46 protein-coding genes (1 of these 46 cut by a window edge) are annotated in these 57,671 nt (G+C 64.5%); 15 read left to right on the top strand and 31 right to left on the bottom strand.

Annotation, left to right across the window (positions count from 1 at the left end):
* The 3 genes from dapE to ACE04A_RS02095 form a co-directional block, all read left to right on the top strand.
* A partial coding sequence (gene dapE / locus ACE04A_RS02085; protein ID WP_485819819.1) for a succinyl-diaminopimelate desuccinylase occupies positions 1–973 on the top strand: 973 nt, incomplete at its 5' end.
* Between the two features lie 89 nt (positions 974–1,062).
* A complete protein-coding gene (prmB, locus tag ACE04A_RS02090) occupies positions 1,063–1,959 on the top strand; it encodes a 50S ribosomal protein L3 N(5)-glutamine methyltransferase (RefSeq protein WP_100856318.1) in 897 nt (298 codons plus the stop codon).
* On the top strand, positions 1,956–3,890 hold the full coding sequence (locus ACE04A_RS02095; protein WP_448715973.1) for an ABC-F family ATP-binding cassette domain-containing protein: 1,935 nt from the start codon (positions 1,956–1,958) through the stop codon (positions 3,888–3,890). The genes prmB and ACE04A_RS02095 overlap by 4 nt, the downstream gene beginning before the upstream one ends.
* 44 nt (positions 3,891–3,934) lie before the next feature.
* On the opposite strand, the gene ACE04A_RS02100 is transcribed toward ACE04A_RS02095, so the two are convergent.
* From ACE04A_RS02100 to ACE04A_RS02110, 3 genes are read right to left on the bottom strand one after another with little or no spacing between them, the layout of a single operon-like run.
* Positions 3,935–4,240, bottom strand: coding sequence for a chorismate mutase (locus tag ACE04A_RS02100; protein WP_259246280.1), 306 nt, complete (start codon positions 4,238–4,240; stop codon positions 3,935–3,937).
* A gap of 2 nt (positions 4,241–4,242) precedes the next feature.
* On the bottom strand, positions 4,243–6,537 hold the full coding sequence (locus ACE04A_RS02105) for a UvrD-helicase domain-containing protein (RefSeq protein WP_100856324.1): 2,295 nt from the start codon (positions 6,535–6,537) through the stop codon (positions 4,243–4,245).
* A complete protein-coding gene (locus ACE04A_RS02110) occupies positions 6,534–7,742 on the bottom strand; it encodes a DesA family fatty acid desaturase (protein ID WP_050445253.1) in 1,209 nt (402 codons plus the stop codon). The genes ACE04A_RS02105 and ACE04A_RS02110 overlap by 4 nt, the downstream gene beginning before the upstream one ends.
* A gap of 457 nt (positions 7,743–8,199) precedes the next feature.
* On the opposite strand from ACE04A_RS02110, the gene ACE04A_RS02115 reads away from it, so the two are divergent.
* Positions 8,200–8,523, top strand: coding sequence for a hypothetical protein (locus tag ACE04A_RS02115; RefSeq protein ID WP_424917699.1), 324 nt, complete (start codon positions 8,200–8,202; stop codon positions 8,521–8,523).
* A 25-nt stretch (positions 8,524–8,548) separates the two neighbouring features.
* Here ACE04A_RS02115 and ACE04A_RS02120 read toward each other — a convergent pair whose 3' ends face one another.
* Entirely contained in the window at positions 8,549–10,006 is a 1,458-nt protein-coding gene (locus ACE04A_RS02120; protein ID WP_448716124.1) for an RsmB/NOP family class I SAM-dependent RNA methyltransferase, read from the bottom strand.
* Positions 10,007–11,408: 1,402 nt separating this feature from the next.
* Positions 11,409–12,074 carry a phosphoribosylglycinamide formyltransferase gene (gene purN, locus ACE04A_RS02125; RefSeq protein ID WP_279996335.1) on the bottom strand — a complete coding sequence of 222 codons (666 nt, stop codon included), beginning with the start codon at positions 12,072–12,074 and terminating at the stop codon, positions 11,409–11,411.
* Between the two features lie 165 nt (positions 12,075–12,239).
* On the opposite strand from purN, the gene ACE04A_RS02130 reads away from it, so the two are divergent.
* The 4 genes from ACE04A_RS02130 (at position 12,240) to coaBC (ending at position 17,952) form a co-directional block, all read left to right on the top strand.
* Entirely contained in the window at positions 12,240–13,205 is a 966-nt protein-coding gene (locus ACE04A_RS02130; RefSeq protein WP_050445250.1) for a bifunctional riboflavin kinase/FAD synthetase, read from the top strand.
* Complete coding sequence (ileS, locus tag ACE04A_RS02135) at positions 13,195–16,056, top strand: isoleucine--tRNA ligase (protein ID WP_485819820.1); 2,862 nt, start codon at positions 13,195–13,197, stop codon at positions 16,054–16,056. Before ACE04A_RS02130 ends, ileS begins: the two co-directional genes overlap by 11 nt.
* A 2-nt stretch (positions 16,057–16,058) precedes the next feature.
* Complete coding sequence (lspA, locus tag ACE04A_RS02140) at positions 16,059–16,592, top strand: signal peptidase II (RefSeq protein ID WP_279996337.1); 534 nt, start codon at positions 16,059–16,061, stop codon at positions 16,590–16,592.
* Between the two features lie 163 nt (positions 16,593–16,755).
* A complete protein-coding gene (gene coaBC, locus ACE04A_RS02145; RefSeq protein WP_259246273.1) occupies positions 16,756–17,952 on the top strand; it encodes a bifunctional phosphopantothenoylcysteine decarboxylase/phosphopantothenate--cysteine ligase CoaBC in 1,197 nt (398 codons plus the stop codon).
* 89 nt (positions 17,953–18,041) lie between these two features.
* On the opposite strand, the gene ACE04A_RS02150 is transcribed toward coaBC, so the two are convergent.
* From ACE04A_RS02150 to ACE04A_RS02175, 6 genes are all read right to left on the bottom strand, one after another.
* The gene (locus tag ACE04A_RS02150; RefSeq protein ID WP_391431743.1) at positions 18,042–19,046 is read right to left on the bottom strand and encodes a Bug family tripartite tricarboxylate transporter substrate binding protein; all 1,005 of its coding nucleotides are present in this window, start codon (positions 19,044–19,046) and stop codon (positions 18,042–18,044) included.
* Between the two features lie 116 nt (positions 19,047–19,162).
* Complete coding sequence (locus ACE04A_RS02155; RefSeq protein ID WP_448715971.1) at positions 19,163–19,852, bottom strand: AroM family protein; 690 nt, start codon at positions 19,850–19,852, stop codon at positions 19,163–19,165.
* Positions 19,849–20,778 (bottom strand): DUF1177 domain-containing protein, encoded by a 930-nt coding sequence (locus ACE04A_RS02160; protein WP_279996340.1) that lies wholly within the window; start codon positions 20,776–20,778, stop codon positions 19,849–19,851. Before ACE04A_RS02160 ends, ACE04A_RS02155 begins: the two co-directional genes overlap by 4 nt.
* Entirely contained in the window at positions 20,775–21,479 is a 705-nt protein-coding gene (pepE, locus tag ACE04A_RS02165) for a dipeptidase PepE (RefSeq protein WP_448715969.1), read from the bottom strand. Before pepE ends, ACE04A_RS02160 begins: the two co-directional genes overlap by 4 nt.
* 36 nt (positions 21,480–21,515) lie before the next feature.
* Positions 21,516–22,283, bottom strand: a complete 768-nt coding sequence (locus ACE04A_RS02170; RefSeq protein ID WP_279996342.1) for an IclR family transcriptional regulator — start codon at positions 22,281–22,283, stop codon at positions 21,516–21,518.
* Between the two features lie 161 nt (positions 22,284–22,444).
* Positions 22,445–23,485 (bottom strand): metal-dependent hydrolase, encoded by a 1,041-nt coding sequence (locus tag ACE04A_RS02175; RefSeq protein WP_448715968.1) that lies wholly within the window; start codon positions 23,483–23,485, stop codon positions 22,445–22,447.
* Positions 23,486–23,604: 119 nt separating this feature from the next.
* On the opposite strand from ACE04A_RS02175, the gene ACE04A_RS02180 reads away from it, so the two are divergent.
* From ACE04A_RS02180 to ACE04A_RS02190, 3 genes are all read left to right on the top strand, one after another.
* Positions 23,605–24,255: a DedA family protein gene (locus ACE04A_RS02180; protein ID WP_259246266.1), complete on the top strand. Its 651-nt coding sequence runs from the start codon at positions 23,605–23,607 to the stop codon at positions 24,253–24,255.
* Positions 24,256–24,267: 12 nt separating this feature from the next.
* Entirely contained in the window at positions 24,268–24,789 is a 522-nt protein-coding gene (locus ACE04A_RS02185; protein WP_485819821.1) for a hypothetical protein, read from the top strand.
* Positions 24,790–24,883: 94 nt separating this feature from the next.
* Complete coding sequence (locus tag ACE04A_RS02190; protein WP_279996421.1) at positions 24,884–25,534, top strand: dUTP diphosphatase; 651 nt, start codon at positions 24,884–24,886, stop codon at positions 25,532–25,534.
* A 79-nt stretch (positions 25,535–25,613) separates the two neighbouring features.
* Here the strand turns inward: ACE04A_RS02190 and ACE04A_RS02195 are convergent, their stop codons facing one another.
* From ACE04A_RS02195 to ACE04A_RS02220, 6 genes are all read right to left on the bottom strand, one after another.
* The gene (locus ACE04A_RS02195) at positions 25,614–26,726 is read right to left on the bottom strand and encodes an NADH:flavin oxidoreductase/NADH oxidase (RefSeq protein WP_448715966.1); all 1,113 of its coding nucleotides are present in this window, start codon (positions 26,724–26,726) and stop codon (positions 25,614–25,616) included.
* Positions 26,727–26,816: 90 nt separating this feature from the next.
* Positions 26,817–27,587 (bottom strand): ectoine/hydroxyectoine ABC transporter ATP-binding protein EhuA, encoded by a 771-nt coding sequence (ehuA, locus tag ACE04A_RS02200; protein ID WP_259246263.1) that lies wholly within the window; start codon positions 27,585–27,587, stop codon positions 26,817–26,819.
* Positions 27,584–28,255, bottom strand: coding sequence for an ectoine/hydroxyectoine ABC transporter permease subunit EhuD (gene ehuD, locus ACE04A_RS02205; RefSeq protein WP_100856341.1), 672 nt, complete (start codon positions 28,253–28,255; stop codon positions 27,584–27,586). Before ehuD ends, ehuA begins: the two co-directional genes overlap by 4 nt.
* Positions 28,252–28,905 (bottom strand): ectoine/hydroxyectoine ABC transporter permease subunit EhuC, encoded by a 654-nt coding sequence (ehuC, locus tag ACE04A_RS02210; RefSeq protein ID WP_100856342.1) that lies wholly within the window; start codon positions 28,903–28,905, stop codon positions 28,252–28,254. The genes ehuD and ehuC overlap by 4 nt, the downstream gene beginning before the upstream one ends.
* A gap of 9 nt (positions 28,906–28,914) precedes the next feature.
* On the bottom strand, positions 28,915–29,826 hold the full coding sequence (gene ehuB / locus ACE04A_RS02215) for an ectoine/hydroxyectoine ABC transporter substrate-binding protein EhuB (RefSeq protein ID WP_279996347.1): 912 nt from the start codon (positions 29,824–29,826) through the stop codon (positions 28,915–28,917).
* Positions 29,827–30,003: 177 nt separating this feature from the next.
* On the bottom strand, positions 30,004–31,158 hold the full coding sequence (locus ACE04A_RS02220) for an ABC transporter substrate-binding protein (RefSeq protein ID WP_259246261.1): 1,155 nt from the start codon (positions 31,156–31,158) through the stop codon (positions 30,004–30,006).
* A gap of 259 nt (positions 31,159–31,417) precedes the next feature.
* Between ACE04A_RS02220 and ACE04A_RS02225 the strand changes: the two genes are divergently transcribed.
* On the top strand, positions 31,418–31,843 hold the full coding sequence (locus ACE04A_RS02225; RefSeq protein ID WP_259246260.1) for an OsmC family protein: 426 nt from the start codon (positions 31,418–31,420) through the stop codon (positions 31,841–31,843).
* Between the two features lie 181 nt (positions 31,844–32,024).
* A complete protein-coding gene (locus ACE04A_RS02230; protein ID WP_448715965.1) occupies positions 32,025–33,314 on the top strand; it encodes an Nramp family divalent metal transporter in 1,290 nt (429 codons plus the stop codon).
* Positions 33,315–33,393: 79 nt separating this feature from the next.
* Here the strand turns inward: ACE04A_RS02230 and ACE04A_RS02235 are convergent, their stop codons facing one another.
* Positions 33,394–33,615: an XRE family transcriptional regulator gene (locus tag ACE04A_RS02235; RefSeq protein WP_100856347.1), complete on the bottom strand. Its 222-nt coding sequence runs from the start codon at positions 33,613–33,615 to the stop codon at positions 33,394–33,396.
* On the opposite strand from ACE04A_RS02235, the gene ACE04A_RS02240 reads away from it, so the two are divergent.
* Positions 33,614–33,766 (top strand): hypothetical protein, encoded by a 153-nt coding sequence (locus ACE04A_RS02240; RefSeq protein ID WP_164741270.1) that lies wholly within the window; start codon positions 33,614–33,616, stop codon positions 33,764–33,766. The genes ACE04A_RS02235 and ACE04A_RS02240 overlap by 2 nt on opposite strands.
* Positions 33,767–33,796: 30 nt before the next feature.
* On the opposite strand, the gene ACE04A_RS02245 is transcribed toward ACE04A_RS02240, so the two are convergent.
* Positions 33,797–34,426 (bottom strand): TetR/AcrR family transcriptional regulator, encoded by a 630-nt coding sequence (locus ACE04A_RS02245; RefSeq protein ID WP_448715964.1) that lies wholly within the window; start codon positions 34,424–34,426, stop codon positions 33,797–33,799.
* A gap of 116 nt (positions 34,427–34,542) precedes the next feature.
* On the opposite strand from ACE04A_RS02245, the gene ACE04A_RS02250 reads away from it, so the two are divergent.
* A complete protein-coding gene (locus tag ACE04A_RS02250) occupies positions 34,543–35,826 on the top strand; it encodes an MFS transporter (protein WP_448715963.1) in 1,284 nt (427 codons plus the stop codon).
* Positions 35,827–35,911: 85 nt separating this feature from the next.
* On the opposite strand, the gene ACE04A_RS02255 is transcribed toward ACE04A_RS02250, so the two are convergent.
* The 12 genes from ACE04A_RS02255 to ACE04A_RS02310 form a co-directional block, all read right to left on the bottom strand.
* On the bottom strand, positions 35,912–36,652 hold the full coding sequence (locus ACE04A_RS02255; protein ID WP_100856350.1) for an ABC transporter ATP-binding protein: 741 nt from the start codon (positions 36,650–36,652) through the stop codon (positions 35,912–35,914).
* Positions 36,649–37,452, bottom strand: coding sequence for an ABC transporter ATP-binding protein (locus ACE04A_RS02260; protein WP_100856351.1), 804 nt, complete (start codon positions 37,450–37,452; stop codon positions 36,649–36,651). The genes ACE04A_RS02255 and ACE04A_RS02260 overlap by 4 nt, the downstream gene beginning before the upstream one ends.
* A complete protein-coding gene (locus tag ACE04A_RS02265; RefSeq protein ID WP_100856352.1) occupies positions 37,449–38,540 on the bottom strand; it encodes an ABC transporter permease subunit in 1,092 nt (363 codons plus the stop codon). The genes ACE04A_RS02260 and ACE04A_RS02265 overlap by 4 nt, the downstream gene beginning before the upstream one ends.
* Complete coding sequence (locus ACE04A_RS02270) at positions 38,537–39,565, bottom strand: branched-chain amino acid ABC transporter permease (protein WP_438857826.1); 1,029 nt, start codon at positions 39,563–39,565, stop codon at positions 38,537–38,539. The genes ACE04A_RS02265 and ACE04A_RS02270 overlap by 4 nt, the downstream gene beginning before the upstream one ends.
* A 56-nt stretch (positions 39,566–39,621) precedes the next feature.
* Entirely contained in the window at positions 39,622–40,767 is a 1,146-nt protein-coding gene (locus tag ACE04A_RS02275; RefSeq protein WP_100856354.1) for a branched-chain amino acid ABC transporter substrate-binding protein, read from the bottom strand.
* A gap of 263 nt (positions 40,768–41,030) precedes the next feature.
* On the bottom strand, positions 41,031–44,852 hold the full coding sequence (gene putA / locus ACE04A_RS02280; RefSeq protein ID WP_485819822.1) for a trifunctional transcriptional regulator/proline dehydrogenase/L-glutamate gamma-semialdehyde dehydrogenase: 3,822 nt from the start codon (positions 44,850–44,852) through the stop codon (positions 41,031–41,033).
* Between the two features lie 156 nt (positions 44,853–45,008).
* Positions 45,009–45,656 (bottom strand): PqiC family protein, encoded by a 648-nt coding sequence (locus ACE04A_RS02285; protein ID WP_485819823.1) that lies wholly within the window; start codon positions 45,654–45,656, stop codon positions 45,009–45,011.
* A gap of 6 nt (positions 45,657–45,662) precedes the next feature.
* Entirely contained in the window at positions 45,663–47,327 is a 1,665-nt protein-coding gene (locus ACE04A_RS02290) for a PqiB family protein (protein ID WP_259246254.1), read from the bottom strand.
* Between the two features lie 42 nt (positions 47,328–47,369).
* Entirely contained in the window at positions 47,370–48,707 is a 1,338-nt protein-coding gene (locus ACE04A_RS02295) for a paraquat-inducible protein A (RefSeq protein ID WP_448715960.1), read from the bottom strand.
* Positions 48,707–51,010, bottom strand: coding sequence for an ATP-dependent Clp protease ATP-binding subunit ClpA (gene clpA / locus ACE04A_RS02300; protein WP_485819824.1), 2,304 nt, complete (start codon positions 51,008–51,010; stop codon positions 48,707–48,709). The genes ACE04A_RS02295 and clpA overlap by 1 nt, the downstream gene beginning before the upstream one ends.
* Before the next feature lie 55 nt (positions 51,011–51,065).
* A complete protein-coding gene (pbpC, locus tag ACE04A_RS02305) occupies positions 51,066–53,252 on the bottom strand; it encodes a penicillin-binding protein 1C (RefSeq protein ID WP_448716122.1) in 2,187 nt (728 codons plus the stop codon).
* Between the two features lie 29 nt (positions 53,253–53,281).
* On the bottom strand, positions 53,282–57,671 hold the 3' portion of the coding sequence (locus ACE04A_RS02310) for an alpha-2-macroglobulin family protein (RefSeq protein ID WP_448715959.1). 848 nt of this gene lie beyond the right edge of the window; only the last 4,390 of its 5,238 coding nucleotides appear in the window; its start codon lies off the right edge, out of view — the gene reads right to left on this strand; it ends in the stop codon at positions 53,282–53,284.

Genomic DNA, 57,671 nt, shown 5'->3' on the forward strand with positions numbered 1-57,671 from the left:
CGGCCCCCCCGCGCCGTTGACCGTGTTTGCCGGTCACACGGATGTGGTGCCTCCGGGTCCGCGCGAAAAGTGGGATAGCGACCCGTTCGTACCCACCGAACGCGACGGCTGGCTGTACGGCCGTGGGGCGGCCGACATGAAAAGCTCGATCGCTGCCTTCGTGGTGGCAGCCGAAGAATTCGTGGCGGCCCACCCCCAGCATGGCGGTTCCATCGCGCTGTTGATCACGTCGGACGAAGAAGGTCCGTCCATCGACGGTACCGCCATCGTTTGCGACGCCCTGAAGGCGCGCGGCGAAAAGCTGGATTACTGCATCGTGGGCGAGCCGACTTCCGGCGATGTACTGGGCGACACCTGCAAGAATGGTCGCCGTGGCTCCTTGTCGGGCAAGTTGACGGTAAAGGGCATCCAGGGCCACGTGGCGTACCCTCACCTGGCACGCAACCCGGTGCACCAATTGGCGCCGGCGCTGGCCGAGATTGTCAGCATCGAATGGGACCAGGGCAACGAGTACTTCCCGCCCACGACGTTCCAGGTGTCGAACCTGAATTCGGGCACGGGCGCCACCAACGTGGTGCCGGGCGAAGCCGTGGCGCTGTTCAACTTCCGATTCTCGACGGCCAGCACGCCGGAAAGCCTGAAGGCGCGCGTGCATGCGGTGCTGGACAAGCACGGCCTGGAATATGACCTGGACTGGGATTTGGGCGGCGAGCCGTTCCTGACCCCGCGCGGCTCGTTGACGGATGCGCTGGTGCAGGCGATTCACGCTGAAACCGGCGTCACCGCCGAACTGTCCACCACCGGTGGCACGTCCGACGGCCGCTTCATCGCCAAGATCTGCCCGCAGGTGATTGAGTTCGGTCCTGGCAATGCCACGATCCACAAGGTCAACGAACGCGTTGAAGTGGCCTCGTTGGAACCGCTGAAGAACATCTATCGGCGCACGCTGGAAAACCTGCTGTTGCCCAAGTAAAACGCCGCTACGCGGACGCTCTGCCCCCCTTTCAGAGGGGGGTGTTTTTTCCCGGTTCGGCACGCTGAATCGGGAACAAAAGGCCTGTTATGTATCAATCCGCCCGCCAAGAATTGCACACCCTGCGCGACCTCATCCGCTACGGGGTGTCGCGCCTGAATGGCGCCCAGGTGGCGCTGGGACACGGCAGCGACAACGCCTGGGACGAGGCGGTCTACCTGACGCTGCACGCCCTGCATCTGCCGCTGGACACGCTGGAACCGTTCCTGGATGCCCGTGTCGTCCGTGAAGAACGCGACCGCGTGCTGGACCTGCTGGAACGCCGCGTCACCGAGCGCGTGCCCGCCGCCTACCTCACCAACGAAGCCTGGCTGCGCGGTCACCGCTTTTATGTGGACAAGCGCGTCATCGTGCCGCGCTCGCCCATCGCCGAACTGCTGGACCAAGGGCTTTCACCCTGGGTACAGGACGCGACCGCCGTGGAAAACGTGCTGGACATGTGCACCGGTTCGGGCTGCCTGGCCATCCTGTCGGCCATGGCCTTCCCCTACGCCCACGTGGATGCGGTGGATGTGTCGGCCGACGCGCTGCAAGTGGCCCGCCGCAATGTGGACGACTACGGTCTGCAAGACCGGCTGGACCTGCACGAAAGCAATCTGTTCGACGCCCTGCCCGCGCGCCAGTACGACGTCATCATCTGCAATCCGCCTTATGTGAACAGCGGCTCCATGGATGTGCTGCCGCAGGAATACCGCCATGAACCGCATCTGGCGCTGGCCGGCGGCGAGGACGGCATGGACCTCGTGCGGCGCATTCTGGCGGCGGCTCCCCAGTACCTCACGCCCGACGGCGTGATCGTGCTGGAGATCGGCCACGAGCGCGACTTCTTCGAAGCCGCCTTCCCGCAGTTGTCGCCCGTGTGGCTGGATACGGAAGAAGCGTCGGACCAGCTTCTGCTGCTTACCCGAGAGCAACTCAGCCTGTGATACGCGCTACTGGATTGACCCTGCGCCGTGGCACGAAAGTGCTGCTGGATAGCGCTGAATTTGTCGTGCACCCGGGCGAGCGCGTTGGCATCGTTGGCAAGAACGGCGCGGGCAAGTCCTCGCTGTTCGCGCTGCTGACCGGCGCGCTGGACCTGGACGCCGGCACGGTGAACCTGCCCGCGGGATGGCGTATCGCCAGCGTCAAGCAGGAACTGGACGCCGACGACCGCCCTGCCCGCGAATTCGTCATTGACGGCGACACGCACCTGCGCGAATTGCAGGCGCGCCGCGCTGAACTCACGGACGACCAAGGCACGCAGATCGCCGAAGTGGAAGCCGCGCTGATCGAAGCTGGCGCCTGGAGCGCCGCGTCACGCGCCGAACAGTTGCTGGCCGGCCTGGGTTTCAAGCCCAGCGAATGGATGCTGCCGGTCGAGAGTTTTTCCGGCGGCTGGCGCATGCGCCTGGCCTTGGCCAGCGCGCTGATGGCGCCGTCCGAACTGCTGCTGCTGGACGAGCCCACCAACCACCTGGATCTGGACGCGATGCTGTGGCTGGAGAAATGGCTGGGCGCCTATCCGGGCACCGTCATGCTGATCTCCCACGACACCGAGTTCCTGGACGCGGTGGCCAAGTCCATCCTGCATTTCGACCACGCCAAGCTGGTGCGGTATCGCGGTGGTTATGGTGATTTCCTGACGCAACGCGCCGAGCGCCTGCGCCAGACCAACATTGCCTACGAACGCCAGACCCGCGAAACCGCGCGTCTGCAAGGTTTCATCGACCGCTTCAAGGCCAAGGCGTCCAAGGCCAAGCAGGCGCAAAGCCGGGTCAAGGCGCTGGCGCGCATGCAGGTGCTGGCGCCGCTGCATGCGGAAGCGGGCATCGACATCCGCATCCCTTCGCCTGACCAAGTGCCCGACCCGCTGCTGACGCTGGAGCACCTGTCCGCCGGCTATACGGACGCGGACGGCAATGCCATTCCCATCCTGCGCGACGTCACCTTGATGGTGCGCGCGGGCAGCCGTGTGGGGGTGCTGGGCGCCAATGGCGCGGGCAAGAGCACGCTGATCAAGACCCTGGCGGAAGAAATCCCCGTGCAAGCCGGCGAACGCCGCGCCTCGCGCGGCTTGGCCATCGGCTACTTTCACCAGCATCAGCTGGATATGCTGGACGTGGACAGCACGCCTATCGCCCATCTGGCGCGCCTGGCGCCGGAAACGCGCGAACAGGAACTACGCAATTACCTGGGCGGTTTCGGCTTTTCCGGCGACACCGTCACCAGCAAGGTCGGCCCGATGTCAGGCGGCGAAAAGGCGCGCCTGGCGTTGTCCTTGATCGTCTGGCAAAAGCCCAACCTGTTGCTGCTGGACGAACCCAGCAACCACTTGGACGTGGAAACCCGTGAGGCCCTGGCTGCCGCGCTGGCCGACTTCGGCGGCAGCATGCTGCTGGTGTCACACGACCGGCACCTGCTGCGCACCACCGTGGACAGCTTCTGGATCGTCGCGGACGGCGCGGTGCGCGAGTTCGACGGCGACCTTGAAGACTATCGGGATTGGCTGGCTGCCCGCAATGCCGGCGAACGCGCGGAAGCCGCGCGCGAAAGCGCCGAAGGCAGCGAACCCGTCGTGGACCGCAAGGCGCAACGCCGGGCCGAGGCCGAACAGCGCCAACGCCTGTCGGCGCTGCGCAAGCCGCTGGAATCGAAGCTGGCCAAGGTCGAGGCCGAGATGGAAAAACTGCGCACCAAGCTGCACGCGCTGGACGCCATCATCGCCGACGCGGACCTGTATTCCGATGCGCGCCGCGCGGAACGCCAGAAGGTCATGGCCGAGCATGGTGAACACGGCAAGCGCATGGACGATCTTGAAGAGCAATGGCTGGAAATCCAGGGTTCCCTGGAAGAAATCGACCAAAGCGAAGCCTGACGCAATAAAAAATGGGGGGGCCAACAGCCCCCCCGCTCATCCGTTTACGAGTACGGGCGCTCGCGCAGGCGGGTGTGGTTATCGACCACGGTGTCGATCACTTCACGCAGGATGGTTTCGGCCAAGGCGGGCGGAACGCCCGCTTCTTCGGCCAAACGACGGATGCGCTCGACCTGCTGGGATTCCCTGACAGGGTCCACCAGGTCCATACCGTGATTGGTCTTCAATTCGCCAAGCATGTCCGTGCAGCGGAAGCGCACGCCGAGCAGCAGCATGATTTGCTGATCGATTTCATCGATCTCGGCACGCAGCGACGCCAGCTCGGCTTTTGGGGATTCATTCGTGGCCATGTTTAACCCTGAACAATATCAAGCTTCGCAATGCCCAGCGCCAAAGTCTTGGCGCCCACATCGCGAAACTGGATTTCTGCCTGGGCGTCCTGACCGGCCCCGCTCAAGCCAATAATCGTGCCATCGCCAAACCGCGCGTGATGCACGCCCTGACCCACACGATACTGCTTGTCGCCCACCGTGACACCGCTTGCAATGCCGCGAGGTTGACGCGGCGCAATGGTATTGGTGGCCTTGCGGCCGAATGCGTCGCCACGGTTGCCTCCGCCCCAGCCCGCGCCCGTGCTGCTGAGCGGCGCCAGGCCGGCCTTGGGGGACAGCCACTTCAGATGCTCTTCGGGAATTTCGTCCAGGAAGCGCGAGCGCATCGCATAGCGCGTCTGGCCATGCAGCATCCGGCTTTGCGCCAGGCTGATGTACAGACGCTGCCGGGCGCGCGTGATCGCCACATACATCAGGCGGCGCTCTTCTTCCAAGCCAGACTGTTCCAGGATGCTGTTCTCGTGCGGGAACAGCCCTTCTTCCAGACCAGTGATGAAGACCGCGTCAAATTCCAGGCCCTTGGCGGCATGCACCGTCATGAGCTGGACGGCGTCCTGGCCTTGTTGGGCCTGGTTGTCGCCGGCTTCCAGCGCGGCGTGCGACAGGAAGCCCGCAAGCGGGGTCAAGCCGTCGGACGCCACGATGGGCGCGTCGACCACGCCGGGCATCAGCGTCGACGAGGCGGCCTGCTCGGGCACCACGCCGGCAGGCATGCCGTCGTAGTTTTCTTCCGACGCGAACACGGCAGCCGCCGTGATCAGTTCGTTCAAGTTTTCGAGCCGCTCGGCGCCTTCGCGTTCCGCCTTGTAATGGGCGTTCAGGCCGCTGGTCTCAAGCATGTGCTCAACCATTTCCGGCAGCGGAAGGTCGCGCGTTTCTTCGATCAGGCGATGGATCAGTTGGGCAAACTGGGCCAGGTTGGACCCGCCCTTGCCGCCCACCAGCGCCACCGCGCCGTACAGGCTGGTGTCGTGCGCGCGGGCCGCGTCGGCCAGTTGCTCCAGCGTGCGCGCACCAATACCGCGCGTCGGGAAATTGACGACGCGCATCCACGAGGTGTCGTCGTGCGGGTTGGCCATCAAGCGCAAATATGCCAGTGCGTGCTTGATTTCCTGGCGTTCGAAGAAGCGCAGGCCGCCATACACCTTGTACGGGATGCCGGCCGAGAAGATGGCGTGCTCGATCACGCGGGATTGCGCGTTACTGCGGTACAGCACGGCGATCTCGCGGCGCAGGCTGCCGTCATGGATGAGCGAACGGATTTCGTCCACGATCCATTGGGCTTCCATGCCGTCGGAAGGCTGTTCGATGACGCGCACCGGTTCGCCTTCGCCCTGGTCCGTCCACAGGTTCTTGCCCAGGCGGCCGCTGTTGTGGCCGATCAGCGCGTTGGCGGAATCCAGAATGTGGCCGAACGAACGGTAGTTCTGTTCCAGGCGGATCACGGTGCCGTGCGCGTAGTCGCGCTCGAAGTCGGACATGTTGCCGACGTTCGCGCCGCGAAAGGCGTAGATGGACTGGTCGTCGTCGCCCACGGCGAACATCGCCGCGCCACCGCCGGCCAGCAGGCGCAGCCACTTGTATTGCAGCGTGTTGGTGTCCTGGAACTCGTCCACCAGAATGTGGCGGAAGCGGCGCTGGTAATGCTCGCGTACCGGCGCATTGCGCGACAGCAGTTCATAGGCGCGCAGCAGCAGCTCGGCGAAGTCGACCACGCCTTCGCGCTGGCACTGGGCTTCGTAAAGCTGATAGATCTCGATCAGGCGGCGGCGATGGGCATCGTAGGCCTCGACGTCTTGCGGACGAAGGCCTTCTTCCTTGGCACCATTGATGAAGCGCTGCACGTCACGCGGCGGGTACTTTTCATCGTCGACTCCATTGGCCTTCATCAGGCGCTTGATGGCGGCAAGCTGATCGGTGACATCCAGGATCTGGAAGCTTTGCGGCAAGCCGGCGTCGCGGTGATGCGCGCGCAGCATGCGGTTGCACAGGCCGTGAAAAGTGCCGATCCACAAGCCGCGCGTATCGATCGGCAAAATCGCCGACATACGCGCCAGCATTTCGCGGGCGGCCTTATTGGTGAACGTGACTGCCAGCAGCCCAAAAGGCGAGGCCTGGCCGGTTTGAATCAGCCAGGCCATGCGGGTAGTGAGTACCCGGGTCTTGCCGCTGCCCGCCCCGGCCAAGACCAGGGCGTGCTGCGGTTCTAACGTTACTGCGGCGCGTTGTTCAGGGTTGAGCTTCTCTAGCATCATGCCGCGTAGCGGCGCAGATGTTGAGCAAATTGCTCGAGCCCGGCGATGCCGCTTTGCTGGGCGCGCTGGCACCAGGCCTGCAGGTCATGAAGAAGCTGTTCGCTGCTGGCGCTGGAGCTTTCCCAGATGCGGCCGAGTTCACGACGCATTTGCACCAGCGTCGACAGCGACTTGTTCTGGGCAATGGCGCTGTCCACGGCAGCCAGGGTTTCCGGCTGGAGGATGTCCTCGTTGCGGTGGAGGGCACTACGCACCTGACGCAGCTTGGTATAGCCGCAATCCGCGTTGCCTTCCTGGCGCGAGGCCTTCAACTTGTTCATTTCTTCGCGAGCGGCGCTCTTGATCACGTCCGCATAGCGGGCCATGACTTCGTAGCGGTGCGTGATCACGCCTTGCAGCGTGCGCAGGTCGATGCCGGTGCGGGTGTCGTCCAGCTTCAACTTGGGCGCAACCTTCTTGATCTTGGCCAGGCCAAAGAACTTCAGGATGTTGATGTAGGCCCAACCGATGTCGAATTCGTACCACTTGGCCGAGAACTTGGCCGACGTGCCGTGGGCGTGGTGATTGTTGTGCAGCTCTTCGCCGCCAATCACGATGCCCCAGGGGAACACGTTCGTGCTGGTGTCCGGGCTGTTGTAGTTGCGGTAGCCCCAGTAGTGGCCGATACCGTTGACGACGCCGGCTGCCCAGAAGGGAATCCAGGCCATCTGAACCGCCCACACCGTGACGCCGACAGCGCCGAACAGGGCAACGTCGATGGCAAGCATGGACAACACGCCCCACAAGCTGTGCTTGCTGTAGACGTTGCGTTCGAGCCAGTCGTCAGGCGTGCCGTGGCCGAACTTGGCCATGGTTTCCTTGTTGTTCGATTCTTCGCGGTACAGCTCCGCGCCGCGGAACAGCACCTTCCAGATGCCGAACAGCATGGGCGAGTGAGGATCGCCTTCCTTTTCGCACTTGGCGTGGTGCTTGCGGTGAATGGCAACCCATTCCTTGGTGACCATGCCGGTCGTCATCCAGAGCCAGAAGCGGAAGAAATGCATGACGGCTGGATGGAGATCCAGACCGCGGTGCGCTTGGCTGCGATGGAGGAAGACGGTGACCGCAACAATCGTGATGTGCGTCACGACCAAGGTGAAAACGACAATCTGCCACCAAGTGGCTTGGGTCAGACCGCCGGCAATGAAGGAGAGGATGTAATCCATAAAGCTGTTATGAGCCTCGCTTGTTAAGTGCCTGAAGTTTAGCTTACCTTTGCCGTCTTATGACAAGGTAGTTTCAAAATAGTTTTTGAGCGAAATCAAGGACTAAGCCCTGCTTTTAGAGCAAAAAAAGCCACGCTCGCGATCACTTCGGGCAGATCGCGAGGCTAGCCTTGCGGACATGCGGCGCTTTGGGCCGGCTACCCCTGGTAGATGGGGGTATTCGCAAAGACACCTGGTTTTGGCCATATCCAGCAATTAAAGTTCCTGTCAGCGAGGGGGCTGGGGGAGTAAGGGGGCTTCTGCCGCGATTGTTTTTCCCAGGGCACACGCACCGGGCAAAATTTCACCCCTAAAATGCCGCAGAACTGTCTCATTTGCCCCACTGATGTCACCGACAAAAACCCGTCCCTTATTGTTTTCGGCCCTTGCCTTCCTTGCGCTGGCGCTACACGCCTCCGTGTCCGCCCAGTCAATGAAGTCGGGCGACGTGGCCGTGTTGGCGTCGTACTACGAAATTCGAGGGTCGGACTGCCTGGCGCTGCGGGCGCCCTACGTGGTGATCACGGAAAAGCCGCGCCTGGGTAAGGCCAGCATCGTGCAGACTCGCGGGCAATCCAGCGATTCCGGCCGCTGCGCCTATAAGTCGGTAGCCGTATCCCAGGTGGTCTATATCGCCGACCAGCCAGGCTCGGATACCCTGGCCTGGCAGGTGAAATACCAGAACAAGACCTTGGGCACCCGCCGTTACAGCGCCACGGTGGGCGTCACGCCGGCCAAATAGCCGGCGCGCGCCACGCGGGGAGGCCTCAGGCCGGCTTGCCTGGCGCGTCGGTATCGGCCTCGGTGGCAGCCTCGGTGTTGGCCTCGGCAGCGGCCACGGGTTCCGTCACCGGTTTGACCTCAGCCGCTTCTGCGTCGACCGGCGTGACATCGCCCCCGGTTTCCGCCAGTACGTCCTGGCCGTCGTCTTCCGCCAGGTCAGCGTCAGCCGCTACGCCTTCCGCTGCCGGCTCCGATGCCGCGCCCTTCTTTTTGCGCTCGAACACCGCCGCGAAAAAGCCGTCGGTGCCATGCACGTCGGGACGCAATTGCAGATACGGGCCTTCCAACTTCAGCGTTTCGCAGCGCGAGGCCAGGATCTCGGCCGCATCCAAGCGTTCGAAATCGGGGTGGCTGGCCAGAAAACGTTCGGCCTGCACTTCGTTTTCTTCCGCCAACAGGCTGCAAGTGGCATAGACCAGACGTCCACCCGGCGCCACGCAACGCGCGGCGCTGTTCAGGATGCGCTCTTGCAACTGCCCCAGTTCAGCCAGCGCCTGGGGGTGCTGACGCCACTTCAAATCCGGATTGCGGCGCAAGGTGCCGATGCCGCTGCACGGCGCATCGACCAGCACGCGCTGGGCCTTGCCGGCCAGGCGCTTCACTCGGGAATCGTTTTCGCTGTCGATGACGACAGGCACCACGTTCGACAAGCCGCTACGCGCGAAACGGGGCTTGGCGCGCGCGAGACGGGCGGCCGAGACGTCGAAGGCGTACAGGCGGCCGGTGGAGCGCATCAACGCGCCCAGCAGCAGCGTCTTGCCGCCGGCGCCCGCGCAGAAATCGATGATCATTTCGCCACGGCGCGGGGCGACCAGCAGCGCCAGCAACTGGCTGCCTTCGTCCTGCACTTCGATGCTGCCGTTTTCGAACTGCGGCCAGCGGTTGATGGCAGGGCGCCCTTCCATGCGGATGCCCCACGGCGAATACGGCATCGCCACGGGTTCGTAGCGGCCGGCGCTTTGCTGAAGCTCGGTCAACATGGCGTCGCGTTCGACCTTGAGGGGATTGACGCGCAGGTCCAGGCTGGCCTGACGGTTCAGCGCTTCGACGAGGGTGTCCGGGCTATCCATCAGCGCCAGGCGCTCGTCCAGCCAATCGGGAATGCTGCCGCGAATGGCCCGCGGCAAGGTTGCCAGGTCAATCTGCGACACGCGCTTGAGCCATTCGGCTTCGGCGGCGTCCATGCCCTCTTCCAGCGCCTCGGCACCCAGCGTCGCGTTCAGGCCCAGGATGGCCAGGCGGCGCGATGCGGGACCCACGCCGCTCTCGCCGAACTGGCGATAACGGCGAAGGTGGCGCAGCACGTCATAGACGGCCTCGGCTACCTCGGAGCGATCACGCGCGCCCAGGTTGGGGTGGTGACGCAACCAATGCGACAGCGCGGCATCGGCCGGATAGGTCCATTGCAGGATTTCGCCCAAGACGCGTTGGACCTGGTCGATGCGGATGGCCGCATAAGACTGGCGGGGACGATTGAACTGCGGCTTTGGCGCGTTCTGATCACGACTGCCCTGATGGGCATCGCCACCACGGTGGCCAGCATATTGGCCGCGTTCGCCACGGTCGTCGCTGCGCGGGCCGTCATAGGACGGACGCGAATCCGAACGGTCCTGGCTTTCGCGGCGCTCCGAAGCATAGGAACCACGATCACCGCCACGGTTTTCACCACGCGGGCCATTGCCGTACGACGGGCGCGAATCCGGACGACCCGAGCCTTCACGGCGCTCCGACCCATAGGAGCCGCGTTCGCCGCCACGGCTATCACCACGCGGGCCATTGCCGTACGACGGGCGCGAATCCGGACGACCCGAGCCTTCACGGCGCTCCGACCCATAGGAGCCGCGTTCGCCGCCACGGCTATCACCACGCGGGCCATTGCCGTACGACGGGCGCGAATCCGGACGACCCGAGCCTTCACGGCGCTCCGACCCATAGGAGCCGCGTTCGCCGCCACGGCTATCACCACGCGGGCCATTGCCGTACGACGGGCGCGAATCCGGACGACCCGAGCCTTCACGGCGCTCCGACCCATAGGAGCCGCGTTCGCCGCCACGGCTATCACCACGCGGGCCATTGCCGTACGACGGGCGCGAATCCGGACGACCCGAGCCTTCACGGCGCTCCGACCCATAGGAGCCGCGTTCGCCGCCACGGCTATCACCACGCGGGCCATTGCCGTACGACGGGCGCGAATCCGGACGACCCGAACCTTCACGGCGCTCCGAGCCATAGGAACCACGTTCGCCGCCACGGCTGTCACCACGCGGTGCGTTGCCATATGACGGACGCGAATCCGGGCGGCCCGAGCCTTCGCGACGCTCAGAACCATAGGAACCGCGTTCACCGCCACGGTTCTCGCCACGCGGGGCGTTGCCATACGACGGGCGCGAATCCGGGCGGCCCTGACCTTGACCCTGGCCTTGTCCCTGGCCGCCACGGCGCTCCGAACCGTAGGAACCACGCTCGCCGCCACGGTTTTCACCACGCGGGGCGTCGTAGGACGGACGGGGCGCGGGGCGTCCCTGGCCTTGGCCTTCGCGGCGGTCGCCGCCGAAGCCGCCGCGTTCGCCACGACCTTCGCCGCGCGGGGCGTCAAACGACGGACGGGGCGCCGGGCGGCCGGCATCGCGGCTGGGGCGCTCTTCACGCCCTCGTTCGGCGCGTTCGCGCACCGGCGCCTCGCGGGCTTCGCCCTTGGGACGCGAAAAAAAGGACCGACCGTCGCGCCCTTCGGAGGCGGCCCTCGGGGAGCCTGCCGGACGAGAACGCGGAGATTGGGGTTTAGTCATGGTGTGTTCCAGTGGGGCGGAGGAGTTCCGCCCGGTAAAAGCGATTCAGGGCCGCTCAGGCGGCCGGCGACCAGGTGAAAAGGCGTGCGGGATCCCCCTGCACGTCCACCCGGTGGTCGTTTGTCAGGGTAACCCGGCCTTCGGCCAACCAGCGCACGGCTGCCGGAAAAGCCTGATGTTCCACGGCCAGCACGCGGTTGGCCAGCAGTTCCGGCGTGTCCCCAGCCAGAACCGGCACACAGCCCTGGGCAATGATGGGGCCGTGGTCCAGGACCGGGGTCACGAAATGCACGGTGCAGCCATGCACGCGCACGCCGGTCGCCAAGGCTTGGGCATGCGTATGCAGGCCAGGGAATGCCGGCAACAGCGATGGGTGGATATTGACCAGGCGGCCGGCGTAATGGTTGACGAAGCCAGGCGTCAGTACCCGCATGAAACCGGCCAGAATGACGTAATCAGGCGCATAGCGATCGATTTCGGCGGCCAGGGCGGCATCGAAAGCCTCGCGGCTGGGGTAGTCCTTGTGATACAGCGCCGCAGTGGGAATGCCTTGGGCGGCGGCCCACTCCAGGCCGCCGGCGTCCGGCCGGCTGGCGATGACGGCCGCGATATCGGCCGGCCAGCCCTCGTTGCGGCAGGCTTCGGCCAGCGCCTGCATGTTGCTGCCCCGCCCCGATATCAGGATGACAAGGCGGCGCTTGGAAATTTGTGTGTCCGGCAAGATAAAGAATCCAATAATTACCCCCAACGCGCCCCGACAGGGACGCGATTTGCGTGGCGCAACGGGCTTGTCCGCCTTCATCCAAGCACGATAAAAACCGTCGGCGCGTGAATGATTGGAGGGGATTGGAACAAACCCGGAATCCAAAATTGTAAACTCTCGCTCGTGAAACCATCGCTGCGTATCTACCGATCCCTGCCTCCGCCCGACCGGCGCGCTCCTTGCGCGCTGACGATCGGCAATTTCGACGGCGTCCATCGCGGGCATCAAGCCATGCTGGCTCGCGTCTGCCAGGCCGCCCGCGAGCGCGGTCTTACCCCTTCCGTGATGACGTTCGAGCCGCATCCCCGAGAGTATTTCGCCACGCTGAACCAACGCCCCGAATTGGCGCCTACCCGAGTCTCGGGCTTGCGCGACAAGCTGTCGGCGCTGGCGCGCTACGGCGTCTCTCAGGTGGTGGTGCAGCGCTTCAACGCCCGGCTGGCTGAAATGTCGGCCAATGCGTTCATCGAAAACCTGCTGGTCCAGGGCCTGCAGACCAAATGGCTGCTGGTGGGCGAAGACTTCCGTTTTGGCCACAAGCGTAGCGGCGACATCGACCTGCTACGCGAAGCTGGCATGCACCACGGTTTCGAGGTGCAGACGCTAGCGGACGTGACCGACCAGCAGGGCCATCGCATTTCAAGTTCCGAGGTGCGCACGGCGCTGGCCGTGGGCGATCTGGACCGCGCCCGCCACCTGCTGGGCCATCCCTTCCATATCAGCGGCCACGTCATCCACGGCCAGAAGCTGGGCCGCACCCTGGGCTACCCCACCATGAACCTGCGCGTGGCCGAACGCTGCGCCGCGCGCTCGGGCATCTACGTGGTGCAGGTCTATGGGCTGGCCGACCGGCCCTTGCCCGCCGTGGCCAGCCTGGGTGTGCGCCCAACCGTCGAAGACCGTGGCAGAGTGCTCCTTGAGTCACACCTGCTCGAAGACACGATCAATGCTTACGGTAAACTCGTACGCGTCGAATTCCTGCACAAGCTGCGGGACGAAGAAAAATTTCCTGACCTCCCTTCCCTGACTGCCGCCATCGCCGAAGACGCGCGAAACGCGCGCGCTTATTTTGCCGTTCATGGACTATAAAAAGACCCTCAACCTGCCCGATACCCCCTTCCCCATGCGGGGCGACCTTGCCAAGCGCGAGCCCGCCTGGATTTCGCAATGGGAGGAAAACCACGTCTACCAGGCGATCCGAGCAGCCAGCCGCGGCCGGCCCCGTTTCGTGCTGCATGACGGCCCGCCCTATGCCAACGGCGACATCCACATCGGCCACGCGGTCAACAAAATCCTGAAGGACATCATCGTCAAGAGCCGCAACATGGCCGGCTATGACGCGCATTACGTGCCAGGCTGGGACTGCCACGGCATGCCGATCGAAATCCAGATCGAAAAGAAATTCGGCAAGCACCTGCCCGTGGCGGAAGTGCAGTCGAAGGCTCGCGCCTACGCGCTTGAGCAGATCGACCGCCAGCGCAAGGATTTCAAGCGACTGGGTGTGCTGGGCGAATGGGATCGCCCGTACATGACCATGAACTTCAGCAATGAAGCCGACGAGATCCGCGGGCTGGGCCGCATCCTGGACAAGGGCTACGTGTTTCGCGGCCTGAAACCCGTGAACTGGTGCTTTGACTGTGGTTCCGCCTTGGCCGAAGCCGAAGTCGAATACGCCGACCGCGTCGACCCCGCCGTTGACGTCGCCTTCCCGTTCGCTGAACCGGCCAAGCTGGCCGCCGCCTTCGGGCTGGACTCGGTGGATGACGGCGCCATCGTCATCTGGACCACCACGCCCTGGACCATCCCGTCCAACCAGGCGCTGAACGTGCATCCGGAAATCGAATACGCGCTGGTGCGTGTGTCGCCGGCGCCCAAGTTCGGCCCGCTGCTGCTCGTCGCGAAAGACCGCGTCGAAGCCTGCCTGAAGTCGTGGAACCTGGAAGGCGAAATCATCGCCACGGCCCCCGGCGAGGCGCTGTCCGAAATCGAATTCCGCCATCCGCTGGCGCAGTTCAACGACGCCTACGACCGCCGCGCACCGATCTACCTGGGCGACTACGTCACGGCAGACTCGGGCACGGGCGTCGTGCACTCGGCCCCGGCCTACGGCATTGAAGACTTTATGTCGTGCAAGGCGCACGGCATGAAAGACACCGACTTCATCAGCCCCGTCATGGGCGACGGCAAGTACGTGGACAGCCTGGCGCTGTTCGGCGGCCTGTCCATCTGGGATGCCAACCCGAAGATCGTCGAAGCGCTGACCGAAGCCGGTGCGCTGATGCACGTCGAAAAGCACAAGCACAGCTACATGCACTGCTGGCGCCACAAGACGCCGATCATCTACCGCGCCACCAGCCAATGGTTTGCCGGCATGGACGTGGCCCCCAAGGACGGCGGCCCGACCCTGCGCGAATCGGCCTTGGCCGGTATCGACGCCACAGCCTTCTACCCGTCCTGGGGCCGTGCCCGCTTGCACGCCATGATCGCCAACCGCCCGGATTGGACCCTGTCGCGTCAGCGCCAATGGGGCGTGCCGATGGCCTTCTTCGTGCACAAGGAAACCGGCGAGCTGCATCCGCGCACGTCCGAACTGCTGGAGCAGGTGGCGCAGCGCGTCGAGCAAGGCGGCATTGAAGCCTGGCAAGCGCTGGAACCGCGCGACCTGCTCGGCGACGAAGCCGACCAATACGAAAAGACCCGCGACACGCTGGACGTCTGGTTCGATTCCGGCAGCACGCACGCAACGGTGCTGGGCGGCAAGGATGGCGACTTCGCCGGCTCGCATGGCGCTGAACTCGGCTGGCCCGCCGACCTGTACCTGGAAGGCTCGGACCAACATCGCGGCTGGTTCCATTCGTCGCTGCTGACCGGCTGCATGCTGTACGGCCAGCCGCCCTACAAAGCGCTGCTGACGCACGGCTTCGTGGTGGATGGCCAAGGCCGCAAGATGAGCAAGTCGGTGGGCAACGTGATTGCGCCCCAAAAGGTGTCGGACTCGCTGGGCGCGGAAATCCTGCGCTTGTGGGTCGCCTCCACCGACTACTCGGGCGAACTTTCCATCTCGGACGAAATCCTGAAGCGCGTGGTCGAAGGCTACCGCCGTATCCGCAACACGCTGCGCTTCCTGTTGGCCAACGTGGCCGACTTCGACGCGGTGTCGCAGGCCGTGCCGTATGGCGATCTGTTCGAAATCGACCGCTACGCGCTGGCGATGACGGCGCAGATGCAGTCGGAAGTGCAGGCCAACTACGAACGCTACGACTTCCACCCGGCGGTCTCGCGCTTGCAGACGTTCTGCTCGGAAGACCTGGGCGCCTTCTACCTGGATATCCTGAAAGACCGCCTGTACACGTCGGCGCCCAATAGCGTGGCGCGCCGCTCGGCGCAGACCGCGCTGCTGGACATCACGCAGACGCTGCTCAAGCTGATGGCGCCTATCCTGTCCTTCACGGCCGAAGAAGCCTGGAAGGAACTGGTGGGCTCGGCGCTCAAGCACCAGGCCGATGCCGCCCGCACGACGATCTTCACCGAGGTCTATCACGCGCTGCCGCCGTTTGCCGATGCCGATGCGCTGTCGGCCAAGTGGTCGCGCCTGCGCGCCATCCGCGCCGAGGTCCAGCGCAAGCTGGAAGAAGTGCGCACGGCGGGCGACATCGGTTCGTCGTTGCAAGCCGAAGTGGATCTTTACGCCAGCGGCGACGACCAGCAATTGCTGGCCAGCCTGGGCGACGACCTGCGCTTCGTGCTGATCGTGTCGCGTGCCACCGTGCATGCGGGCGAAGGCGACACCCGCATCGAAGTCACGCCGTCGACGCACAAGAAGTGCGAACGCTGCTGGCACTGGCGCCTTGACGTGGGCCAGGACGCGGACCATCCCGAGATCTGCGGCCGCTGCGTGTCCAACCTGTTCGGCTCGGGCGAAGCCCGCGACAAGGCGTGAGCATGGCCCGCCCCTCCGATTCGGGAGTGACGGGCACGGCGCCCGCCCGCGCCGCCCAGGCGCGCGTGGGCGGCTGGCTGGCGCTGGCCTTGCTGATCATCGTGCTGGACCAATTGACCAAGGTGTACTTCAACACCTCGTTCCAATATGGCGAGCGCGTCAACGTGCTGCCGGTGTTCGACTTCACGCTGATGTACAACCGGGGGGCCGCGTTCAGCTTCCTGGCGTCCGAAGAAGGCTGGCAGCGTTGGCTGTTCACCGGCTTGGGAATCGTGGCGGCCGTGGTCATCACGATCATCCTGCGGCGCACGCATGGCCAACCGCGCTTCAGCCTGGCGCTGACGCTGATTCTGGGCGGCGCCGTCGGCAACGTCATCGACCGCGTGGCCTATGGCCACGTAGTGGACTTCCTGCTGTTCTACTGGAACGAGTCCTACTTTCCCGCCTTCAACCTGGCGGACGTGGGCATCAGTTGCGGCGCCGTGCTGCTGGTGCTGGACGAGCTTTTGCGCGCCCGCAAGAAGCCGCAGGCTTGACGACTTCGCGCCGGGGCAGTCCTGCCCCGGCCATCCCCTCCCCCTGGCTTTTGCCCTGTTTGATACCCCCTGAATGCATGGCGAACGGCGCAATGCCGCAATGCAGAATAAAATCACCCTCCATTCCTCGTTTTCACGGCGCTGAACCCGCCGCCCCGCCCTCATGCTCGATCTCGCCCGCAAACGCATCGTCCTCGGTCTGACCGGGGGCATCGCCTGCTACAAAATCGCCGAGCTGGTGCGGCGCATGACCGAACAAGGCGCCACCGTCGACGTGGTGATGACCGAGGCGGCCACGCACTTCATCACGCCCGTGACGATGCAAGCCCTGTCGGGCCGGCCGGTATTCGTGGACGCCTGGGATGCGCGCGTGCCCAACAACATGGCGCACATCGACCTGACGCGCGGTGCCGACGCGGTGCTGATTGCGCCCGCCAGCGCCGACTTCATGGCCAAGCTGGCGCACGGCATGGCCGACGACCTGCTGTCCACGCTGTGCCTGGCGCGCGCCTGCCCCTTGCTGGTGGCCCCTGCCATGAACCGCGAGATGTGGGCCAACCCGGCTACCCAGCGCAATGTTGAACAACTGCGCGCGGACGGCATCAGCGTGCTGGGCCCGTCGGCCGGCGAACAGGCTTGCGGTGAAACCGGCGACGGCCGCATGCTGGAATCGCATGAGCTGCTGAGCGACCTGATTGCATTTTTCCAGCCCAAGCTGCTGGCGGGTCGCCACGTGTTGCTGACCGCCGGCCCCACGTCCGAACCGGTTGACCCGGTGCGCGTGCTCAGCAACCGTTCGTCGGGCAAGACCGGCTACGCCCTGGCCCGCGCCGCGCGCGAAGCCGGTGCGCGCGTAACCTTGATCACCGGCGCCACCTTCCTGCCCGTGCCGCGCGGCGTGACGGCGCTGTCGGTCATGACCGCGCGCCAGATGCATGACGCCGTGATGGCCAGCGCGGCCGATGCCGACATCTTCATTGCCGTGGCCGCCGTGGCCGACTGGCGCGTAAAGAATGTCAGCACGCAAAAGCTGAAGAAGACAAGCGAAGGCGGCGGCGCGCCGCTGATGGAATTCGAACCGAATCCGGACATCCTGGCCGAAGTGGCCAAGCTGGAAAACGGCCCGTGGTGCGTCGGCTTCGCGGCCGAAACCGAAAAACTGGCCGAGCACGCCGAAGCCAAGCGCCAGCGCAAGGGCATCCCGCTGCTGGTGGGTAACCTGGCGCACAAGGTCATGGACGCGGACACCACCGAACTGGTGCTGTTCGACGAGCAAGGCGCGCACCCGCTGCCGGCGGGCGACAAGCTGGAAGCCGCACGCCGCCTGATCGCGGAAATCGCAGCACGCTTTCCGGCCTGATTTCGTTTAAGCCCGGGCGTTTGTCGGCCAGGCTTTCTGGCTAATTCCGCACTTAAAAAAGAAGGGCCCCGCGTGGGGCCCTTCTTTTTTTACTGCTCGAGGCTGATGTTCGCGGCCTTCACCGTATCGGCCCATTGCTGGCGGTCCTTTTCCAGGAATTGCGCCGTCTTCTCCGGCGTCATTTCCGTGACCGGCTCGGAGCCCAGCCCCGCCATCTTCTCGACCAGCGTCGGGTCCTTCAGCACGTCTTGCAGCGCGGCGTAGTAAGCGGCCAGCACGTCGGCCGGCAAGCCCGCGGGCGCGAACACGCCCTGCCACGTCGGCATGTCGAAACCCTTCAGGCCCTGCTCGTCCAGCGTCGGCACGTTGGGCAACTGCGGCGCGCGCTTGAGCGACGCCACGGCAATCGCCTTGACCTTGCCTTGCGAGGCCAGCGGCGCGGCGGTGGAAATGTTGTCCATCGTCATGGCAATGTGGCCGCCCAGCAGATCGGTGATGACGGGCGCCGCGCCACGGTATGCCGCGTGCGGCACCTTCACGCCCATCTTGTACAGCATGGTTTCGGCGATCAGGTGGTTGGAAATACCCACGCCCGCCGTGCCGTAGGTGGCGGTCGGCGTCTTCTGGAAATATTCCTTGAGCTCGGCCAGGTTGTTGGCCGGCACGTCCTTGTTGACGATGACCACGTTGGGCTGCACGGCAGCCAGCGTGATCGGCGTGAAGTCAGACGGCTTGTAGTTCGTGCCCTTGGGATTCAAGACATGCGTGATGGCCATGGAGCCGGCGGCCGCGATGCCGATGGTGTAGCCGTCGGCGGGCGACTGCGACAGGCGGTACGCCATGATGTTGCCGCCGGCGCCAGCCAGGTTTTCAACCACGACCGACTGGCCCAGGCGCTTGGACAGCGGGTCGGCAAGCAGGCGCGCCAAGGTGTCGGCGGAGCCGCCGGGTGCAAAACCCACCAGCAGCCGCACGGGCTTGGTGGGCTTCCACGCATCGGCGGCGTGTGCGGGCGCGGCCAGCACGGGCAGGACCGTCAGGGCAGCGACGGCGGACAGGGCGCCAACGGCGCGGTGCAAGGTACGGCTGAACATGAAAAACACTCCCAACATTAAATTGACGAAGACAGCTTCGTCTCCCCATGCCGCTCATCCGGCGTGGCGGCGGCAAAAATCCGCCACCGCCCTGCCGTACTGAAACGTCGGCGGCTTTATTCCAATAACTGCGACAAGGCCTGCGCCACGATGCGGTTGGACAACAGCACCGGCCGGCCCGAGGCCTGGGCCACGGCATCGCGCATGCGCTGGCTGTAGCCCATGCAATGCATGACGATCAGGTCGCACGATGCCAAGGCCTGCCCCGCTTGCGCAAAGTTGCGCGCGGCCTGATCCGCATCGGCCTCGTAAGGCGATGCGTGCACGATCTGCGTGCCGCAAGACAGCGGCACCGCCAGATGAAAGAAGTCGACCTGTTCGGCCAAGGGCACCACCAGCCCCACGTTGCGGCAATGCTGCGACAGGCCCGCGACCAGATGGTCGACAACCTGCTGGGGTTCAACTACCAGCGTGCGCATCGGCGCGATGGCGGTGCCGGTGCACAGCGGCACCAGCGCGTCGTAGCCGGCGCCGTCCGCCTGGCGCATCACGTCGGCCAGCCGGGTTTCGGCGGCGGCGGCATCCAGCTCGATCTGCGCGCCATCGCGCAGGCGGGTGGCGAAACGGTAGGCGCCGTCGCGCGGGGCCATCGCGGCCAGCGCGGCGGCATCCAAGCCATCCAACGCACCGAACTCATCGATATGCACGGCATCGCCCAGCAGGCGCGCCATTTCAGGCACGACATCGCTGCGCGGTGATTGGCCAATCGTGAAGAACGCGACGCGGCGGGTTTGGGCTGCGCTCATGCCGCACCGCCGTCTTGGCGGCCGACGGTTTGCAAGTGCGCCATCGACCCGTAGCGCGCCTGCAAGGCGGCCCACTCGGCGTCATCGAAGAACGTCATCGTGCGCTGACCGTACAGCTTGGCGATTTCGATGCAGAAGCGCATCGCCACGTCGGCATCCACGGCGTTGGTCACGCCGGTGGCGCAACCGGGCACGGTGGTTTGCGCGGTCAACGCCACGCCCACGACGGGCGCGTCGGTGACGATGGTCGGCTGCATCAGCGAATTCACATGCCACAGGCCGTTTTCGTAGGGCGTGATGTCTTGCGTCGTCAGCGGCAGGGTCACGGGAAGTTCACCGCTGACCCAGCCCATCACATCCAGCATCGTTTCCGGAATGCGCAGCAGGTAGCCCTGCTTGGCCACAGGCGTCAGCGCCACGCCGCGCTTGTTCACCAGGCGGTTGCCGCGCGTGGTGTCCACGGACAGGATCGCGTCCATGCGCGGGTCCACCTCGTGCGACATCATTTCGCGCATGGGAAAAGGCGAACGCATCATTGGTACGGGATGATGCGGGCGGGTGCCGGCACGCGGGCAGATGTGCGTGCGGATGCGCACAGTGCCCGGCATCACGTCGCCCTGGCGCGCCATTGCCATCAACTTGAGCGCGGCGGCAATGGCCACCACGGCTCCATCGCTATCGGACACCAGGCCCGTCACGGCGGGCCGCGCGCCAATCCCGCCCAGACGGCCGACGATGCCGAGTTGCGGCGCGGAGGCATCCAGGCCGGGGATGACGATGGACAGAAAATCGGTAGCCGCGCCGTCGCGTTCCAGGCGGGTGACTTCCACTTCGCAATCGCCGGCGTCGCGCAGCACCTTGGCCACCGCCTCGCCGGTAATGTGCGCCGAGGACAGCAGTTCGATGGTGTCGATCACCTGCTTCATGCCGGAATCTCCAGCGGACCCGGTTGGAACACGCGCGGCTCTTCGCGGCCCAGGAACAACGGGGCGTCGTGCGGACCGATCAGCGAGACCTGCTGGCCGCGCACGCGCAGGCCCGATCCTTCGGGCAGCCCAAGCACCGGCATTGCCGGGTTCAGCGTGCAGAACTCGGCCAGGCGCTGGGCGCGCGTTTCGCCACGGTGTCCGGGCGGATGCGCGTTGGTGTAGTGCGGGTTGATCTGGAACGTGATCAAGTCCAGGCCATCGAAACCGCCCGGATCGGTGATGGGCATGTCGTTCGTGGTGCAGATGGTGGGGCACGTCAGGTTGGAACCGGCGCTCCAACCCAAATACGCCGCACCCGCGCGCACGCGGCGCTTGACCACCTCCAGCAAGCCTTGGCGGCGCAATTGCCCCAACAGGTTGAACGTGTTGCCACCGCCCACGATGATGACGGCGGCATTTTCCAGCGCAGCCACGGGGTCCGCTGCACGATGCAGGCCTTCAATGGCCAAGCCCGTGTCCGCCAGGGCCGAGGCCACCAACGCGGTGTAGTCGTCCCAACCGCGCGTGACGCCGGCAAACGGGACGAACACGGCCGGCGCGCCGGGCGGCAGCGTGTTGATCAGTTCGCGAATGTCCGGCAGGGCATGCACCAGATAGCCGGCGTCGCTGCTGGAATTGCTGAGTAGCAAAAGGTTCATGGAAAAGATTCCGTCAACAAAGCAAAAGGGAAGAATTCAGGTAAGCCAGTAGGGGTCGTTCAATTGGCGCCCCAGCCCGGCCACTTGCGTAAGCACCGCGTCGCGCAGGCGCGCCACGCGCTCGGCATCGGCCTGGAAGGACACGAACGACAGGCACAGGCCGCGCAATTCACCCGTGGCGGGATCGCGCACGGCGGCGGCCACGGCGCCGATGCCGGGCATGGCCTGGTCGATGGCGACGCCGCAGTGATCGGCGCGCGTCTGCTCGACCAACCGCGCCAGGTCGCCCACGGTGGCGGGGCAATCACGGCCTTCCATGGGCAAGGGCTGCGTGGGGTCGGCGCCATACAGCGCCTGGAATTCGGCATCGCTCAAGCGCGACAGCAGCGCACGGCCCATCGCGGTGCCCGAGGCATTGCGACGCGAACCGGGCGGCGACAGGACCTGCACGGGATGCGAGCCGTTCAAGCGCTGCAACACCACGGTTTCGCGCTGGTTCAAGGTGGATAGATAGGCAGTCAGGCCGCTGTCTTCCGACAGCCTTGCCAGCACGTCGCGGCAAGCTTCGTCCAGCGGTGTGGCGGCCATGCCGGCGCGTACCGCCTGGGCCAGCAAGGCGCCGGGGCGATACCGGCGCGTGGCCGGGTCCTGGTCCAGCAAGCCGTAGTGCTGCATCTGGTTCAGCACGCGCGACGCCGTGCTTTTGGGCATGGCCAGGCGCGCCGCGACATCGGTGAAGCTCAGTTCCATGGCGCCGTCCGCGTAGAGCGACAGGACGCGCTGGACTCCGTCTAGAATGCTCATGTTTGTTCCATAAATTGGAACTAAAGTTCCTTAATAGAGAACAAGCATAATGCAGGGCCGGGAACGCGGTCAATACGGGATGTTGCGGCGAAAAAATGCCCCCGTATCAGGCGGGGGCCTGAACAGCCGTAAGTTAATTAAGGGAATGCAGCTGTTGTGAACTACCGGTCAGCCAGCGTGGACCACTGCGCCAGCGGCAACGGCGGCTGCGCATGCAGGATGCGCGCCAGCACCAGCTTCAACTCTTCCCAACCCCCCCGCTCGCTTGGCCAACTGGACGGCGTGACCGGCTTCCAGCCGCCCTCCGGCGTGCGCTCCGCCATCTTGAAGCGGAAGGTGTAATGCCCCGCCATGCCCATGCGCAAATCGCTCACGACCAAGGCGTCGCCGATGGCGTCGTAGCGCAGCCAATCGTCCGTAAACCATTGCAGGCGCTGGTGCAGGGGGACGTCATCCAGCGCTTGCGCCAAGTCCAGATGCAGCGGCTGACGCAGCCATTCGGGCGGGCCTCGATCAAACAGGCTGCTGACGGCTTCGTAGTAGTGGCCATCCTGCGTTTTGGCGATGACGCGCCAGACCAGGGTATTGAACGGCATCGACACAGCCCGCAGTTCGGTCACGGCGATGCCCTGTTCGCGCATGGCCTCGCGCACCCGGTCTTCGGCGGCCATGCGGCTGGCCAGGCCAAAGCCCAGGTACGCAGTGCTGAAGACCAACACGCCTGCCAGGAAGCGGCGCGCGCGCTGCGTCATCCCGACGGCAATGGCGTAGAACACCGCCAGCAACATCGGCACCGTGTAGACGGGATCAATAATGAAAATGGCCGACCAGCTTTCGGGAATGGTGGTCATGGGCCAGAAAAGCTGCGTGCCGTAGACGGTGAATGAATCCAGTATCGGATGCGTCACCAGCACCAGCCATATCGTCAGGAACAGCCGCCGCCCGCTATAGGGTGCCTGTGGCCAATATTTGCGTATCAGCCAGGCAAGCAGCATGGCCAGGCCGGTCAGCACGAATACCGAATGGGAGAAGCCCCGGTGGTAGGTCATGAGGGACACCGGATCGGGGTACCGCATCAATACGTCAAGATCAGGCAGCGTTCCCAGCGCCGCCCCATAGATCAACGCCCTGCGCCCCTGGAAGCGCCCCAGCAGCGCGCCTTGTATGCCCGCGCCCAGCACGGCTTGTGTTACCGAATCCATAGTTTCCCAGTCGAATCTTCCATCAACCGCATCAATCAGACAGCCTAGATAACATTTCGCCATCAAGCCAGGCGTTAAGATACCCGATTGCTTTCAGCTAATTTTCAGACTTCGCCTTCATGGATCAATATATCGACAAGATCGGCCTCTTCATCGAGGCCAACCAGGTGTGGGCCGGCCCCATCACGTTCCTGCTGACCCTGGGGGAATCGCTGGTACTGGTGGGCCTGTTCATCCCCGCCACGGCGCTGATGCTGCTGACGGGCGGCCTGATTGGCGCGGGCACGCTGGACCCCTGGGGCGTGGTCGCCTGGGGTATTGCCGGCGCCATTGTGGGTGACGCGGTGTCGTATTGGCTGGGCCGCTGGGCCGGCCCTGGCGTGTTGCGCCGCTGGCCGCTCAAGCAGCAACGCACCGGCGTGGCGCGTGCGCGGCTGTTCTTTTATCGCTATGGCTTCGCCTCGGTGCTGATCGGCCGCTTCCTGGGGCCGATCCGCTCAACCATTCCCACCGTCGCCGGCGTGATGGGCATGGCGCACCACCGCTTCCAACTGGCCAATGTCATGTCGGCGCTGCTGTGGATGCCCTTGATGCTGGCGCCGGGCTACATCACCGCGCGCAGCCTGGGTACGGCGGAAAACGCACAGCAAATCGCCATGATGATCGGCGCGGGCCTGTCAGTGCTGCTAGGATGCGGGCTTCTGCTGGCCATGGTGCGCAAGCGCCGTCAACCGGCTCGGCAACGGGCGGGGCAAGGCCGCGGCAACTGATCGGAGAATGGCATGGCGATTGACCTGGAGCCGAAAGACGGCGATTTCGCGCGCTACATTGAAAACCTGTCGAGCGCAGGCGGTGTCACGCCCGGCAAGGTGCCCGAAAAGGGCCGTGCGTCGCGCCAGGCCAGCGTTGCCGTGCCGGTCCCCGTACCGGCCCCCGCGTCGGGCGACTCCTTGTCCACCGCCCCCTGGGGCAACACGGCCCCGCCCGCGCGCAACACCGGCTCCCCTGGCGCCACCGCCCCGTCAGACGCGGCTGAAATCTCGATGGCCCAACGCGCACGCCAGCGCAAATTCGGCGTCATCCTGACCGTGGGTGGCGTGCTGGCAGGCTGGGCGGCCGCCAATATTGCCTTCCGCGTGCTGCGCACCCCCCATTTCGAGCTAGACGAGTTGATGCCCGCGGTATTCCTGGGGTTCTTCGCGGTCATGCTGCTTAAGGCCGCGGGCAGCGCGCGCAAGGCGCGCGGCCCGCCGCTGGGCAAACTGCCGCCACTGAAAATGTCGTCCTACCGCAAAGACAACTGACGCCGCTGGGCCGCCCGGCATTGGTGCTAACATTTCCGCCGCCGTCGCAAAGACCCTCAAGAATTACGGAGTGAAAGTGAATAACGTTGTCGGATTGAACCAGGCCCAAGCGGCCACGATGCTGAAGCTGCAAGACCACTTGAACAGCATGATCAATCCCGACTGGGTCAATGGCGGATCGCGTTTCCTGCGCGCCGCTTTTGTTGAGTCCGCCGAAGCGCTTGAGCACTACGGCTGGAAGTGGTGGAAGAAGCAAACCATCGACCTGCCCCAGGTGCAGATGGAACTGGTGGACATCCTGCACTTCTACCTGTCGCACACCATCGTCCAAGCCCACGGCCAGCAAGCCGATGCCGCGCGCGCGCTGATGGCCGACCTGGCCACGCCCGCCTCGGTCACGCTGGACGGCAAGACCTATTCGCTGGGCGCCCTGCCCGTGCCCGAACTGCTGGAACTGATCGGCGGCCTGGCCGTCTGCGGCCGCGCCAGCTACAAGGTGCTGGAACAGACCATGACGGCGTGCGAAATGAGCTGGAACGACGCCTACACGCAATACGTGTCGAAGAACGTGTTGAACATCTTCCGCCAGCAGCACGGCTACAAGGAAGGCACCTACATCAAGATCTGGAACGGCGAAGAAGACAACGTCGTGCTGGCTCGCCTGCTGTCGCAACTGGATCCCACCAGCGCGGATTTCGCCGACGCGATGGCGCGCGAACTGGAACAGGCCTACGCGCGCCTGTAAGACCACGGCAAGCCCGTTCGTCTAAAAAAAATCGCCGCTTCAAGCGGCGATTTTTCATTGCAGGCACGGCGATTCAGCTTCAGCGCTGGCCGAAGCGCGTCTCGCCAAACAGTTTCTTCAGTTCGCGCGGTTGCGAACGCCAGTACTGGTGCGGCGCCGCCACTTGCCCGCCCAATTGCGCCGCCGCGTGCCAGGGCCAGCGCGGGTCATACAGCATGCCGCGCGCCAGCGCGACCATATCCGCCTGGCCGTCGGCCAGGATGTCCTCGGCCTGCTGCGCCTCGGTGATCAGGCCTACCGTAATCGTCGGCATGCCCACCTGGCGCTTGATCTCGGCCGCGAACGGCACCTGGTAGTTCGGCCCCACCGGAATTTTCTGCTGCGACGAAACACCGCCACTGGACACGTCAATGAACTCGCAGCCGCGATCCTTCAACTGCTGCGCGAAGACCAGCGTCTGCTCAAGATCCCAGCCGCCCTCCACCCAATCCGTGGCCGATACGCGCACACCCAACGCAACCGAAGACGGCGTGGCTTCACGCAGCGCCTGGAACACTTCAAGCGGAAAGCGCATGCGGTTTTCAAGCGAGCCGCCATAGGCATCCGTGCGCTGGTTCGCCACGGGCGACAAGAACTGATGCAGCAGGTAGCCGTGCGCGGCGTGCAGCTCGATGGCGTCAAAGCCCAGGCGGATGGCGCGGCGCGCGCTGTCCACGAAGGCATCGCGCACGCGCGCCAGGCCGGCTTCATCCAGCGCCAGCGGCGGCGGTTCGGAGGCTTTGTGCGCAATGGGCGACGGCGCCCAACCCTGCCAGCCGCCCTCGGACGGCGGCACCAGTTGGCCACCGTTCCAGGGCGCGTCGCTGGACGCCTTGCGGCCGGCATGGCCCAACTGGATGCCCAGCTTGATGGGCGAATAGCGGCGTACCGCGGCCACCACGCGGCCCAACGCCGCCTCGGTCTCGTCCGACCACAGCCCCAGGTCTCCCGGCGATATGCGGCCATCGGGCTCCACCGAGGTGGCTTCGGTAAACAGCAACGCCGCGCCGGACAAGGCCAGATGACCCAGATGGATCATGTGCCAATCGGTGGCACAGCCGTTTTCGGCCGAGTATTCGCACATGGGTGCGATGACGATGCGATTGGCCAGCGGGACATTGCCGACCGACGTGGGACTGAACAGGTGACTCATGGACGCCTCCGGGCATGGGATGCGAAAGCATAGCGCCCGCGCTTGACGCAAAGCGCAATCCCATCGCCCCCGTCAGGGTTAAACGCCCGGCTATTGGCCTTCGATCACCGAATCCAGGAACTGCCGCGTACGCGCTTCTTTCGGCTGGCTGAACAGCACGGAAGATTCCGCGTCCTCGACGATATTGCCCTGGTCGAAGAACAGCGTGCGGTCGGAGCTGCGTTCTGCGAATTTCATCTGGTGGGTCACGATGATCATCGTCATGCTGCGGCGGGCCGACAGCTTGCGCAAGATTTCCAGAATGCCGCCGACCAACTCGGGATCAAGCGCCGATGTCACTTCGTCGAACAACATGATTTCCGGGCACATGGCCAGCGCGCGCGCAATGCCCACGCGCTGCTTCTGGCCGCCGGACAACTGCGCCGGGTAGACATCCAGCTTGTCGCCCAACCCCACCATGTCCAGGTATTCCACGGCGCGTTCGCGCGCCTGGTCCTTGGACATGCCCAGCACGTGTATCGGCGCTTCCATGGCATTGCCCAGCGCGGTCATGTGCGGGAACAGGTTGAAATGCTGGAACACCATGCCGATCTTGCCGCGCACGCGGCGCAGGTATTCGGAATTGACGCCCACGGGCCGACCCTGTTCGTCCGTCCACATCGTCTGGCCATCGATTTCGATATCGCCGCTGGTGGGCTGGTCCAGCGTCATCAGCACGCGCAGCAAGGTGGACTTGCCCGACCCGGACGGCCCGATCACGGCCACCGTCTGGCCCGCCGGAATTTCCAGATTGATGCCGCGCAGCACCTCCAGCTCTCCGTAACGCTTGTGCAGATTCTTGATGGTCAAGCTGGCGCTCATCGCTTTCCTCCATATCGTTGCAGGCGGGCCTCCAGGCCGCGCACACCCCACGCCGCCACCAGGCTCAAGGCCAGGAACAGCACGCCCACGAGCGTCAGGGGTTCGGTGTACCGGAACGTCGCGGATCCGATCATCTTGCTTTGCTGCAGCAGTTCAACCACCGTGATGGCCGACAGCAGCGGCGTGTCCTTGAACATCGCCACCAGATAGTTGCCCAGCGCGGGCACCACCGGCGGAATCGCCTGCGGCAGCACCACACCCACCGCCGTGCGCCAGCGCGACATGTTCAACGCCGTGGCGGCTTCCCACTGCCCGCGCGGCACTGCTTCAATGCCGGCGCGATAGACCTCGGCGCAATACGTGGCGTAATGCACGCCCAGCGCGACGATGCCGGTCGCCAACGGCGACATCTGCACGCCGGTCAGCGGCAGCACGTAGAACAGGAAGTACATCTGCACCAGAAGCGGCGTGCTGCGGATGAACTCGATCACGAACGCCGTGGGCAGCGACACAATGTGCAAGCGCGAGCGCCGCAGCATGGCCAGGACCAGGCCCAGCGTAATCGCCACCAGCATGCCCAACAACGTCGCCTGAATCGTGATGACCAGCGCCGAACCCAGCGTCGGCAGGATCTCCAGCGCGAAAGACCAATCAAATATCGGTGTCATCGGACGCGGACCCTCCGCTCAAGCATGCGCACGCCGGCCGTGATCACCAAGGCCACCGCGAAATACATCAACAGCATCAAGGTGAAGATCTCGGTGGTACGCAGGGTTTCGCTGCGCAGCAGTTGGCCACGGAAGGTCAGGTCGGTGATGGTGATCAGCGACACCAGCGCCGTGTTCTTCATCAGTTCGATCAGCAGGTTGCCCGCGGGCGGCAGCATGGCCGGTATCGCCTGGGGCACCACGATGCGCCGCATGATCTGCGCGCGCGTCAGGTTCAGGGCGATGCCCGCTTCACGCTGGCCGGGCGGCACGGCCCGGATCGCGCCACGCACCACCTCGGCGCCGTAGGCCCCGGCATTCAAGGCCAGCACCACAATGCCCACCAGCATGGCCGGCAACTGGACGCCGAACAGCGGCAGCACGAAATAGAACCAAAACAATTGCACCAGGGCCGACGTGCCCCGAAAGACCTCGACGTACACCGATGAGAGCCAACGCACTGGCCGCAACGTTGACAGGCGGCCGATGCCCGAGGCCAGCGCCAGGGGCACCGCCAACACGACGGCCCCCGCCATGATCTGGAGCGTGACCCCCAGACCCTCAAGCAGGGGCGGCACCAGCGCCGCGATATGTTCCGAGAGAAGTTGCATCGGCGCTCCTTACTGGCCGGCGCAGAGCTTGGCGGCCGTCACGCCCTGTGGCAGTTCATCTTCGGTAAAGCCAAAAGGCGCCACCAGTTTCTTGTGTTCGTCCGTGCCGATGAATTTTTTCAGTTCGGCGTTGAAAGCCGTGGCAAATTCCTTGTCGTCGGTGCGGAACGCATACGCGCCGTAGCCGCGTACGTCCTTGCCGTCGATCACCGGGTCCGTGAACGGGTCCGCCTTTTCCAGGTCGCTGCCCTCCTGCGTCTTGCCCATCAGGTCGTTGACCGTCAAGCCCGTGGCGGCGTAGGCATCGGCGCGGCCCGCCTGCACGCCCGACAAGGCGCTGACGGCGTCTGGAAACACCACGATCTGGCCCGACGGAATCTTCACTTTTTCGGCGTATTCGCCCTCGATGGCGCCCACCACCACGCCCAGCTTCGCATCCGGGTTCTTCACCACGTCTTCATAGCTGTGCAGGTTCTTGGGATTGCCCTTTTTCACCAGGAAGGCCTCTCCCACCCCATAAGTCGGGTCCGAAAACGCCACCTGCTTGCAGCGCTCGGGGGTCACATACATGCCGGCGGCGATGATGTCGAAACGCTTGGCGGCCAGGCCGGGAATCAAGGAACCGAACTCGGTCAGCACCCCTTCCACCTCGTTGATGCCCATGCGCTTGAGCACCACGCGCGCAATTTCCACGGATTCACCCGTGACCTTGGCTTCCTTGCTGTCCATGTACGCAAACGGCGCCTCGTTGGCGTAACCGATGCGGATTTTGCCTGCCGCCTTGGCGGCTTCCAGCGTGTTGGTGGCGCTTGCGGGCGCCCCGCCAGCCGCAGTGGGCTTGTCGCCCCCCGAGTCGGAACACGCGGCCAACACGCCCAGGCCCAAGGCCAGCAGCAAGCGTTTGGATTGAAGCAAGGTCATGGATTTTTTCTCCCAAATTTATTTCTAGGTGCATGGCTTCACTAAAAATAATACGCTATTAAATGATTTCGACACGAATCATGTAGGCGTAAAAAAGCAGGCCTAAGCCTGCTTTTGGGTGCCGATGCTCTATGGAGCGTCAGCAGACGTTACGAAACGTAGGAAAACATGGCTACGCTATTGTGCGTACGAAAAGCGGCCGTTTTTGACGATGCCCATCACCCGGGCGCGCTCGTCAAACCCTTGATGATTGTCCTTCGAAATATTCAGCACGCCATTCGGCACGACCAGATCGCGCGTGTTTTCCAGCGCATCGCGCAACGCGGCGCGGAATTCCGGCGTACCGGGCTTGGCGCCTGTTTTCAGCGCGCGGCCCACCGCCGAATCCAGCAGCATCCAGGCGCCATAGGCGTCACCCGCAAACTGCGTCAACGTATTGGCGCCGTATTGGCCTTCGTACTTGTCGGCAAACGCCACGGCGACTTTCTTCACCGGATTGCTATCGGGCAACTCGCGCGCCACCACGCCCGGGCCGGTCGGGAACAGCGTGCCTTCCACATCCCGGCCACCAACCTGCAGGAATTCAAGCGTGCCGATGCCGTGGGTCTGATAGACGGCGCCGGTGTAGCCGCGTTCCAGCAAGGTCTTTTGCGGCAAGGCCGAGGGCGTGCCCGCGCCGGCAATCAGCACGGCGTCCGGCTTGGCCGAGATTACCTTCAGCACCTGCCCCACCACCGACGCGTCGGTACGCTGAAAGCGTTCCTGCGCCACGATCTTCAGGTCGTTGCCGGCCGCGGCGGTGAACTCTTTCCACCAGCTATCGCCATAGGAATCCGCAAACCCGATGAAGGCCACGTTCTTCAGGCCCTTCTTCTTCATGTCCTCGACCAGCACGGTGGCCATCAGCGAATCGTTCTGCGGCATCTTGAACGCCCAGGCCCGCTTGGGATCGGACAGGGGTTCCACGATGACGCTGGAGGCGGCCAGCGCAATCATCGGCGTCTTGGTTTCAGCCAGCACGTCCAGCGCGGCCAGGGCAGCCGCCGTGGTGTTGGGGCCCACGATGGCGTCGACCTTGTCTTCGGATGTCAGCTTGCGCAGGTTCTTCACCGCGCGGCTGACGTCGGTGCCATCGTCCAGCACCACATAGCGCGCCGGCTCGCCGCCCAGCGTGTCGGGCCACAGGCGGATCGCGTTGTTGGTCTGGATGCCAATGGCGGCGGCGGGGCCGGTGGTGGACACATCCACACCGATCACGATTTCGGCTTGGGACGTCAAGGTGGGCAGCACCAGCGCGACGGCGCAGGCATAGCGAAGAAAATTGCGAGGCATGACAGCAGCTCTTGGGGTGGTTAAACAGATGCCGCTATTTTGCCTGATGGACCGCGTCGTACCGCGCACGATCCGCACAAGATAGCCGATGCCGTTACATCGGCTTGCCGTTGCGCACCGGTGGATTCCGCGCTCGCCCCCCGGCCTCGTCTTATCATCGTTCATGCCTTGCACGGCAAGGCACGCCGCCTTGCCGGCGGTCGTATTTTTGCACCGGGCGCGCCCGCGACGCACGCGCCCATCCCTTAAAGGAGTCACTATGAAGAAAACCGCATCCGCCGCCTGGTCGGGCGATCTGAAGACTGGCAAGGGCACGATCTCCACCCAAAGCGGCGCACTCAAGGCCCAACCTTATGGGTTCAACACCCGCTTTGGCGACACGCCGGGCACGAACCCCGAAGAACTGCTGGGCGCCGCGCACGCCGGCTGCTTCACGATGGCGCTGTCGAACATCCTGTCCGAATCCGGCATGGTCGCCACCAGCCTGGACACCAAGGCCGAAGTCACGCTGGACAAGGTGGACGATGGCTTTTCCATTACCGCCGTGCACTTGACCGTGGAAGCCGTCATTCCGGGTGCCACTGCCCAGGCCTTCGAAGAGGCCGCGCGCAAGGCTGAAACCGGCTGCCCGGTTTCCAAGGTGCTGAACGCCAAGATCACCATGGAAGCAAAGCTCAAGTCCTAAGCGCGACACCGGCTGATGGGGCTGGCCTTGGCCGGCGCCATTGGCCCACGTGTCTGGGATACCCGATCGGCCCGCCCGGTCGGTCCACCCGATTGGCCCGCCCTATCCCAAGCTTTTCCAAAATCAATTTGACGGCGGATAGGCGCTTCTAGAAAATGAGAACCATTCTCAGGAGCGCCGCATGACCGGATTCATCTACGCGATCTCAGGCGGCAAAGCCGCCCTGGCCCAGGACGCCCAAGTGTCGGCGAATCTGCGCCGCATGGTGGGCTCGGGCATTCTGGTGGCCGTGGGCTACATCGACCCGGGCAACTGGGCGACAGACATCGCGGGCGGCAGCGGCTTCGGCTACGGCCTGCTGATGGTCGTCATCACCTCAGCGTTCCTGGCGCTGGGCTTCCAGATATTGGTGTCGCGCCTGGCGCTGGCTACCGGACAAGACCTGGCCACGCTGACCGCGCGCCATCTGCCCGCGCGTTGGTCCAAGGCCGCGCGGCTGGCGGGCGAAGCCGCCATTCTGGCCACGGCCCTGGCCGAACTGATCGGCGGGGCCATCGCGTTGCGGCTGTTGTTCGACCTGCCCCTGATCGCGGGCGTGGCCGTCACCGGCGTGGGTACGTTTGCCGTGCTGGCCTTGACGCGCGGCAACGCCGACCGCCATGAACGGGTCATTGCCGTGCTGCTGGGCGTGGTGGCCGCGTCGTTCGTGTTCCTGCTGTTCAAGGCAAATCCCGCCTGGACGGCCGTGGCGCACGGCGTGACGGAAACCGGCCAAGCCTTGCGCAATCCCCAGGGTTTCCTGATTGCGCTGGGCATCCTGGGCGCCACCTTGATGCCGCATAACCTGTACCTGCATTCCGGCTCGCTGGCGGAACGCGCGCAGTCGCTGCCGTCGTCCGCGCGCGGCATGGCGATGCGCGTGGCCCGCAACGACACCATCGTGTCGCTGGGCGTGGCCATGCTGATCAACTCGGCAATCATGATCGTGGCGGCGGCCTCACTGTCAGGATCGGGCCTGATCGTATCCAGCCTGGATGACGCACACGCCGTCATCGGTCACAACTTGGGCATTGGCGCCGCTGTTGTTTTCGCGGTGGCGCTGTATGCCGCCGGGCAAAGCTCCACGATCACCGGCGTACTGGCCGGACGCATTCTGTCCAAGGGCTTCCAGATTCGCAGCAACTGGTCGGATCGCCGCCGCGCGCTGGCCACCCGCTTGATTGCGGGCGCGGCGGCTGTCGGCCTGCTGATCTTCACGGGCGGCAAGGATCCCGACGAATTGCTCGTACTTAGCCAGGTCATCCTGAGCCTGGCCCTGCCCTTCGCGCTGGGCCCGCTGGTGGTGTTGGCCTGCCGCAAGGGCGTGATGGGCCAGTATGCGCTGCGCGGCGCCTGGGCCTGGGCCGCCATCAGCGCCACCGTGGGCATCGTGATCCTGGACGGCTACCTGCTTGTCGACATGGTGGTCTAGGCCAAAAAAAACGCCAGCGTCTGCTGGCGTTTCTTTGGCTTGCCGCTTGCGCCGTTGGGGCGGCGGGCGGGCTCGCGCCTTAGTGGTAGGCGGAGACGACCGGATGCTGCTTTCGGCCAACGTCCATGTCGTGCAGAACTTCGCCGACAGCGCCGCCGAAGGAGGCCACGCGCACCTTCAGGCGCAGCCACAGGCCACGGTTGAAGGGACCGGACAGGGTTTCCGCTTTGACGGCCTCGCGGATCAAGGACCGCTCCAGCGCATCCGACATACGGGCATTTTTCAACGCGGTATCGCTCATGATTCTCTCCTTGAGAAAGCGCGATGTGGAACAACACGACTTCATGTTAGATCCGCGTTTGTTGCGTCGCAATAAAAACTTCAAGCATTTTTTTAATCGTTGTGCAATGGGTACAAACACCACCAAAGCGGTGCAGGCGGCACCACGTTAAGCACTAGTCTTGTGCAGCGCCGTCCCCCATTCAGCCGACTCGATGCGCCTGAATCAGCTTGTCGGCCATGTCCGCCACTCGCCCGGCCGGGCCGCCCTCGCCGAATAGCTGGCTGGAAACAAAGGCGCCTTCAATCAACAGCAGCAAGCCGTCGGCCAAGGCCTCTGGGTCGTGCGCGCCCATGCCCGCCGCCATCTCGTTCAAGCGGCGCCGCAGCTCCAGCTTGTGCTCCACGGCCACCGCGCGGGCCGGATGGTGGGGTTCGGGGTATTCGACTGCCGCGTTGGTCAGCCCGCAACCGCGATAGCCGTTTACCACCGCGCGCTTGCCCAGGCCGGACAGGTAGTCCAGCAACTGCGCGCGCGGGTCGCCCGGATGTGCGTCGCAAGCGGCGTTGAAACGCGCCCAGAATTCGGCGTCATAGTCGCGCAGATAGGCCGCCGCCAATTCGTCCTTGGACGAAAAACTGCGGTACAGGCTGGGCTTGGTCACGCCGGCTTGGTTGACGATGGCGTCCACGCCCACGGCGCGGATGCCATCGCGGTAGAACATTTCGCGCGCCGTCTTGCGGATGCGGTCGGCCGCAAGCAGCGGCTTGGCGGCGGGTTGTGCCGCGGTATCGGGCGGGATATCGGACGCGGGGGAAGGCTTGGTGGCCATGCTGGACTCCTGAAAACGGCGCGAAAAACACATCCATCAAAAAGCGCTTGACGATGTTACTGACCGGTACGTACTATTCGCAAACTCGCAAACCCAGATACGTACCGGTAAGTAACATGAGTATAGCTCACCCCCCAATCCCCTTCCGCCGCGCCGGGCAAAAGTACGCTTTTGTCGTCGTGGCAGTGATATTCCTGGCCTTGCTCGTGTCTGCCGGGCTGCGCTCCACGCCCAGCGTACTGCTGGTCCCACTGGAAGATGCCTTTGGCTGGAGCCGCAGTTCGATTTCATTCGCCGCCGCCGCGGGCATCTTTCTTTATGGGCTGGTCGGCCCCTTCGCCGCCGCCGCGATGGAACGCTTTGGCTTGCGCCGCGTGCTGATCACCGCGCTGGTCCTGATGTCCGCCTCCAGCGCGGTCAGCGCGTACATGACCGAGCCCTGGCACCTGCTGATGAGCTGGGGCGTTTTCTCGGGCTTGAGCTCCGGCGCCGTCGCCTCCGTGCTGGGCGCCACAATCGTAAACCGCTGGTTCACCAAGCATCGCGGCTTGATGATGGGCTTGCTGACTGCCAGTACTGCCAGTGGCACGCTGGTATTCCTGCCCATTCTTGCCACCTTGGCGTCTTCCGGAGACTGGACGCGCGTGGTCTGGACGGTGGCGGCGGCCGCCGCGGCGATGGTACCGCTGGCCTGGTGGCTGGTGCCCGACCGCCCCGCCAACGTCGGCCTGGTGCCGTTCGGTAGCGACCCGCACACCCCGCCCGCTCCCGTTGCGCCGCGCACCGGCATGTTGGCCGCCACGTTCGGCGCTCTGGCGCGCGCGTCCAAGACCCCCACCTTCTGGTTCCTGTTCGCCACGTTCTTCATTTGCGGCTTCACTACCAATGGCTTGGTCGGCACGCACCTGATCGCGCTGTGCGGCGACCACGGCATGCTGGAAGTGCAAGCCGCGGGCCTGCTGGCATTGATGGGCATTTTTGACCTGGTCGGCACCACGGCATCCGGCTGGCTGACCGACCGCTACGACCCGCGCAAGCTGCTCTTCGTCTACTACGCCTTACGCGGCCTGTCGCTGATCTACCTGCCCTACTCCGATTTCTCGTTCTACAGCCTGTCGATCTTCGCCATCTTCTTCGGACTGGACTGGATCGCCACGGTGCCGCCCACCCTGCGCCTGACCACCGAAGCCTTCGGCGAACGCGACGCCGGCATCGTGTTCGGCTGGATTGTCGCGGGCCACCAGTTGGGCGCCGCCAGCGCCGCCTGGATGGCGGGCGCCATCCGCGAAGCGCAAGGCAGCTACCTGATGGCTTTTGTGATTTCCGGCATCACGGGCTTGATCGCCGCGTTCATCGCCCTGCGGATCGGCAAAAAGCGCGTGGTGCCGCAACCCGCCTGAATGCAATCCAGACGCGCATGAAAATGCCCGGCATCCGAACTGAACCGGATGCCGGGCATTTTTCCATTGCTACGCAACGGGGTTGCTAGGCCGAGGCTTCCTCGACTTCGCCCAGATACGCCGCCCTGACCTTCGGGTCATGCAGCATCTGCTTGGCGGGGCCGGACAGGATGATCTCGCCCGACTCCATCACATAGCCCCGGTGGCTGTTTTCCAGCGCCAGGCGCGCGTTCTGTTCGATCAGCAAAATCGTCACGCCCTCGCTGGCAATGGTGCGCACCACCTCGAACACCTTTTCGACCATCAGCGGCGCCAAGCCCATGGAGGGCTCATCAAGCAAAAGCAGCTTGGGGCGCGCGATCATGGCGCGGCCCATGGCCACCATCTGCTGCTCACCGCCCGACAAGGTGCCGGCCGCCTGCTTGCGGCGTTCGGCAAGCCTGGGAAACAGCGTGAACACGCGGTCGGTGTCCTGGCGAATCTGTGCGGCGTCGCGACGGATGTACGCACCCATCGCCAGATTCTCTTCGATGGTCAGTTGGCCAAAGATGCCCCGGCCTTCAGGCACCATGACCAGGCCACGGCGAACCAACTCATGCGACTTCGTGCCACCGATCGACTGCCCGCCGTAGACGATTTCGCCGCCCGCCAGCGGCACCAGGCCGCATATGGCGCGTAGCGTCGTGCTTTTGCCCGCGCCGTTGGCGCCGATCAGGCACACCAGTTCGCCGGCGTCCACGCGCAGGTCGATGCCGCGCACCGCGCGGATGCCGCCATACGCCACTTGCAGGCCGCGCAATTCCAATAAGGGTTGGGATGCCGTCATGATGCCGGGCTCTCCTTGTGAATCAGCGGGTCTTGCGCCGCGCCGGCGCCCAGATACGCTTCGATAACCTTGGGGTCGCGCTGCACCTGGGCGGGCTTGCCCATGGCCAGCACCTTGCCGTATTCCAGCACCAGCACCCGGTCACACAGACCCATCACCAGCTTCATGTCGTGCTCGATGAGCAGCACCGTGACGCCGTCGTCGCGGATCTTTTCGACCAGCTTGCGCAGCACCACCGTTTCCGATGCATTCATGCCTGCCGCGGGCTCGTCCAGCGCCAGCAACTTCGGGTCCGTGGCCAGGGCGCGTGCAATTTCCAGGCGGCGCTGATCGCCGTATGGCAAGGAGCGCGCGACGTCGTTGGCGCGATGACCGATGCCCACGTAGTCCAGCAGTTCCTGCGCCCGCGCCTCGATGGCCGCTTCTTCCGCCCGCGTGGCGCGCGTGCGCAGCACCGCGCCCAACACGCCCGCCTTGGTACGCAGGTGGCGCCCGATCATCACGTTTTCAATGGCCGACAAATTGGCAAACAGGCGAATGTTCTGGAACGTGCGCGCCAGCCCCGCGTAGGCGACCTCATGCGGCTTCTTGCCGGACAGGGATTCTCCGTTGAACGTGCAACTGCCGTCTTCCGGGATGTACAAGCCGGTCAGCACGTTGAACAGCGTGGTCTTGCCCGCGCCGTTCGGGCCGATCAGCCCATAGATTTCGCCCTGTTCAATATCGAAACTGACATCCGACAAGGCTTGCAGGCCGCCAAAGCGTTTGCCCAGCCCCTGCGCTTGCAGCAGCTTGCTCATGCCGCACCTCCTTGCGTCTTCGACGACAGCTCGCGCTTGCGCACGGCCGACGGCCACAAGCCCGCCGGGCGGAACAGCATGACGCACACCATGGCCAAGCCGAACAGCAGCATGCGAATGCCTTCGGGGTCCAGCACCACGGCGCCAAATACCATGTGCTGGAAGGGTTCCACCACCGCGCGCAGGAACTCCGGCAAGGCCGCCAGGATCAGCGCGCCCAGGATGACGCCCGGGATATGCCCCATGCCGCCCAGCACCACCATGCACAGGATGGAAATCGACTCCATCAGCGAGAAGCTCTCGGGGCTGACAAAGCCCTGCATCGATGCGAACAACGCGCCCGCCACGCCGCCGAAAGACGCGCCCATGGCGAACGCCAGCAGCTTGATGTTGCGGGTGTTGATGCCCATGGCCTTGGCCGCGATCTCGTCTTCGCGGATGGCTTCCCAGGCACGGCCGATGCGTGAATTCTGCAGGCGCACGCACACCACGATGATGATCAGCGTGATGGCCAGCAGCAGGTAGTAGTACTTTTCAGGCCCGGTGAAGCGCATGCCCAGCAAGCTTTCCGTGCGCCCGAACGAGAACTCGCCCACCTTGAAGGTATCGATGCGGTTGATGCCTTGCGGCCCGTTGGTGATGTTGATCGGGGCATTCAGGTTGTTCAGGAAGATGCGAATGATCTCCCCGAAGCCCAAGGTCACGATGGCCAGGTAGTCGCCCCGCAATTTCAGCGTTGGCGCCCCCAGCAGCACGCCAAACAGGCAGGCCACGGCCAGCGCAATCGGCAAGATCGCCCAGAACGGCAGGTGCAGCCCGAAATGCGGCGACGCCAGCAGCGCCCAGGTATATGCGCCCACCGCGTAGAACGCGATGTAGCCCAGGTCCAGCAAGCCCGCAAAGCCCACCACGATGTTCAGGCCCAGCGACAGCATCACATACAGCAGCGCAAAATTCAGGATGCGCACCCAGCTCTGGCCGGCCATGCCGATCACAAAGGGCAGCACCGCCAGCACGATGCCGATAAGCGCAATGCCGATCAGGTTGCGGGTCGACAGCCCGCTGTTTTTTTTCAGGGATACGTTCATGCCCGGTCTCCCACGCGTTCGCCCAAGAGGCCGGAGGGACGGAAGATCAGCACCAGCACCAGCACGAAGAACGCAAACACGTCCTGATAGTGGCTGCCCAGAAAGCCGCCTGTGATGTCGCCGATATAACCCGCGCCCAGCGATTCGATCACGCCCAGCAGCAGCCCGCCCACCATGGCGCCCACCATGCTGCCGATGCCGCCCAGCACCGCGGCGGTAAACGCCTTCAGGCCCAGCATGAAGCCCATGGTGTATTGCGACACGCCGTAATAGGTGGCGACCATCATGCCCGCCACGGCGGCGAGCGCCGAGCCGATCAGGAACGCCGCCGAAATCACGGTGTTGATGTTCACGCCCATCAGCCCCGCCACTTCGCGGTTCTGTGCGGTGGCGCGCATGGCCGTGCCCAGACGGGTCTTGTGCACGATGGCCAACAAGCCGCCCATGATCAACGCGGCAATCACCACGATGGCGATCTGCAGGGTGCTCATGCGGGCGCCGGCAAACTCGAACACGCGCGGCGACAGCACTTGCGGAAAGTTCAGGTAGTTGCGGCCCCAGGCCATCATCGCCACGTTCTGCAAAATGATGGACACGCCAATCGCGGTGATCAGCGCCGCCAGGCGCGGCGCGCGGCGCAGCGGCCGGTAGGCCACGCGCTCGGCCGTCCAGCCCACCGCCATGCACAGCGGCACGGACACCAGCAGGCCCACGCCCAGCACCACGAAGGCGGACACGCCGGGGTCGCCACCGATCAGCGAAATGGCAATCGTGGTGGCCGCCATGGCGCCGATCATGACGACATCGCCATGCGCGAAGTTGATCAGCCCGATGATGCCGTACACCATGGTGTAGCCAAGGGCGACCAGGGCGTACACGCTGCCTAGCGTGACGCCGTTAATCAGTTGTTGAATGAAGATATCCATAGGGGCCGCGAAAATAAGCCTGGAAAAATCGCGCAACGCAGCGGCCCTCGTCTTGACGGACGGGACGCGGCGGGCACGGCGCCACGCCGAGCGGCGCATGCGCAAAGAGTGGGCGGACACCGGCCAAGCCGGCCCCGCCCGGGGTTCAGCCCGCCTTAGTTAGCTTGGCTGACCATCGTTTCAACCATCTCCCACTTGCCGTTCTTGACTTCGTAGATGGTGACCGAGATTTCCTTGAGATCGCCTTGCGCGTCGTAGGAAATGTGCTCGCTGGTGGCGCCCTTGCGGTTCAGCTTGGCCAGCACCGGCAGGTACTTCTCGGGGTCGGACGACCCGGCCTGTTCGATGGCCGTGATCATGTTCCAGGCGCCGTCATAGGCGTAAGGCGCGTAGACGCCGGGGGCCTTCTTGAAGCGGGCTTCGTAGCGCTGGGCAAAGTCCTTGCCCGCCGTCATCTTGTCCAGCGGCACGCCGGCCAGGGACGCGAAGGTGCCGTCGGCGGCATCGCCCGCCAGCTTGATGAAGGTGTCGCTGCGCGTCATTTCGCCCGACACCAGCGGGGCCTTCAGGCCCAGCGTGGCCAACTGGCGCTTCATGGGACCGGACTGCGCGTCCAGGCCGCCGTAGAAAATCGCGTCGGGCGCGGCGCCCTTGATGTTGGTCAGGATGGCCGTGAAGTCGTTGGCCTTGTCGGTGGTGTATTCGCGGCGAACCACTTGGCCACCGGCGGCCTTCACGGCCTTTTCCACTTCGTCGGCCAGACCTTGGCCGTAGGCCGTGCGGTCGTCGATGATGGCGACCTTCTTGGCCTTCAGGTTCTGCACCATGAACTTGCCGACCGCCGCACCCTGCTGGGTGTCGCTGGTCATCATGCGGAACGTGGTTTCGTAGCCCTGCTTGGTGTATTCCGGCGACGTCGCCATGGCGATCTGGGGCAGACCGGCTTCATGGTAGACACGCGAGGCGGGGATGGTGGTGCCCGAGTTGAAGTGGCCCAGGATGCCCACGACTTCCTGGTCGACCAGTTGCTGCGCCACCTGCACGCCCACGCGCGGATCAGCCTGGTCATCACGCGACACCAGCACGAACTTGGCAGGCTCGCCGTCTACCTTGACGCCCTTCTTGTTGGCTTCTTCCAAAGCCAGGTTCAGCCCGTTCTGCATGTCTTCACCGTAGTGCGACTGCGGACCGGTCAGCGGGGCGGCAAAGCCGAGTTTGATGTCGGCGGCCGATGCGGCGGCCGTCATGCCCACAGCAGCGATGCTGGCGGCGAGTAGCTTCAAAGTCGTGCGGAACTTCATGGGGAATCCTCCGGGGTCTCGGATGGCCGTGTACTGATAGCGGTACTTAAGGCCTTGTTATACCTGAGCTTTTAGCCAGGCTTTTGGTTTTTCTACTACCGCGGGCCCGGCGGTGGCCGGGTCCCGCGACTGCATGTTCTGCAAGGTCTGGATGCCGGGTTGCGACATCCAGACTTGAGGTGCGACCGGATTTTCGTTCCAGTGCAACCTTGCCCGATATTGGAGATAACCCTCAGTCATCGAGGGTTACCCCTCGGTCACCCTTAACCGATCGTCATGAGGCTGGCGTTGCCCCCTGCGGCGGCCGTATTCACGCTGATGGAACGTTCGGTCAACAGGCGTTCGGGCACATAGGTAGCGCCCGCGGCCAAGGCATCCGACGTCAGCCCATGCACCGCCAGGATGGCCCCAGGACGCTGCGCGATGCGCTGGTTAAGCGCTTGCAGCGCGTCGCCATCTCCTTCAAACAGCACGGCCTGGTAGTCGGCCTGGTCGACCTCGTCATCAGCAAGAATGCCCGCCTGGCCTTGCTGCTCGGCGTCCAGCGTGGACAGCAGCGCCTGCGCGGCCGGCGTATCCGCGAACCAGGCATGGTTGCCCGTCAGACGCGCCACCGACCACTGCGCCCGCGCACCGGCTTCGGTGGCGGCCACGCAATACACGGCCCCGCGCGGCTCGACCATATAGGTGTTGGTTTCGCCCGTGGGGCCGGGCAACGCAATGCGTTGCGGCAGCGGCGCGGCGGCATCCAGCGCGGGCGGCAGGCCCGCCGGGCGCGTACCCAGCAAGCGGTACATGTACAGCGGGCCGCCCGCTTTGGGGCCCGTGCCCGACAGGCATTCGCCGCCAAACGGCTGCACGCCCACCACTGCACCCACGATGTTGCGATTGACGTACACGTTGCCGGCATGCACTTGCCCGGTCACGTGCGCAATGGTTTCGTCGATGCGGGTATGCACGCCGAAGGTCAGGCCGTAGCCCGTGCCGTTGATGGCATCCAGCAGCGCGTCCAGCTCGTCGCGCTTGTAGCGCACCACGTGCAGCACCGGGCCGAACACTTCGCGCGTCAGTTCGCTGATGTGATCGATTTCGATGATGGTGGGCGCCACGAACGTGCCATGGCGGCATTCGCCATTCAGTTCGACCTGATCAACACGATGCCCCGCCGTGCGCAGCGTTTCGATGTGGCGCTGGATGCCGTTGCGGGCTTCGGTATCGATGACGGGGCCCACGTCCACCGAGAGGCGGTCCGGGTTGCCCACGCTCAGTTCGCGCATGGCGCCGCGCAGCATCGTCAGCACGTGGTCGGCGTTGTCTTCCTGCACGCACAGCACGCGCAGCGCCGAACAGCGCTGGCCGGCCGAGTCAAAGGCCGAGCTCAACACGTCGAACACCACTTGCTCGGACAGCGCGGACGAATCCACCACCATCGCGTTCTGGCCGCCCGTTTCGGCGATCAGCGGAATGGTGTGGCCGTCGTCATCCAGGCGGTCGGCCAGCGTGCGCGCGATGATGCGCGCCACGTCGGTGGACCCGGTGAACATCACGCCGCGCACGGCGGGGCTGGCCACAAGCTGGGCGCCTATGGTTTCGCCCCGGCCCGGCAGCAGTTGCACGGCGCCGGCAGGCACGCCGGCCGCGCGCAGGATGGCCACGGCTTGCGCGGCGATCAACGGCGTTTGTTCGGCAGGCTTGGCCACCACGGTGTTGCCGGCAGCCAGCGCGGCCGCGACCTGGCCGGTGAAAATGGCCAGCGGGAAGTTCCAGGGGCTGATGCACAGCACGGTTCCCAAGGGGCGATGCGTGTCGTTGCTGAATTCCTGTTCGGCCTGGTCTGCGTAGTAGCGCAGGAAGTCCACGGCTTCGCGCACTTCGGCAATGGCGTTGGGCAGCGACTTGCCGGCTTCGCGCACGATCAGGCCCAACAGGGTCTGCATCTGCTCTTCCAGCAACTGCGCCGCGCGGCGCAGGCATTGCGCCCGCTCGGCCACCGGCGTCGCCTGCCAGATGGGCGCGGTATTGGCGGCGGCGCGCAAGGCGATATCGGCTTCTTCCGACTGCGCCTCGATCACGTGGCCGACCACATCGCGCAGGTTCGCGGGGTTGCGCACTTCAATGGCGCGCGCCGCGTCCCAGGCTTGCTCGCCCTCGCCCAACATCGGGCCGGCGCGCCACGGCGTGCCGGCGCTGGCCAACAGCGCGGCCGACAACGAACCCAGGCGATGTTCGTTAGTCAGGTCCAGCCCGGCCGAGTTAGCGCGAGCACCCTGTTGCACGTTGCCGTACAGCTCGCGCGGCAACGCAATCTTTTCGTGCGGCGCGCCCAGCGGCACGATGCGCGACGCGGCTTCCACGGGGTCGGCCACCAGCGATTCAACCGGAATGGTGTCGTCGCCGATCAGGTTCACAAACGAGGTGTTGGCGCCGTTTTCCAGCAGGCGGCGCACCAGGTACGCCAGCAGCGTTTCGTGCGTGCCGACCGGCGCATAGATGCGGCACGGGCGGTTCAGCTTGCCCTGGGCCAGCGGGCCGACCACTTCGTCGTACAAGGGTTCGCCCATGCCGTGCAGGCACTGGAATTCGTATTGGCCAGGGTAGTAGTTCTGACCCGCCAATTGATAGATGGCGGCAAGCGTATAGGCGTTGTGCGTGGCGAATTGCGGGTACACGGCCTCGGGCGCGCCCAAGAGCTTGCGCGCGCAGGCCAGGTAGGCCACGTCGGTGTACAGCTTGCGGGTATAGACGGGATAGCCTTCCAGGCCATCCACCTGGGCGCGCTTGATTTCGCTGTCCCAGTACGCGCCCTTGACCAGGCGCACCATTACGCGGTGGCGGCTGCGGCGAGCCAGGTCGATGACGTAGTCAATGACGAACGGCGCGCGCTTCTGATAGGCCTGGATGACAAAGCCGATGCCGTTCCAGCCTTCGAGTTCCGGCGCGAAGCAAAGCGCTTCAAGCAAGTCCAGCGAGATTTCCAGGCGGTCGGCTTCTTCGGCGTCGATGTTCAGGCCGATGTCGTAGCTGCGCGCCAGCGCCGTCAGCGCCTTCACGCGCGGCAGCAGTTCGGCGATGACCCGTTCGCGCTGGCTGCGCGAATAGCGCGGATGCAGCGCCGACAGCTTGATCGAGATGCCCGGGCCTTCATAAATGCCACGGCCGGCCGCGGCCTTGCCGATGGCGTGAATGGCCTGTTCGTACGACGCGTAATAACGCTCGGCGTCTTCGGCCGTGGTGGCGGCCTCGCCTAGCATGTCGTAGGAATAGCGGAAGCCGCGCGCTTCCATCTTGCGGTTGTTGGCCAGCGCTTCGGAAATGGTCTGGCCGGACACGAATTGCTCGCCCATCATGCGCATGGCCATGTTCACGCCCTTGCGCACCAGGGGCTCGCCGCCCTTGCCGATCAGGCGCGTCAGCGCCTTGGACAAGGATTGCTCGCTGCTCACGGCAACCAGCTTGCCGGTGATCATCAGGCCCCAGGTGGCGGCATTGACGAACAGCGATTGCGAACCGCCCATGTGCGACTTCCAGTCGCCACGCGCGACCTTGTCACGGATCAGCGCGTCGCGGGTGGCGCGGTCGGGAATACGCAGCAGCGCTTCGGCCAGGCACATCAGCGCCACGCCTTCCTGGCTGGACAACGAGAATTCCTGGATCAGCCCTTCGACACCGCCACCGCTGCGCTTGCCGCGCAGCTTCTTGACGAGATCCGACGCCATGGCGTGGACCTTTTCCAGGTTGGGCACGCGGGCCTGACCCAGCAACAGCGGCACGCATTCCGGTTCGGGGCGGCGATACGCGGCGGTAATCGCGGCGCGCAGCACGGACTGCGGCTGCACGTCCTGGCCAAACTCGTAGAACGGGGGCGTGGGCGCGGCGGGCGCATCGCCCGACTCGTCGTCGGCGCCGGCATCAATGCCCAGATGCGACATCTCGGCGGGCAAGTGGCCCCGCTCGATTTTGTCCAGATAAGAAAGAATGGCCTGCTTATGCAGCCAGTGGGGCGTGCAGTTGAGCTTGTTGGCGGCGGCCTTGAGGCGGGCGCGCAGTGCGTCATCAACTTTGACGCCGAGGGTCGTGCTGGCCATAAGAGATTGCTTCCTGTCGCATGGCAAAGGTGTTACTGGGTCCGAACGAAACCCAGTATGGGTAGGACCGTATGCTAGACAGGTTGCAACCTTGTTTGTATTAAGGTTAACCCTAGGTTAACCACTTGAGTTCATGCGGGTTTCTCCGTCAGGTTCTCAGTCCTTGAGGGCTGAGCAGCCCAACATCTGCACGGATGCCGACCCTGCGGGGGCCTGCCCGCGTATGGCGGAAGCCATCACGCCGGCCAAGCCCGCCACCGCGCGTTGCTGTGCGGCGATGAGTGCGGGGATACCGGTTTCAGACACGGTTTCCGTCACCACGCTACGGCACAGCAACCCGGTGCCCTTGGCGTTGACGGGCCGCACGCGCCAGGTGGCGTCCAACTGCGCCATGCTGCCGGACACCATCTCAAAGCGCTGCACATCGGTCTGCACCCGCCACACCGGCGCCCCGGGCCCAGGCTTGACCATCTGCACGTCCAGGGCGCCCAGTTCGCGCTTGAGCCCATCCGACAAGGCGCCGCGCAATTCGTCGCCCAGCGGCGAGCTCCAGCGCTCGGAATACAGCGCCGACACGCTGCCGTCGCCGGTGCGCACCATCAACTGCGGCTGGTCGGCTTGCGTGGACAGGCTGACGGGTTGCACCTCGATCAGGAAGGCGGCGGATCCGGCAGGCGCCGCCGATGACGGCGCTGTGGGCCCTTGCAAGGTGTAGTAGTGCACGGGCGGCGACGAACCGCAGCCCGCCAGGGCGGCGCCAAGCGCCAGCACGCACAAGACAGGACGCATCGAAGATAGAGTCATGGTTCTTTAGTTCCTGACAGGGCCTGAGCCGGGAATCGGATCATCACCACGGCCACGCAACAAGGCTTCGGGGTTCGCTTGCAGGAAATCAGCCAGCGCGCGCAACGAACGGGCCGCACGGCTCAGTTCCTGCATTGCCTTTTCGGTATTGACCGGCAGCGATGCATCCGATGCCAGCATCGCATTGATATTCGCCATCGACTGCCGAGCCTGTTTCAGCATGCTTTGGGCTTCGGGCGCAACCTGCTTGTCCAGCCGGTTCATCAGCTTGGACGTGCTGGCCAGCGTGGTGCGCAGGTCTTCGCCGATCTTGTCGAACGGAATCTTCTCGATCTTGGCGACGATATTGCTGACCTGCTGCTGCAACTGATCCAGGTTGCCGGGCACCGTCGGAATCACCGCGGGGTCGGACGCCTTGAACTCCACCGGTTTGGCGTTCGGGAAGTTGTCCAGCACCACATACAACTGGCCGGTCAGCAGGTTGGACGTGCGCAGTTGGGCGCGCAGACCGTATTTGATCATCACGCCCAGCAGCCGGGTACCCGCCTCGTCTCCGTCCTTGATCGCGCGCTCGCGCACCTCTTCATACACGCGGCCCAGGCGTTCCGGATACAGCGTAGCGTCCACCAGCGAGAAGAAGCGCTTCGTGGCCGGGTCGAAATCCAGATTGATCTGCGTGACATTGCCCAGCGTGATGCCGTTGAAATCAATGGGCGCGCCCACGGTCAGGCCACGGATCGACTGATCAAAGCGCATGCGAATGGGGAAGGCTTCGCCGTCCGGGTTGGCCTTGGCGGCGGCTTCGGTCGGATACAGGTCAAAGTTGGCATCGGCCGGCGCCGGGTTGCCGCCGTCGCGCGCGCTTTGCACGGATTCGAACGCCACGCCGCCCACCGCCATGGACACCAGCGACTGCGTGCGCACCTTCAGGCCGTCGGCATTGACGCTGAAGTCCACGCCGCTGGCATTCCAGAAGCGCGTGCCGTTGGTAACGAACTTGTCGTTGGGCGAATCCACGAACACTTCAACGTTCACGGCCGTGCCGGTCTTGTCCAGCTCGTAGCCGATGACGCGCCCCACGTTGATGCGGCGGAAGTAGACGGGCGAGCCGATGTCCAGCGAACCCAGGTCCGACGCCTTCAGCATGAAGCGCTTGCCCGCGCGATCATGCGTGACCGCCGGCGGAATCTCCAGGCCTTCGAAGTCCAGTTTGGTGGCCTTGGCGGACCCGTTCTTGCCTTCGGCCGCATCCACACCGATGTAGGCGCCCGACAACAAGGTGCCCAGGCCCGATACGCCGCTGACGTCCAGCCGTGGCCGCACCACCCAGAAATTGGTGCCGTCGCGAGCCAGATCGGACACTTCCTTGGCAAGCTCGGCTCGCACCACAACCTTGCTGCGGTCGTCGTTGAAGCCGATGGACTTCACCGTGCCGATGTTCACGTCCTTGTAGCGCAGTTGCGTCTTGCCCACCTCCAGCCCTTCGGCCGTATTGAATGAGATGGAGATATCCGGGCCGGCCTGCATCCAAGTCCGGATGACGAGCGACATGCCCATCAGCGCGGCCACGATGGGCACGAGCCAGATCCATGAAATCCGGCTCTTCTGCTTGCGCGAGATGGTCGGTGACTTGTACTTCTCTTCACCGGCATCGGGTGCTTGGTCGGACATCTACTTTCCTTTTTTCTTCTTGCGCGGGACCCGCTGTTGTTGCTAACCCACTTCCCTGCTGGTCTGGGTCGGCGCCTGCTGCACCGCCTGGGCCGGACGAGCCCGGCCTTCGATCTCGGGTGCGTCGATTTCGCTATCGCCTTCCAGATCCCAGCTACGACGCAGATCGAAGCTCATGGCCGCCAGCATGGTCAAGATCACCACCACGCCAAAGGCCGCTGCCCCGGCACCGGCGCTGATCTCCATCAGGCCCTGAAAATCGGCCAGGGCCGCCAGCAATATAACGACAAAAACATCCAGCATCGACCATTGACCAATGAACTCGACCATCTGATACAGGCGGGTACGGGGCCGCAGGTTGGTCGTGCTGCGCCATTGCTCGGTCAACAACAGCAAGATCAAGGCCAGCAGCTTGGTCAGGGGCACGGCCACGCTGGCGATGAACACAATCAGCGCGATGTCCCATGAGCCCATCTGCCATAGTTCAACCACGCCGCCAAGAATGGTGTGAGCGCTGTCGCCCAACACCGAACTGACCTGCATGACCGGCAGCACGTTAGCCGGGATATAGAACACAACCGCCGCAAGCAGCAGCGCCCAGGTGCGCGCCAGGTGGTCCGGCTTGCGGTAATGCACCACGGCATGGCAACGCACGCAGTGGTGTTCTTCTTCGGGATCGGCATCGCGCGGCAAGGCCTGCACCTGGCCGCAGACATGGCAGCCTGCCAGGACGGTGTCCGGACTGCTTTCGGGGATGTGCACGGGAGCCACGCCAGCCGTTTCGGCGTAACGCCACAGCACGTGCGGCGACAGGCGTCCCAGCATGGTCAGGAAAATGGTCAACAGGCCAAAAGCGCCGAGCCCAATACCGGGTTGCACCGCCGCCATGCCCGCCAGCTTCACCACCGCAACCAGCACGCCCAACAGGAACACGGGCACCATGCACCACGGCCGCAGCACGCCCAGCAAACGCATGGCGCCACGAAAACCCACGGGTTCGCGGCCTTGGGACAAGGGACCAAGCACCCACAGCAGCACGGTCAATTGCAGCAGCGGCAAGGCAAAACCGGCCAGCCCCGTCATGACGGCGACGACCCAATGGCCTTGGCGCCACGTAATGGAAATGGCGTCCAGCAAGGACGCCTCTTGCACCATGCCCTGCACGGACATGGAAGCGACCGGGTAGGCGTTGGCCACCCCGAAGACGATCAGGGCAGTAAGGGCAAGCGCCAGCCAATTGGACAAAGTAAGCCCGCTGTAGCGCCAGAGTATGGCTCCGCAGCGGGCGCAATTGGCGGTCTCGCCAGGTTCAAGCTGATGTCGGCGATAAACGCTTGCGCAATGTTCGCACTCAATCAGCGGCTGGCTGTCCGCAGTCATTAATCGATCAGTTCGACTTCCTGCTTATCCGGCGCAGCAGACGAAGGCGGTTTCCCGTTGTCGTCGAAGTCCAACGTCACCTTGCCCGACTCGTCCAGGTCCACCGTGACCGAACCGCCGTCGACCAGCTTGCCAAACAGCAGCTCGTCGGCCAGCGCGCGGCGGATGGTGTCCTGGATAAGACGTTGCATGGGACGCGCGCCCATCAGCGGGTCGAACCCCTCCTTGGCAAGGTGTTCGCGCAGTTTCGTGGTGAACACGGCTTCCACGCGGCGCTCGTGCAACTGATCTTCCAGTTGCATGAGGAACTTGTCCACCACGCGCAGGATGACCTCGCGGTCCAACGCGGCAAACGGAATGATGGCGTCAAGGCGGTTGCGGAATTCAGGCGTGAACATGCGGCGGATTTCCGCCATTTCGTCGCCCAGCATCCGCGAATTGGCAAAGCCGATCGACGGACGGTTCAAGGTTTCGGCGCCCGCGTTCGTCGTCATGATAAGGATGACGTTACGGAAGTCCGCCTTGCGGCCGTTGTTGTCGGTCAGCGTGCCGTGGTCCATGACCTGCAGCAGGATGTTGAACACATCCGGGTGGGCCTTTTCGATTTCGTCCAGCAGCAGCACGCAGTGCGGCTGCTTCGTGATGGCTTCGGTCAAGAGGCCGCCCTGGTCGAAACCCACATACCCCGGTGGCGCGCCGATCAAGCGCGACACCGCGTGGCGTTCCATGTATTCCGACATATCGAAACGCAGCAACTCGACACCCAGCGTGAACGCCAGTTGCCGCGCCACTTCGGTCTTGCCCACGCCCGTGGGGCCGGACAAGAGGAAAGCGCCGATGGGTTTTTCCGGCTTGCCCAAGCCCGAACGCGCCATCTTGATGGCGGCGGCCAAGGCATCGATGGCGCCGTCCTGGCCAAACACCACGGTTTTCAAATCGCGGTCCAGCGTGGCCAGCTTGCTGCGGTCGTCGTTGGAGACCGACTGCGGCGGAATACGGGCGATCTTGGACACGATGTTCTCGATGTCCACCTTGCCGATCACCTTCTTCTGACGCGAGCGCGGCAGCAGGCGCTGCGCGGCGCCGGCCTCGTCGATGACCTTGTCGGGCAGATGACGGTCATTGATGAAGCGTGCCGACAGCTCAGCGGCAGCCGACAGCGCAGCCGCTGAATAGCGGACGCTGTGATGTTCTTCAAAGCGGCTCTTCAGCCCACGCAAAATCTGCACGGTCTGTTCGACGCTGGGTTCCGGCACGTCGATCTTCTGGAAGCGACGCGACAGCGCGTGGTCTTTTTCAAAGACGCCGCGATATTCCGTATACGTGGTCGCGCCAATGCACTTGAGCTGCCCGGAAGACAAGGCGGGCTTCAACAGATTGGACGCATCCAGCGTGCCGCCCGAGGCCGAACCGGCGCCGATCAGCGTGTGGATTTCATCGATGAACAGGATGGCGTCGGGGTTGCCGCGAATTTGCTTCAGCACGCCCTTCAGACGCTGTTCGAAATCACCACGGTACTTGGTGCCGGCCAGCAACGCGCCCATGTCCAGCGAAAAGACTTGAGCGGCTTGCAGGATTTCGGGCACTTCGCCGCGCGTGATGCGCCAGGCCAGGCCTTCCGCGATAGCGGTCTTGCCCACGCCAGCCTCGCCCACCAGCAGCGGGTTGTTCTTGCGGCGGCGGCACAACACCTGAATGACGCGCTCGACTTCGTGCTCGCGTCCGATCAGGGGATCGATGCGGCCCGCCAGCGCGGCGGCGTTCAGGTCGGTGGCGTATTGGTCAAGCGGCGACTGACGCGATTCGCCCTGCTCTTCACCATTGGTCTGCTGCTCTTTCTGCACGGCGGCGGACTCCACCTGGGGCTGTTTGGTAATGCCATGCGACAGGAAATTAACGACATCCAGGCGCGTGACGCCCTGCTGTTGCAGGTAGTACACGGCGTGCGAGTCCTTTTCCCCGAAAATGGCCACCAGCACGTTCGCGCCGGTCACCGGCTTCTTGCCGGTGCCGCCCGCGGATACGTGCATGATTGCGCGTTGGATCACGCGCTGAAAGCCCAGCGTCGGCTGCGTATCAACCTCGGCGCCGCTTGGAATCACCGGAGTGTTTTCCGAAACGAACTGGCGGAGGTTGCGGCGCAAGTCGTCCAGGTTCGCCGCGCAAGCGCGCAGAACCTCGACTGCCGAAGCGTTGTCAAGCAGCGACAACAGCAGATGCTCGACGGTAATAAATTCATGCCGGGCCGAACGGGCCTCGACGAAAGCCATATGCAGGCTGACTTCAAGCTCTTGAGAAATCACGCTTCCTCCGTATTGCATCGAAGCGGTCAAATACACGATTCATATTCTATGCCGATCATGGCGTAACGCCAGCGATTTCAAAAACCACTCTATCGTGGCGGCCTTGTGCGTCCATGACGGTAAGCGTATACCGGCCGTCTTGCGCCAGCACTAATTTAAACGGATGACTCGACGCGCCATGATTCACCACGCGCCCGTCAAGCATCCACCATACTTCGCCTTCGGCGCCTTGCACATCTACGTCCAGCGCCACTTGCCGGCTGCCCGGCACGGGCCGAAGCACCGAACCGGTGGCCACGCCACCCACGCGCAAAGGCCCCTGCGTGGCGTCGGCATAGCCGGCAAATGACGGCGGCGCCGTGTCGTTCAGCAGCCACGCCGCGCGCTGTTCAGGGCATTCCCCCGACGGCACGCTGCCCAGCCGATAACCCAGTGGCCAACACGTGACCGCCGCCTGCACCGTTTCGGGCCGGCTACGGACCTGCTGCGCGCCTTCCGGCAACGCGGCCACAATATCTTGCAGTAACGGCGCCGCCACATTCGCCCCGAAAAAACCGGGGTTCGGCGTGCCATCCGGACGACCAACCCAGACGCCTAACGTCCATCGGTCGGTCACCCCAATTGCCCAGGCGTCCCGGAATCCGAAACTGGTTCCGGTCTTCCAGGCCAGTCGCCGGGCCGGGCTGCCCGACTGGTAAAAAGGCCGGTCGGGATGCCCGCCGCCTTCGAGGATATCGCGAACGATCCAGGCGGCTCCAGGGCTCATCATACGGGACTCGATTCGAGGCTGCTCCGCCCGAAGGCGGGGCCGTCCCGAGACGCCGTCACGGGCCAAAGCCCGATAAGCGCCCACCAGTTCTTCCAATGTGGTGCCACCCCCGCCCAAAATCAAGCTTAAATTTGGGGCTGCCCCATCCGGCAAACGTAACCGGACGCCGCCGGTCAGCATAACCGACGCGAAACTGGCTGGGCCGACACGGTCCAGCAGATCCACCGCAGGCACATTCAACGACCGTTGCAATGCTTGCGCGACGCTGACAGGGCCCGAAAATGCCGCTTGGAAATTACCCGGTGCATAGCCGCCAAATGACAGCGGCGCATCGATCAGCAGGCTTTCGGAATGAATCAGCCCTTCGTCCAGCGCCTGCGCATACAGAAACGGTTTAAGAGTAGAACCCGGCGAGCGCACGCCGCGCACCATATCCACGTGGGCGTAACGGGTATCGTCGGAAAAATCAGCAGAACCCGCGTAGGCCTTGACCTCCAGCGTATCGTTATCCATCACCAGCACCGCCATGGACACCTTGGGCGGCAGGCTATCCACGCGGTCCAGCAACATTTGTTCCACCGATGCCTGCATGTCGGCATCCAGCGTCGATCCAACCAACGGCGGCCGCTGACCCGCACGGCGCGCGGCGGGCGTCGCGCCCGCTTCCTGCAACAGACGCTGCGCGGCCAGCGGCGCCAGCCAGCGCGCGCGCAGTGGCGGCGCGACCACGTTTTCAATCTTGGCGTCGGCGACGTCGGCCGGAGCCCAGCGGCCCAGTTCGGCCATGCGGTCCAGCACCTTGTCGCGCGCGGCCTGGGCCGCCTCGGGATGGCGATCGGGACGCAGGCGCGACGGCGCTTGCGGCAAGGCGGTCAGCATGGCGGCTTCGGCGGGGCCGAGATCGCGCGCGGACTTGCCCAGCCAGAGCCGTGATCCCATCTCCACGCCTTCCACAATGCCCCCCATGGGCGCGTGGGTCAGGTACATGGAAAGAATCTCGTCCTTGCTGTAGTGCATTTCCAGTTGCACCGCGCGCCAGGCTTGCCGCAATTTTGCGGACATGGAACGCGACGGCTTGCCGGCCAGTTGCGGGTCGATCAAACGCGCGACCTGCATGGTCAACGTGGAGCCGCCCGACACGATGCGGCGGTTCGTGGCCCATTGCCAGCCGGCGCGCGCCATCGCCACGGGATTGACGCCGGGATGCCAGTAGAACCAGCGGTCCTCATACGTGAGCAAGGTGTCCAGATAGCGCGGCGAGACTTGGTCCGGCGTGACCGGATAGCGCCAGATGCCGTCACGGCTGGGGTAGTTGCGCAGCGGCGTGCCGTCGGCGGCAACGATCACGGCGGCCCCGCCCGAGTCGATGGCGGGCAATGGAAACAGGCGGTCAAGCACGAATAACAACGCGGCCAGCGCAAATAGCACGCTGGCCGCGATGATGCCGCGCCGCCGCCAGCGGCGAGCGCGCATGGCGCCCGCCGTGGAGGAGGCGGCGGCGGTCAAGGACGCTTGGCGCCGCGATCGCGAATTTCGACCGTGCTCCACTGCTCACCCACGCCACGGATTTCCGGGCGGTACATATCTTCCGCCACGGTCGACGGCACCGCGTAGCGGCCCGGCGTCACGACGCGCACCAGATAGAACACGTCGACCTTGCCGCGGCCCAGGGACACGGCGGCCACGTAGCGGTCATCACGGAATTCACGATGCTTGATGTTGGAGTCGGCCATGGCTTCGGCCACGCGACGTCCGCCGATCGTCCATTCCTGCATCTCGGGGCTTTGCGACAGGTTCAGGTTTTCTACTTCAAAACCCGCCGGCACGCGGTCCTCGATCAGCGCATCGGGAATGTTCTGGTTGGCGCTGGCTTGCACCCACACCACCAGCATGTCGCCGCTTTGCAGCGTGCCGCCATCCCACGGTTTGCCGTCCGGACGATACCAGCCACGCTTGAGTTGGATCACGTCGTTGCGCGGCTTGGGCGCAACCATCGGGCTGCCCTGGATGTCGTACTCCAGGAACAGGGACTGCGCGCCGGTGTTGACGATCTGCGTGTTGGCAAGGTCAGCCGCCGACAAGCCCACCGTCTGGTCGCTCTTGCCGCCATCCAGCGGCTTGCGCGCGCCATTGACGGTCAGCATGGCTTCCCACGGCGTGCCCTTGTCGCCGCCGATGGCGCGTGCCGCCATCAACAGCGCCATGCGTTCCTGCGTGGACAGGTACGAACGGTTGCCCAGGCGCGAAGTCAGCTGCGTCAGCAGATTTTCAAGGCGCTCGTGCTTCAGCCCGTACTGGTTGGCCAGCGCGTACGACAAGGCGTAGTCGCGCACGCTGCTGCCGTAGTCGCCCAGCCATTCGTCGTAGTAGCCGTTGTAATTGCGGCGCGGGAAACCGTATTCGCGCGTCATCGCGGCGTCCAGCGCGGACTTCATGCGCCCTTCGTCGCCCATCAGCTTGAACGCGGCCGCCAACTGGATCAGGGGCAGCGGCGAACGCGCGCGCTCTTGATAGTTGTCGAACAGTTGGCGCACCGTCGACAGCGGCGCCTTCTTGTCGCGGGCCAAGGCCAGCACGGCGGTCGACAAGCCGGCGAAACGCCGATGGTCTTCGCGCAGGATGTTGGCATCGCTGCCGTCGATGCGGCCGGCTTCAACGTTGCGGCGCAGGTTCACCGACCACGTGCCAAAGGTGTTGGACGTCTGCTGCACTTGCTCCAGCAGCCATTGGCGCGAACGGTCGAGCGTGGCTTCGGGCACTTCAAAGCCTTGGTCGCGCGCGTCTTGCAAGAAGCCCACGGCATAGGCCGTCAGCCACACATCGCGCGAGCTGGAACCGCTCCAGAGGTTGTAAGAACCCACCGCGTTGCGCATGCCGGACAAGCGGCCGATGGCGCCGGACACCTGCGCGGCGCGCTCCACCTGCGAGTGCGGCTTCAGGCCGAATTGCTTGGCGACGGCATCGTCGATCAGCACCCACGGCAAGGCGCGGCTGATGGTCTGCTCGGCGCATCCGTAGGGATACGCCAGCAGGCCTTCAACCAGCTTGTTCACGTTGAACGGCGGACGGTTCGACACGGTCAGGCTGACCAGCGCCGAATCCGGGTAATACGAAGACACCCACGCGGCTTGCGCCACATTGGTTTCGCCCGGGTTCAGGCGCAGGCGACGCACCTGGCGTTCACCCGCGTAGGCCGGCTGCACCTGCAGCACCGATTCGCGCACGATGTGCACGGGTTTGGCGCCGCCCTGCCCGTCGATGGTCAGGCGCATCAGGCCCAAGCCATACGAACCGGTCGTGGTCGCGTTAAAGCGCAAGGTGGTGCGCTGCTTGTCTTTCAGCGTCACCGTGCGCACGCCGTCGGTAATGGCCAGCGGGTCCAGCGCTTCCAGCTTAATGCTGATCTTTTGCTCGGCGCCGCTCAGGTTGGTCAGGTCCAGCGCAATGGCGGCCTGGTCACCCGGCGTGATGAAACGCGGCGTATTCAGTTCGGCGACGATCGGCGCGGCCACCACCATTTCGGTGTCGGTGCTGCCGTAGTTGTCCGCCGTGAACGCCACGGCCATCAGACGCAGGGTGCCGTTGAAGTCGGGCAGATCCAGCGGAATATCCGCTTCGCCCTGCGCGTTCAAGGTGACCGGACCCGAGAACAGGTCGACCAGCTTGACCTTCTTGGGCAGGCTCTTGCTGTCGCCGCGCATGGCGGCGTCACCGCCCCACTTCAGCTTGCCCTTGGTGCCGTCCATTTTCTCGATCAGCTTGCCGTACATGTCCAGCAGTTCGGGCGCGTAGCGGTGCTTGCCGAAGAAATAATCCAGCGGGTCGGGCGTGGCGTATTGGTTGATGTTCAGAATGCCCACGTCCACCGCGGACAGCGTCACCGTGGCTTGCTTGCCCTGCGCGCCGTCCACCTTGACGCGCACGGTCGTCTTGGTTTCGGGCTCGGTCTTGGCGGCCGCGCTCAGCTTCACATCCAGCTTGCGGTCGGCGCTGGCAATCGGCAGGAACGCCAGGCCCAGCGCACGAGCCGGCGTCACGCGGTCGCCTTCGCTACCCGGGCGGAACACGGCGGCAGCCACATACAGGTCGTGGCGCTTCCAGTCCTTGCTGATCGGAATTTCAACTTCGGTGCCCGTCGCCTTCACGGCAACCCAGGTGGACCACAGCATGCGGTCGCCTTCCACCGTAACCAGCGCCTGGCCGTCGTGCGGTGGCGTCAGCGTGACCTTGACGGTGTCGCCCGGCTTGGCCGGCACGCCTTCCAGCTTCATCTGCACGCGGTCGGGGCGGTTGCCCATCGCGTCGGCGTCCTGCGCGTTCCAGCCCGCATAGAAGCGGTAGCGCATCGTCTCGCTGGTTTCCGGGTCGGTAATTTCAAGACGGTAACGGCCCCACTTGACCGGCACGGTCAGTTGCGCGCGGTCGTTCAAGGCGATTTCGCGCGAGTCCACCAGTTCTTCGGTTTCGGTATAGCCGCTGTTCCAGCCGCGCTGGTCGTCAAAGCGCCAATAGTATTGGCGTTCTTCACGGAACAAGCGCATCTGCGCCTGGGCCAGCGGAACGATCTCGCCTTGCGCGTTGGCACGGATGACTTCAAACGCGGCGGGTGCGCGTTCGCGCGCCACATCGCTGTCAAACTGCGGACGCACGGCGATCAGCTTGTCGGCGGGCCAGACGCTGCGTTCGATGGAACGCACCACCGGGCGGCCGCCCGATTCCAGCAGGCTGGCCGACACGCGCACCTTCATGGGCGAGTGCGTACCCGCCACGCTGGGATTCACGCTGATCCGGGCTGCGCCCTTGTCGTCCAGCGCTTCCTCGGGCAGTTCACCGAACGTGCGACGCGTGTCATCGGCAACATCACCGAAAATAAAGCCCGGCCATTTCTGCGCCAAGGCGAAACGGTCGCGCTTGACCTGGAAGCTGGACAGCAGGCGGTTGCCGGCGGCAGGCGCGCCGTAGAGGTAATCGCCCTGCACATTGACGATCAGTTCCTCGTCCGGCGACAGCACCTCTTGATCAGAGGTCAGCGCCATCTTCATGCGTTCAGGCAGGAATTCCTCGACCTGGAACTTCCACGACGCATCCGGCGTGCGCGAAGCGGGGTCCACGCGCAGTTCAAGCAGCCACGAACCCGTCTGGGCATCCAGCGGCAGGTCGATGGCGCGCTCAACATAGCCGACCAGATCTTTCTTGGGCTGCCACAAGGTGGTCTGCACCACGCGGCCATCGGGGCGCTTGATCGTCGCCGTCAGCGGCGCGGGCGTCAGCATGCGGCCGTCCAGGTCGCGCGGCAGCACCGACACGTTGAAGGTCTCGCCCGGACGGTACAAATTGCGGCCGGCGTAGACGAACAGATTATTGGGGCGCGACACATGGCCGCCCGTATCGAACTCAGACAGGTCCAGCGCCGGTTCGCCCAGGGCCAGCACGGTCATTTCCTTGTCGCGCGAGGCGCGGATGACGCGCGCATTGGTGAAGCTGCCGTCAAAACGCACATGACCCTGCGCGTCGGCAGCGGCCTTGGCCAGCGTCTTGCCCGCGCCGTCCACCAGTTCAAACACGGCGCCCGGAATGGCCTGGCCCGACTTCAGCGACACGGAATAGGCTTCCACGCGGTCGCTGTAACGGCGCGCATGCAGGCCGATGTCGCTCACGTAGAAATAGGTAACCTGGTATTCGTAACGGAACCGGCCCGGCTGGCTCATGACCGCGATATAGATACCCGGCTCTTGCAGTTCCTTCACGCCTTCAACCGGCAGGAAGGTGACGTGGCGGCGGTTCGGCTTGTCGTCGGTGATGAACCGGCCTTGATAGACGCTGGTCGTCAGCGAATTCAGGCGGTCCAGATCCCAGTTGCTAACCGAGCCTTTCAGGCTGCGGTTGTCGGAA

The sequence above is a fragment of the Achromobacter colocynthidis genome (genome assembly GCF_057334535.1).

Excerpts from the sequence above, each read along its gene's own strand:
- ehuD (WP_100856341.1), bottom strand. The coding sequence starts at position 28,255 with ATGACACCGATATTTGATTGGTCTTTCGCGCTGGAGATCCTGCCGACG.
- ehuA (WP_259246263.1), bottom strand. The coding sequence starts at position 27,587 with ATGAGCGCCAGCTTGACCATCAAGAATCTGCACAAGCGTTACGGAGAG.
- ehuC (WP_100856342.1), bottom strand. The coding sequence starts at position 28,905 with ATGCAACTTCTCTCGGAACATATCGCGGCGCTGGTGCCGCCCCTGCTT.
- ileS (WP_485819820.1), top strand. The coding sequence starts at position 13,195 with ATGGACTATAAAAAGACCCTCAACCTGCCCGATACCCCCTTCCCCATG.
- pbpC (WP_448716122.1), bottom strand. The coding sequence starts at position 53,252 with ATGCGCGCTCGCCGCTGGCGGCGGCGCGGCATCATCGCGGCCAGCGTG.
- ACE04A_RS02100 (WP_259246280.1), bottom strand. The coding sequence starts at position 4,240 with ATGGCCACGAATGAATCCCCAAAAGCCGAGCTGGCGTCGCTGCGTGCC.
- ACE04A_RS02110 (WP_050445253.1), bottom strand. The coding sequence starts at position 7,742 with ATGGATTACATCCTCTCCTTCATTGCCGGCGGTCTGACCCAAGCCACT.
- ACE04A_RS02275 (WP_100856354.1), bottom strand. The coding sequence starts at position 40,767 with ATGAAGTTCCGCACGACTTTGAAGCTACTCGCCGCCAGCATCGCTGCT.
- pepE (WP_448715969.1), bottom strand. The coding sequence starts at position 21,479 with ATGAACCTTTTGCTACTCAGCAATTCCAGCAGCGACGCCGGCTATCTG.
- ACE04A_RS02185 (WP_485819821.1), top strand. The coding sequence starts at position 24,268 with ATGGCGATTGACCTGGAGCCGAAAGACGGCGATTTCGCGCGCTACATT.
- ACE04A_RS02270 (WP_438857826.1), bottom strand. The coding sequence starts at position 39,565 with ATGCGCCGCTCGGCGTGGCGCCGTGCCCGCCGCGTCCCGTCCGTCAAG.
- ACE04A_RS02265 (WP_100856352.1), bottom strand. The coding sequence starts at position 38,540 with ATGAACGTATCCCTGAAAAAAAACAGCGGGCTGTCGACCCGCAACCTG.
- ehuB (WP_279996347.1), bottom strand. The coding sequence starts at position 29,826 with ATGACCTTGCTTCAATCCAAACGCTTGCTGCTGGCCTTGGGCCTGGGC.
- ACE04A_RS02245 (WP_448715964.1), bottom strand. The coding sequence starts at position 34,426 with ATGGCCACCAAGCCTTCCCCCGCGTCCGATATCCCGCCCGATACCGCG.
- ACE04A_RS02170 (WP_279996342.1), bottom strand. The coding sequence starts at position 22,283 with ATGAGCATTCTAGACGGAGTCCAGCGCGTCCTGTCGCTCTACGCGGAC.
- ACE04A_RS02105 (WP_100856324.1), bottom strand. The coding sequence starts at position 6,537 with ATGATGCTAGAGAAGCTCAACCCTGAACAACGCGCCGCAGTAACGTTA.
- ACE04A_RS02155 (WP_448715971.1), bottom strand. The coding sequence starts at position 19,852 with ATGAGCGCAGCCCAAACCCGCCGCGTCGCGTTCTTCACGATTGGCCAA.
- ACE04A_RS02180 (WP_259246266.1), top strand. The coding sequence starts at position 23,605 with ATGGATCAATATATCGACAAGATCGGCCTCTTCATCGAGGCCAACCAG.
- ACE04A_RS02220 (WP_259246261.1), bottom strand. The coding sequence starts at position 31,158 with ATGCCTCGCAATTTTCTTCGCTATGCCTGCGCCGTCGCGCTGGTGCTG.
- putA (WP_485819822.1), bottom strand. The coding sequence starts at position 44,852 with ATGGCCAGCACGACCCTCGGCGTCAAAGTTGATGACGCACTGCGCGCC.
- prmB (WP_100856318.1), top strand. The coding sequence starts at position 1,063 with ATGTATCAATCCGCCCGCCAAGAATTGCACACCCTGCGCGACCTCATC.
- ACE04A_RS02235 (WP_100856347.1), bottom strand. The coding sequence starts at position 33,615 with ATGAGCGATACCGCGTTGAAAAATGCCCGTATGTCGGATGCGCTGGAG.
- ACE04A_RS02230 (WP_448715965.1), top strand. The coding sequence starts at position 32,025 with ATGACCGGATTCATCTACGCGATCTCAGGCGGCAAAGCCGCCCTGGCC.
- ACE04A_RS02295 (WP_448715960.1), bottom strand. The coding sequence starts at position 48,707 with ATGACTGCGGACAGCCAGCCGCTGATTGAGTGCGAACATTGCGCAAGC.
- ACE04A_RS02175 (WP_448715968.1), bottom strand. The coding sequence starts at position 23,485 with ATGGATTCGGTAACACAAGCCGTGCTGGGCGCGGGCATACAAGGCGCG.
- ACE04A_RS02260 (WP_100856351.1), bottom strand. The coding sequence starts at position 37,452 with ATGAGCAAGCTGCTGCAAGCGCAGGGGCTGGGCAAACGCTTTGGCGGC.
- ACE04A_RS02150 (WP_391431743.1), bottom strand. The coding sequence starts at position 19,046 with ATGTTCAGCCGTACCTTGCACCGCGCCGTTGGCGCCCTGTCCGCCGTC.
- ACE04A_RS02160 (WP_279996340.1), bottom strand. The coding sequence starts at position 20,778 with ATGAAGCAGGTGATCGACACCATCGAACTGCTGTCCTCGGCGCACATT.
- coaBC (WP_259246273.1), top strand. The coding sequence starts at position 16,756 with ATGCTCGATCTCGCCCGCAAACGCATCGTCCTCGGTCTGACCGGGGGC.
- ACE04A_RS02255 (WP_100856350.1), bottom strand. The coding sequence starts at position 36,652 with ATGACGGCATCCCAACCCTTATTGGAATTGCGCGGCCTGCAAGTGGCG.
- ACE04A_RS02250 (WP_448715963.1), top strand. The coding sequence starts at position 34,543 with ATGAGTATAGCTCACCCCCCAATCCCCTTCCGCCGCGCCGGGCAAAAG.
- ACE04A_RS02285 (WP_485819823.1), bottom strand. The coding sequence starts at position 45,656 with ATGACTCTATCTTCGATGCGTCCTGTCTTGTGCGTGCTGGCGCTTGGC.
- ACE04A_RS02195 (WP_448715966.1), bottom strand. The coding sequence starts at position 26,726 with ATGAGTCACCTGTTCAGTCCCACGTCGGTCGGCAATGTCCCGCTGGCC.
- ACE04A_RS02225 (WP_259246260.1), top strand. The coding sequence starts at position 31,418 with ATGAAGAAAACCGCATCCGCCGCCTGGTCGGGCGATCTGAAGACTGGC.
- ACE04A_RS02240 (WP_164741270.1), top strand. The coding sequence starts at position 33,614 with ATGATTCTCTCCTTGAGAAAGCGCGATGTGGAACAACACGACTTCATG.
- ACE04A_RS02290 (WP_259246254.1), bottom strand. The coding sequence starts at position 47,327 with ATGTCCGACCAAGCACCCGATGCCGGTGAAGAGAAGTACAAGTCACCG.
- lspA (WP_279996337.1), top strand. The coding sequence starts at position 16,059 with ATGGCCCGCCCCTCCGATTCGGGAGTGACGGGCACGGCGCCCGCCCGC.